The organism is Arthrobacter sp. 10T44 (assembly GCF_056393885.1).
Genome location: NZ_JBFTGT010000002.1, coordinates 1 through 57,671 on the forward strand (window position 1 = coordinate 1; position 57,671 = coordinate 57,671).

Here is a 57,671-nt window from a genome sequence, read left to right on the forward strand (position 1 = left end):
TGGTCGGCGGGAACGCCGGCCAGGGATTGTTCGCGGCGCTGGGACAGGTCGAAGGCGACGGCGTCCCGGGCCTGCCGGGCGGCCAGGGCTGACTTCAGGTCCTCCAGCTCGCGTGTTTCGTCGATGAGGGCCGCGGCGCTGGCCGGGGCCGGGATCCCGGCCAGGATCCGCGCAAGGTCCGCGACCGTTACGCTGTCCGTCAGAGCCACGTCGGGCCCTTGCTTGCCGTCCATAAAAACACGCTATCGGCCACCTCTGACACTTTTAGTGCAGAGTGGCGGGTGGCCAAGCCAGCGGTCCCTGCGAGGGACGTATCATCGGCCATACGGGAAGACCGTGCCCGGGTTAGACCTTGCCCCGGAGAGGTCATCCCGCAGAGAGCGACCCGGAGCAAGAAGGAGTAGCTATGAAACTCATGACCGTGGTGTGGACGGCGGCTGCGACGGCCGCGACGGCGGCAGCCGGTGGAGTGGCGACTGACCCCGATGGTGCCTGGTACAGGAGGCTCCGCAAACCTGATTGGCAGCCGCCCGCCATCGCGTTTCCGGTCGTGTGGACAGCACTCTATGCGGACCTCGCCGTGAGCTCCGCCGTCGCGCTGGATAGCAGCGACGGGGCCGATGGCGCCGGCAGCGCCACGAGGCAACAGGAACTAACTGCATACCGCTCCGCTTTGGCAGCCAATCTCGTCCTCAATGCGTCGTGGAGCTGGCTATTCTGGCGCGCCCGCCGGCCATGGTTGGCAGCGGCGGAGTGCGCCGTCCTGACGGCGAGCAGCGTCGATCTGGTGCGGCGGACATACCGTCTGGACCGCCGCGCGGGAGTGGCTCTTGCCCCCTATGCCGCGTGGTGCGGTTTCGCCACAGCGTTGTCGACGGCAGTAGCGCGTCTCAATGCCGGAACGACGGCGAACTGAGCCTCCGTCAGGCAGCCGCGGACGAGAGGTTTAAGCCGCCCTGAACCGCGCCGTATTTCAGATCGGTAACGCTAGCTCCTATGCTTAGCTGGAGCCTTTGTAAGGATTTGGGGGCGAGTAGTCGTGAGGAAACTGGTAAATGAGTAGTGTTCTGACAATCCGCGGAGGCGTCCCGCTGACCGGCCGCGTCACCGTTCGGGGGGCCAAGAATCTTGTCCCCAAGGCGATGGTTGCTGCCCTGCTGGGCAATGAGCCGTCCGTGTTGCGCAACGTCCCCGAAATTAAGGACGTTGAGGTTGTCACCAGCCTGCTCCAGCTCCACGGCGTCACGGTGGACAAGGACCCGGTCACCGGGGACCTGACGTTGGACCCGACCAACGCCAAGACGGCCTCGCACACGGCCATCGACGCGCACGCCGGCGACTCGCGCATCCCGATCCTGCTCTGCGGACCCCTGATCCACGCCATCGGCGAGGCCTTCATCCCGGACCTTGGCGGCTGCAAGATCGGCGACCGTCCGATCGACTACCACCTCAACGTGCTGCGCCAGTTTGGCGCCGTCGTGGAGAAGCGCCCGGGCGGCATCCACATCTCCGCCCCGAACGGCCTCAAGGGCGCCAAGATCGCGCTGCCCTACCCGTCGGTTGGGGCCACTGAACAGGTCTTGCTCAGCGCAACCCGGGCCGAGGGCATCACCGAACTCTCGGGTGCGGCCACCGAACCCGAAATTGTGGACCTCATCGCCGTGCTGCAGAAGATGGGCGCCATCATCAGCGTCCAGACCGACCGCACCATCCGGATCGAGGGCGTGCAGGATCTGGGCGGCTACAACCACCGGGCCCTCTCCGACCGCAACGAATCCGCGTCCTGGGCCTCCGCAGCCCTGGTGACCCGCGGCGACATCTTCGTCGAAGGCGCCACCCAGCGCGACATGATGACGTTCCTGAACACCTACCGCAAGGTGGGCGGCGGCATGGACATCGGCGAGGACGGCATCCGTTTCTACCACCCCGGCGGAAAGCTCAACCCGCTGGTGCTGGAAACCGATGTGCACCCCGGCTTCATGACCGACTGGCAGCAGCCCCTGGTGGTGGCACTCACCCAGGCCGAGGGCGTCTCGATCGTGCACGAGACCGTGTACGAGAACCGCTTCGGCTTCACCGACGCCCTGATCCGGATGGGCGCCAGCATCCAGGTCCACCGCGAATGCCTTGGCAGTGTCCCGTGCCGGTTCGGCCAGCGCAACTTCCTGCATTCCGCCGTCATCTCCGGCCCCACGCAGCTCAAGGGCGCCGACATCGACGTGCCCGACCTGCGCGGCGGCTTCAGCCACCTCATCGCGGCCCTGGCCGCCACCGGCACCTCGCGGGTCACCGGCATCGACATCATCAACCGCGGCTACGAGCGTTTCACCGAGAAGCTCGCGGGCCTGGGCGCCGATTTCGACATCACGTCGGCCCGGTAGCGGGGACCACGTGAAGGAAACGGCCAAGAGCCACATCACCTTTGTCATCGTGGCCGGAATTGTCCGGCCCGTCATGAATCTGCTGATGAACAAGAAGTGGGAGGGGCTGGAGAAACTTCCCGCCGGCGGTTTCATTGCCGCGCCCAACCACTGCACCGAGATCGATCCGCTGGTGATCGGGCACATGCTCTATAACCAGAACCGGATGCCGCACTTCCTGGCCAAGGGCAGCCTGTTCAAGGTCCCGGTACTGGGTTCGGTGCTGCGCAACACCAAGCAGGTGCCGGTGGAGCGGTCGACGGCGGGTGCCAACCGTTCGCTGCAGGTCGCCAAGGAAGTCGTGGACGAGGGCGGCGCCATCATCATCTACCCCGAGGGCACGCTGACGCGCGATCCGGAGCTGTGGCCAATGAAGGGCCACACCGGTGCTGCCCGGATGGCGCTGGAAAGCGGCATCCCGGTGGTCCCGATGGCCCATTGGGGAGCGCATGAAGTCTTTCCGCGCTATGCCAAGCGCTTCCACGTGTTTCCCCGAAAGACCTCGCGCGTGCTGGTGGGCGACCCGGTGGACCTGAGTGCCTTCGCCGGACGGCCCCTGGACAAGGCGACGCTCAGCGAAGCGACCAACGTGATCATGGACGCCATCACAGAGTTGCTGGCAACGCTGCGCGGGGGACAGCCGCCGCTGGTGCGCTGGGACCCCTCAGCGCACAACCAGTCCACCCACGGGCGCTTCATCGAACGCGGCGGGAAGCCCGGCGCGGCCCCGGAAACTACCCCGGACAGTGGCACTGCCACGGGCGGTGCCAAGTGACGGTGGAGCTCCCCACCCAGGAAGCCACTGACTCGGCCACGTGCGTCGCCGTGCTCGGCGCCGGGTCCTGGGGGACTACCTTCGCGAAAATCCTCGCCGACGCGGCCACCGCCTACGGCGTTGAGCGCAGCATCCGCCTCTGGGGCCGCCGTGCCGCCGTCGTGGACCAGATCAACAGCGAGCACCGCAACGAGCAGTACCTCAAGGGCATCGCCCTGCCTGCCAGCATCACCGCCTCCACCGACGTCGCCGAGGTACTTAGCGGCGCCGACCTCGTGGTCCTCGCCGTCCCGGCCCAGACCCTGCGGCTCCAGCTGCGCGAATGGAAGGACCTGATCGGGCCCGGCGCGCTGGTGGTTTCCCTGATGAAGGGCTTGGAACTGCACTCGGACGCCCGCATGAGCGAGGTGATCTGCGAGGAGCTGGACATCCCCGCCGAGCGGGTGGCCGTGGTTTCCGGCCCCAACCTGGCCATGGAGATTGCCCGGGAGGAGCCGACGGCGTCGGTCGTCGCGTGCGCCGACGCTGCGGCGGCGGGCTGGATGGCCCGCAGCTGCACGGCACCCTACTTCCGGCCCTACACGACGTCGGATGTGGTGGGCGTCGAAATCGGCGGCATCGTCAAGAACATCATTGCGCTGGCCGTCGGCATCTGCGAAGGCAAGCAGATGGGCGACAACACCAAGGCTTCCGTGATCACCCGCGGCCTCGCCGAAACGTCCCGGCTGACGCTGGCCCTCGGCGGCGAAGCCCGGACCATGGCGGGTCTTGCCGGCCTGGGCGACCTCGTCGCCACCTGTTCCTCCGCGCTGTCGCGGAACCACACAGCCGGACGGCTGCTGGGCACCGGCCTGAGCCTGGAGCAGGTCACGGCCGAAATGACGCAGACCGCCGAAGGCATCAAGTCGGCGCAGGCCGTGCACGAACTTGCCGGCAAGCTGGGCGTCGAGATGCCCATCACCGCCGCCGTCGTCGCGGTGCTGGCCGGAAAACTGTCCGTAGACGAACTGGGACCGCTGCTGCTGTCCCGGGACCTGAAATCCGAAGGCGATTACTAAGAGTGTCGGAAATGAACTTGACTCCAGAAGCCCGGTCCGGCCGGTCCAGGCCCCGGGTGGCGGTGCTGTTCGGCGGCCGCTCCAGTGAGCACGCGGTCAGCTGCGTCACGGCCGCCGGTGTCCTCGGCGCGATTGACCAGACCAAGTACGAGGTGATCCCGATCGGGATCGCCAAGACCGGCCAGTGGGTACTGGCCTCGGGAGACACCAAGGATTGGTCGCTCTCCGCCTCCTCGCTGCCGGAAGTGGCGCCGTCGGACCAGACCGTGACGCTGGCCGAGATCAGCGGAGAACACCAGCTGATTGTGGCCTCTCCGAACCAGGTCCCGCAGGAGCTGGGCTCAGTGGACGTGGTCTTCCCGCTGCTGCACGGGCCGTTCGGCGAGGACGGCACCATCCAGGGTCTCCTGGAGCTCTCCGACACCCGCTACGTGGGCGCCGGCGTGCTGGCTTCGGCCGTGGGGATGGACAAGCACTACATGAAGGTGGTTTTCGAATCCGCCGGACTGCGGGTGGGTCCCTACATCACGGTGACGGACCGGCAGTGGCTCACCGACCCTGAGCTGGTGCGCAAGCGCGTGGACCAGCTCGGCTTCCCGGTTTTCGTCAAGCCCGCCCGGGCCGGCTCCTCGATGGGCATCTCCAAGGTCGATTCGCTCGAGCAACTGGACGCCGCGATTGAGGCTGCCCGGGAACACGATCCCAAACTGGTGATCGAGGCCGGCATCGTCGGCCGCGAGATCGAATGCGCCGTGCTGGAAGGTCGCGGGACCGATGCGCCGCGCACATCCATGCCGGGCGAGATCTCGGTTGCCGCCGGGGGTCACGACTTCTACGACTTCAACGCCAAGTACGTGGAGGACGACGCCGCCGCGCTCAGCTGCCCGGCCGACCTCCCCGACGAGGCCATCGCCCGGGTCCGCGATCTCGCTGCGGTCGCTTTCGACGCCGTCGGCGCCGAAGGCCTGAGCCGGGTGGACTTCTTCTACACGCCCGAGGGCGAACTGATCATCAACGAGATCAACACCATGCCTGGCTTCACGCCGAAGAGCATGTACCCGCAGATGTGGAAGGCCTCGGGGCTGGGCTATGCGGAGCTGATCGACGAGCTGATCTATCTGGCCCTGCACCGCAAGACCGGCCTGCGCTAATCCCCACCGGCGCCCTAACCTCGCTCCGCTTCGGCCAGGGAACCCTGCCGGCGTGGGCCCAGCGCCTGGGTCGCTACTTTCCGGCAGGCAGGTTCTGCAGGTCTTCCTGGCCGACGCATTTCCGGTCTGCCTTGATCTTCGCGGCCGGGGCGGCGAGCTCCGCCAGCACGGTGGCCGAGCTGATTTTGTTGGGGTCCATCAGGATTTCGGTGGCAGGTTCGCGCCCGAAAGTGGTCAGCGTCCATACCGGGTTGCCTTCCTTGATCACCCAGTCGACGCCGTTGACGCTGACGCAGCGGTCCGTGGTGGGACCGGGGACGTTAACGCCGCAGCGCAGGACCACGAGCGACGGATCGCCCCACGCCGCCGTCGCCTGGCTGTTGGTCTTGCGCAGTTTCGCATCGCCAAGGCTGTCCGGCAGCGCCAGCATCATCGGCGCGCAGGCGGCGTTCGCCGCGTCCTTGGCTGGCGTGACGTCGACGACGGGGGAGCAGGCACTGAGCACGAGCCCCGCTGCGGCGGCGGTTGCCAAAAGGCGAAGCGGACGAACGGAACCGGGCTGGCGGAGCTGCTGCATCCATCCAGCCTATCCCGGCGCTGGAGGTCCGTCCGAACCAGAGCATCCACGAGTACGTGGCACAATGGGCCCACCTATATCTGTTCGCCGTTACAAGAGTTGGGGACGCATTAATGCCCATTGAAACTGACCAAGCTCCCTACGAGGATGCCCAGCGGTCCCGCACAAAGAAGAAGAAAACTGCACGCAACGTCCTCCTCGGCGTCGTAGCGTTTTTTCTCGTCGTAGCCGTGGGTGCCGGGGTATACGCCTTCAATCTGGCGAACAGCTTCAACTCCAAGTCGCAAAAGATCGAGCAGGCCTTTCCGGCGGAATCTGCGCGTCCGGCCGAAACTAAAACCGACGCCGTAAACCTGCTGCTGCTCGGCAGCGACAGCCGCGCCGCAACTCTCGGCGACGCGGAAGCCGGGGGTCCCTCGGACCAGCGCTCGGACACCATGATGTGGGTGCATATCCCGGCAGACCGCAAGAACATCTACATGATGTCCATCATGCGCGACACCTGGGTGCAGATTCCTGGACACGGGGAGGCAAAGATGAACGCTGCCATGGCACTGGGCGGCATTCCGTTGGTCGTCCAGACTCTGGAAGGCATGTTCGACACGCGGCTCGACCACGTCGCCGTGGTCGATTTTGAAGGATTCAAGGCAATGACCGACGCTCTGGGCGGCGTCAACGTCAACGTGCCAACAGCTTTCAATACCAAGCAGTTCTCGTTTGCCGCGGGAAAGCAGCAGCTCAGCGGTGAACAGGCCCTGGCCTTCGTTCGTGAGCGCAAAGCCTTCAGCGACGGCGATTACCAGCGCGTCAAGAACCAGCAGTTATTCCTGAAGGCACTCATGTCAAAGTTCCTCACGGCCGAGACGCTGACCAATCCGGTCAGGATCAGCAGCTTGGTGGATACCGTCTCGCCGTACGTCAGTGTCGACAAGTCTCTCGACGCGGCTGCGGTAGCCTCACTGGCGGTGGGGCTGCGCAACGTCCGGACGGCAGACGTGGCCAGTTTCACCCTGCCCACCGCAGGCATCGGGACCTCTGCGGACGGACAGTCCATCGTGCTGCGGGACGATGCCGCCATCGCCAAGGTAGCCGTGGCCCTGCGCGGGGACACTCTCGGCAACTTCGTCAAGTCCATCGGGTCGGGCTCTTAACGACGCGCCAATTTTCAGTGAATTGCCGGAGAACCGGTAGGATGCTCTCGGTGCCGACTCAGAAATGCGGCCCCGACGTTAAGTACGGCGCTGAACTTACGACGTACCGAACAGGATTTTGCTTTGGGGGAACACTTGAACACTTCACGCTTCGGTGGTTACCGAACCACTCTGAAGACGGCGGCGCTCGGCGCGGCCGCCGCTCTCGCCCTCAGCCTGGGTGCAGCCCCCGCCCACGCGGAAGGTGATGGCACACCTGCCCCCGATCCCATCGTGATCGTGGATCCGGCGCCGTCCGAGCCCGCTCCGGCACCGGATCCTGCCCCCGCGCCGGATCCCGCCCCGGCCCCGGCCCCGGCTCCGGCCCCGGCGCCAGCTCCCGCGCCGTCGTCGCAGGCGCCCGCCCCGGCGGTGCCGGTACGTCCGCCCGCCGGCCCCGCACCGGCAGCACCGATCGTCGTGCCACCGGCACCGGCGGTTCAAGTGCCCGTTTCGGAGGCTCCGGTTGTTCCGCCAGCGGACCCCGCATCAACGGTCGAGGAAAGCACGCCAACGCCGACGGCGACTCCTTCGGCAAGCGCTTCAGCCGCACCGGCCTCGGCCGCACCTTCCAAGACGCCGGCACCGGAGCCTGAAAAGGCGGACCCGGTGATCCAGTCCTCCCCGGTGATCCAGGCAGCAGTGACCGCGGCGACCGGCAGCCCTTTCGGCGTGCAGCTTATAACCGTCCTAGTCCTGCTGGCGGCTGGCCTTGCATACTTCCGCGCCTTGGGCGCGAGGGGCCGGGCGACCTCGAAGGGCGCACGTTAAGGTGGCTCAGGAAGTCCGCCCGAACCCGTCCGAAACTCCTGAGAGAGCGAACCGGCCGCTTCGCGTCAGCCTGTTGGTGCATTCCTATTGGCCGGAGAGCAGCCCGCCCCAGCGCCGCTGGACGGCCCTGCTGAAGGAATTCTGCGCCACCGGCTGGGATATAGATGTGATCACGCCGGTTGCCCACGCCCCGGCTGGACGGCGCGACCTTCCTGCCAAGTTGGCAGGCCGTGCGTTCCGGCGGCAGAAGGGCCAGTTCTCTGAGCAGATCCGACGCGTCCCTTACCTGCCGCACGGAAATTCCCAGCTGACACGGTTCATCGATCACTGCTTCTCCGCTGCCATGTCTGTTCCGGTGGGACTTTTCACGCCGCGGCCCGACGTCGTCATCGCCACCGCGCCGAGCCTGCCTATCCTGGCCGCCGGGTATCTCCTGGCCCGCCTCCGCAGGGCTCCCTTGATCGTCGAAATGCGCGACGCGTGGCCGGACCTCGCCCGCGACTCCCGCATGGTGAAGGGCCGGGTCAAGAGCTTGGTTGAGGTGGCCGTTGATTTCATCCAGCACCGTGCCGACCTTGTAGTGACTGTCACCGAGGGATTCGCCGAAACGCTGCGCGGACGCGGCATCAAAAACGTCGCAACGGTCAGCAACGGGTTGCATGTGGACACCATCCCGGTGCTGTCCCCACCGGAGCCGGAACGCGGGACTTTTGAGGCCCTGTACCTCGGCAACCATGGCGCGAGTCAGCGGCTGGAGGTGGTGATCCGTGCCAGTGCGCTGGTGGGGGACTCCATGCACCTGCACCTGGTGGGTGACGGGACACGAAAACCGGCGCTCCAGAAGCTGGCCAGCGAGCTGAACGCGCCGGTGACCTTCCACCCGTCCCTGCACGGGCCGGCCGTGATGGCGCGATATGCCTCCGCCGACACCTGCATCGTCTCGCTCAGGGATGACTGGAAGTCGTTCGAAACGACCGTGCCGTCGAAGACCTACGAGGTCTTGTCCCTTGGCCGCCACGTCACGGCAATCGTGATTGGCGAAGCCGCGCGAATTGTCGCAGATGCAGAGGCGGGCGACATTGTGGCCAGCGGTCCGGAGGCAGTGGCCGAACTGTGGCGTGAGTTGGCGGCAGACCGTTCCCGGCTGGTGCGGGACGACACCAGCCGGCAATGGGTCAAGGAACACGCCGACTATTCCCTGCTGGCGGACCGGTACATGGGACTGATCGAGAAACTGCTCAACCGGGAGACGGTCTCTTCCCGATGACCCAGCTCTACCGCAATTTCCGACTGGCCGCAGGGGTGGCCAGCAGCCACCTGACCGACGATCCACTGCTACTGCTGTTGCAGCTGAGCAGGCGCCTGCCGGCGCGTCTGGTGGCCCCGCTCTCCGCGGCGGTCACCCGTCTCGCTCCTCGGGATTCCGTCTCTATTCCGGTCCTCGTCGCCGCCCTGTTGAGCGGAACCGGCGCCGACGTTGAGCGGCGGCTGTCCCTCGCCGCCGCAACCGCAGCGACGGGGGAGCGCGCCCGTCGGCTCGCCGACGTCGCCCTCGCCGCCCAGCTGCCTGCCGTGGCCGATGCTTTCCTCGGCCGCGCGGAAGGCGCGCCGGGTCTGGACAGTTCCCGTGCCCGCCGCTTCTGGTACGACGGCGCAGTCAGCGACGCCGTCGAGGTCCTGGCGGGTGACGGTCGGGCACGCCGTGGTCAGCGGTCCCGGCTGGCAGCCGAGCTGAGCGTCCTCAACGGCGCGGCACCGGTACTCGACGGCGTGGACTACAGTCCCGTCCCGGGCCGCGCGCTGCACCTGCTAACCAACTCCCTGCCGCACACAGCCAGCGGGTACGCGCAGCGGTCACACTCCATCCTTGCCGCTCAGCAGGCTGCGGGCTGGGACGTGCTGGCCGTGACCAGGCTGGGGTACCCGGTCCAGGTCGGCAAGATATTCGCGAAGCCGTTCGATGTGGTGGACGGTGTCCGATACCGGCGGTTGCTTCCGGCAAAGCTGGCAGCAACCATGGATGCGCGGCTGCAGCAACAGGCCGAAGAGCTGCTGGACATCGTGCTGGAATTCAAGCCCAGCGTGCTGCATACCACCACGCACTACGTCAACGCCCTAGTGGTCCGCGCCGTGGCCCGGGCCGTGGGCATTCCCTGGGTGTATGAGGTGCGCGGGCAACTTGCCGACACCTGGGCTTCGACGCGTGGACCGGCGGCCAAGGAAAGCGAACGCTACCGGCTGTTCCAGGAACGTGAGGCCGAGGTCATGCGGGATGCCGACCTCGTGGTGACCTTGGGTGGTGCCATGAAGGCCAACATTGTGGCCGCTGGAATCCCGGAAGCAAAGGTGCTGATTGCGCCAAACGCTGTCGGTGGTGACTTCCTTAAGGAGCCGCTCGATGCCGGCAGCGCACGCCGTGAGCTAGGGCTCAACGAGAGCGGGCAGTACATCGGTACGGTCAGCAGTTTGGTAGCCTATGAAGGCCTCGACGGCCTTATTGAGGCCTTTGTATTGCTGGCTCCTCAATTTCCGCACCTCAAGCTGCTGATTGTGGGAGACGGTGTCTCCCGTCCCGCGCTCGAGGTTCAAGCTCGCGAGTCAGGCCTTGGCGACCGCATCATCTTCACCGGGCGGGTACCGCGCGATCAGGCGGTGCGCTATCACCAGGCTTTGGACATCTTTGTGGTGCCACGCAAGGATCTGGAAGTGACCCGGTCCGTGACCCCGCTCAAGCCGGTGGAAGCATTGGCGTGCGCGCGTCCTGTCGTAGCGAGCAGGCTGCCGGCGCTCGAGGAGATTGTAAGAGAAGGCGAGAGCGGACTTTTGTTCCGAGCGGGTGACTGCTTCGAGTTCAGCACTAAGCTGGGGCGGCTTCTTCGCTCCGAGGAGCTAAGGACGCGTTATGGACAAGCAGGGAGACGAAGCGTTTTGAAAAGTCGCACTTGGACGGCGAATGCGCAGGTTCTTGCTGCTGCGTATCAGCAAGTGATGGAGGCGTTTGTTGAGCTCTGAACGGTTGGCTAAGCCCCAAGCGCCGCAGCCCACCGCGGTGGCTACTTCCGTTAACATGCGGGGGTTACGACGAGTCGGGGCACGGCCGCCGCTTCTGGACTATCTCGTCTCGCTATGGGACTACAGACAATTTGCGTATTACGATGCAAAGTCTCGGGTTCAGACCGGCAATGAGCAGGATCGACTAGGACTAGCTTGGCTAATTCTTGGACCGTTTTTGAATGGCCTAATGTTTTACGTCATAATGGGCGTGCTACTCAAGTCTGGAAAGGGTATCGAAAATTTCGTTGGATACCTGATTTTGGGCGTTTTTCTTTTTCAGATGAGTACGCGTTCAATTTCGAATTCAGCGCGAGTAATAGCGTCAAGTAAGAACGTCATACATGCTTTTCACTTCCCCCGGGCCAGTTTGGTTCTTGCCGCCAACATACGGGAGCTTCTTTCGAATGTCCCCGTGCTCATCGTTATGCTGGTCCTCGTCATAATTCTTCCGCCCTCCGAAGTCATTTCCTGGCGGTGGCTGTTGTTAGTTCCGATAGTCGCGCTCCAATTTCTGTTTAATCTCGGCGTTGGGCTCATTCTAGCGAGGCTCGTGTCTATCATTAACGACCTAAGCCAGCTAATCACCTACGCGATGCGGCTGTGGATGTACACCTCGTGTCTATTTTTTTCAATTGACCGGTTCGATGAGGCTCCCGTTATTAGGGAGATCATGGAATTTAATCCGCTCTATAATGTTCTTCACCTGGCGCGGGAGTGTCTTCTATACGACCATGCAGGTTCCGGGCGAGCGTGGGCGATTTTGGCTCTATGGTCGCTTACCGCTCTTGCCGTCGGCCTAGTTTTCTTTTGGAAGGGAGAGGAAACTTATGGAAAAGACCTCTGATCTCCATTTCGTTCAGGGAACTCCGGCCGTCGTAATTGACAAGGTGAGCATGACCTATCGAACAACGTCACGAGAAAAAGAGGGCAATTCGCCATCTCTATCAGCCTGGGCCGGCTTCAGGAAAGCACTCAGGCACACCAAAGTCGTAGAAGTCACTGCCCTTCGAAACCTTTCCTTAGTTGTGGAGCACGGCGAGTCAGTGGGTGTCATTGGTAGAAACGGATCTGGCAAGAGCACGATGCTCAAACTCGTAGGAGGTCAGATACCACCTACGTCGGGGGCCGTCTATGCCACTTCTACGCCAGTGATGCTCGGAGTCAACGCCGCGCTGTTGCCCGGCTTGTCCGGCGACCAAAATATCGTCTTGGGTTGCTTGGCTATGGGAATGACTCGTCAACAGATAAATGAGAAATACGAATCCATTGCGGAACTGTCCGGGTTGGACGCCGCCATTCATATGCCGATGAAGTCCTACTCGGCTGGGATGAGTTCGCGGCTGAGGTTTGCTATCGCCGCCAGCATAGATCCCGAGATTCTCATCATTGATGAAGCGTTGAATACCGGCGACGCGCAGTTTAAGGACAAAACGCGTAAGCGCATGTTGGAACTCCTCAACCAAGCCGGAACGGTCTTCCTTGTTAGTCACAGCATGCCGACGGTATTGGACCTGTGTAATAGGGCAATCTGGATAGATCAAGGTGAACTAGTAGCGGACGGCGATCCGGAAGATGTGGTCAAGTGGTATCGCATGTTTACACAGAAACTTGCCGCAGGGGATCGTATCGGTGCGATGAAGCTCCGGCGTCGTATGATCCATGATCTTGAGGTTGCAGACGTCAGCGACCGGAACTCCCTTCGGCGGTCGAAGGGGTGAGCGCCCGGATTAGGTCGGCACGGGAGTTCGTTTGGCACCTCAGGTCTGGAGGGCTAGGGCAGGTCCGGCTGTGGCTGGCCCGCAAAGCGGTTGAAGCAGGTCACCGTCGACTTGAATCTCTACGGGACGCGGAGGGCGCCTGGACGGGGCGGGGCAAGAAGCGTCGGCTCAGGTTCAAGCCATCCACAATCAGTCCGACGCGAAAGCCCGTCCAACCGGCTGTTCGGGTGGCCGTCATATTGGACGACTTCTCACTGACCGCCTTCAGTATGGAATGGGATTGCGTTCCGGTAGTGCCTGCGACTTGGCGGGCTCAGCTGGAGGACAAGCGCATAGACTTCTTGTTTGTGGAATCGGCCTGGACTGGCAACAGCGGGGCCTGGACCGGCAAAATAGCGGCCAAGCACCCGGCTGAATTATCCGTTCTTCAGGAACTGACAACCTGGTGTAATGAACGGCACATACCAACTGTTTTCTGGAATAAGGAAGACCCGCCCCACTTTCAGGATTTTCTGTCGGCAGCCAAGCTCTTCGACCACGTCTTCACGAGCGATTCGGGCAAGCTCGAGGACTACAGACGCGAACTGGGCCACGAGAGAGTAGCGGTGCTGCCATTCGCGGCCCAGCCAGCATTGCACAACCCTGTGCGACCGAAATTCGGCTGGCACGAGCGTGACGTTGCTTTCGGAGGAATGTATTTTACCGAAAAATACCCCGAGCGTCGCGAGCAGTTGGACCTTCTGCTCACCGCTGCCGTCAAAGCGTCTTCCTCCATGAGCACCGGGCTGGAGATATTTTCACGCCAGATAGGCGGCGAGGCGAAATATCAGTTCCCGGCAGAATTTGAGGGCCGCGTGGTGGGCGGCCTCGGATATGCCGAGATGCTGACGGCCTACAAAGCCTACAAGACATTTCTTAACGTGAACTCTGTAGTGGATTCACCCACGATGTGCTCCAGGCGGGTCTTCGAGGTTGTGGCGTCCGGTTCCAACCTCGTCACAACCCCGAGCCCGGCCATCGACACATACTTTGGACCCGACGAAATCTTCAGTGTTCAGACTGAGGCGGAAGCGGAGCAGTTGCTTAGGGCGCTGCACCGGAATCCTGAAATGGGGGATCGCCAGCTCCACCGCGGGCAACGACGCATCTGGCGGGACCACACATACAGCATACGAAGTAAACAGGTGCTGGCAGCCGTCGCCCCCGCCCTACAGGCAGCCGCGGGCCGGCCATTCGTCTCGGCGTTGGTCTCGACGTTCCGACCTTGGCAAATTGAACACGTGTTTGAAACTCTCGGTCGTCAGTGCCATGTTGAAGTCGAGCTGGTGCTGCTGACACACGGATTCGAGCCGGACGCCGCCGCGATCGACAGCCTTCAGCGAAAGCACGGTGTTTCTAACGTGATTTTGCTCGCGGCTCCTAGTTCAGTTCCCCTAGGAACGTGCCTCAACATGTGCGTTGAAGCGGCATCAGGTGAGGTTCTGACGAAAATGGACGACGACGACTACTACGCTAGTAACTACCTGAGTGACCAGTTGTATGCGCTTGATTACTCTGGTGCCGACGTTGTCGGAAAACAGGCCCACTACATGTACCTCTCCGTGCTCAATGCAACGCTGCTCCGCTTTCCGGAGTGGGAGCATCGGTATACTCGGACGGTCATGGGTCCGACCATCATGGGTACTGCAGACATCTTCCGCCGTTTTCCGTTTGCTGCGATCGGCAAGGGGGAGGACAGTCTGTTCCTTCGGGACATCGCCAGGGATGAAGCGAGTGTCTACTCCTCCGACAGGTTTAACTATTGTCAGTTGCGGTCTGGTTCGGGTCATACCTGGACGGCCAGCGAAGCAGAACTGTTGGCTACAGGGTCATTGAAATTTTTTGGAAACTACAGGGACGAAGTCTCTGTCTGAATGGGGGAATCACCTTATGAATACCATTGAAAGCGTAGCGGTCGTCGGTCTGGGCTATATCGGACTTCCGACTGCAGCGATTTTGGCAGGCAACGGCGTGCACGTCGTCGGCGTGGACGTGAACCCTGACACCGTAGAATCTGTCAACCGAGGCGAGGTCCCGTTTGTGGAGCCGGACTTGGCTTCCTACGTGGCCGGGGCCGTGAGCCAGCAGAAGCTCCTCGCGTCGACTGAAACGCCCAAGGCACAGGCGTACATCGTGGCTGTTCCGACCCCGTTCAACGCGGACCACACTGCCGATGTCAGCTACATCAAGGCCGCAGCAGAGGGAATCGCCCCGCAGCTGGTCGGAGGTGAACTCGTCATCCTTGAATCCACCTCACCTCCCGGGACGACGAAGCTGCTTGGTGACTACCTCATCAGCCTACGACCGGACTTGAGCTTGGACGGGGCCGAAGGCAGACCTGCTATTCATGTGGCTCACTGCCCAGAACGCGTCCTGCCGGGCCGAATTATGATTGAGCTCGTGACCAACGACCGCATCGTTGGGGGGCTGACTACTGAGGCCGCGAATTTGGCGAAGGCGCTGTATGCCGTTTTCTGCCAAGGGGACATTTTGGTGACGGACGCTGCTACCGCTGAGATGGCGAAACTCGTGGAAAACTCCTACCGCGACGTCAATATCGCTTTTGCGAACGAGCTCTCTGTGATCAGCGACAAGCTTGGCATTAATGTCTGGGAACTCATCAAGCTGGCCAACCATCATCCGCGTGTCAACATACTGCAGCCCGGGCCTGGCGTAGGCGGACACTGCATTGCTGTGGATCCTTGGTTCATAGTAGCGGCGGCACCCGAGGAAGCCCGGCTTATCCGGCAGGCCCGCGAAACCAATGATTCAAAGCCGGCCTGGGTCATTCAGAAAGTCCAAGAAGCCATCGGTAACAAGGTATCCCCGAAGGTAGCCGTATTGGGGCTGGCCTTCAAGGCCAACATCGACGACTTGCGTGAATCCCCGGCTGTGAACATCGTTCAGCAGCTAAGCGTCAAGCTTGAGGGTGCCAGCATCCTAGTCGTGGAGCCCCATGTCGACAGCCTTCCGCGGCAGCTGTCCGGTCTTCGGAACGTCTCGCTCGAGGAACTTGAGTCTTCGCTGCACGTTGCGGATGCGGTGGTCCTCTTGGTCGATCACGATGTCTTCAAGGAGATCGACCCGGTCATGCTAGACGGCAAAGCGGTAGTGGACACCCGAGGCATCTGGCAGGAGGATTCCCGCAGTATCGCTGCGGGTGTCTAAAGAAACGCGAAGCGAGACTATGACGTATTCAGATGAAGTTGCACGGCTAAGCACCGTTCAGCTTGCCAAGCGCAAACGGTACATGCAGGATATCGACTCCCTGATACGTGACTACGAGCGTCTTGTCGTTGCTGAAGGGAAATACCGCCGTCGGGCCGAAAGCCTGGACAAGGATCTTCGCGCCATGCGGAGGGCCAGAGACAAGGCGATGGCGCAACTGGACGCTGCCAATCGAAGCAACAATGAGCTCAAGTCTGTCCTGAAGGCTCTGCGGTCCTCGAAAAGTTTCCGGTTAGCACGTGCGATCGGCGTTCCCGCACGATGGCTTTCCCGCGCAGCGGTCGCGCCACGCAGGAGTGCAGGAAACGGTTCAATCTCGCCGTCTGCATTAGGCGGCCGTACTGCCGCCGAAGCGACGCGGTCAATCCCCGGGAAGACGCCATCTGCAAAGGCGACGGTTCCGGCACGTCCCACTCGCCACCAACTTCTGAACGACTTTGCAACACATCCGTCGAAAGCCGCCGCGCTGAAGCTGATTTCGCACGATTACTTCGACAGGGGAGCCATCCTTCAGCCGGCGGACTTCATCCGACAGCATGCAGCGTTGCTGGAGGACGTCGGCGGGAGTGAGCTCGTACTGCTGCAAAATATCTTGGGCCAATATGAGCTGTTGACGGCCCCTCCCTTCATTGCCCAGCGACAGCCGAATGCTGGGTACTTGGCGGAACACGGCCGCATAATGTACTGCGCTCATAGCACGGGCCACTTCAACAGTAATGGTTACTCGACTAGGACCGCAGGGGTTGTCGGTGGGCTAAGAAGCAACGGCGAAGACGTTGTAGTTGTTGCCCGACCGGGCTACCCGTGGGACTCCAAAGTCGATGTGCCCGTCGCCGCGGCTGAAAGATTTGTCCGGGAAATAAGCGGCGTGCAGCACGTCTTCAATCCAGGTCCCAGCTGGACCGGTGACCGCCTCGACTACTATCTGGCGGAAGCCACAGACGTCTATGTAAGAGAAGCCCAGCGCCACCGCGCCTCAGTCATACATGCTGCCTCGAACTACGTGACGGCGCTTCCGGCGCTCCTGGCCGCCCGACGACTTGGTATACCGTTCGTATATGAAGTCAGGGGACTGTGGGAGATAACGCAAGCCTCTAGCAAGCCCGCATGGCGTAATACTGACCGGTTCCGCCTCGCAATGAGTCTCGACACGCTGGTTGCCAAGGAAGCTGATTCCGTACTGGCGATTACGAGCCAGGTGCGGGATGAACTGGTGTCTCGGGGCGTAAGTGGGCACGCGATCAGCCTCTTGCCTAACGCGGTTGACACTGACGCATTTACTCCAATGCCGCCTCTGGAATCTCTACGCAAGAAACTAGGATTGGCCAGCGATACCACTGTGGTGGGATATGCGGGAAGCATCGTGCCCTATGAGGGACTGGAGGACCTCCTGGAGGCGGCAAAATTCGTCCTCGACGCGGGCGTGGACATCACTGTGGTTGTAGTTGGAGACGGAGCGGAACTAGCGGCACTGAAGCGGCAGGCGACAGAATTTGGAATTCGCGACAAAGTAATCTTCGCCGGCCGCGTCGCAGCAGCAGATGTCCCTGGCTACCTTAGCTTGTTCGATATCATGCCCTGCCCCCGACGCCGATTGCCTGTAACTGAGCTGGTATCGCCGTTAAAGCCTTTGGAGGCAATGGCCAGCGCCAAGGCACTGATCTTGAGTGACCTCGCGCCGATGCGCGACCTTGCCGGCCCGAACCAGGAGCGGGCACTGCTGTGCGAGGCCGGAAGTCCCGAATCCCTAGCCGCCGCTATAATCAAATTGACCGGGGATCCCGAGGCGCGGACTTCCATGGGGCGACGGGCAAGGCTTTGGGCTATAGACCAACGAACGTGGAGGGCTGCCGGCAGTACAGCTGTTCGCGCCCACGACCGTGCCAAGGCCGCCAGTGCGGCGACGTCCGCGCGAAATCTCAACGAACTGACCATCGGAATTATTTCGGACGAGTTCACCCTGGAGGGTTTGCGCGGAGAGGTAAACCTGGTGGAACTCCGTCCTGACTGCTGGCGGGAGCAAATCGCTGCTCAGCCGCTTGATGCGCTGTTCGTGGAGTCTGCCTGGGAAGGCCTCAACGGACTCTGGAAGCAGAAAGTCGGGTACTACGATGAAGCGCGCTTCTCGACACTGAAAGAGATTCTGGAAGACTGCAACACGCGGGACGTGCCGACGATCTTTTGGAACAAGGAAGATCCGGTGCACTTCAACCGCTTCCGCGAAACATCGCGCCATTTCGACCACGTATTCACCTCGGATTCGGATTGCATTCGCCGATACAAGGAGAACGCTGGCCCCCGCCAGAAGACCGTCGCCTCACTGACCTTTTACGCCCAACCCCGCCTACACAACATCATCCCGGCCAACCGCCCCTACGATCACACGGTCGCCTACGCGGGCTCCTATTACGGTGACCGGTACAAGAACCGATCAGAAGAGCTGGCAACCATACTCGGCGTCGCTAAGAACCACGGACTAGCTGTTTACGACCGCCAACATCTGAACCCCGAAAGCCCGTATCGTTTCCCAGCAAACTTGAGTCGTTTCGTCCGTGGCGGGCTTGCCTACCCGGAAATGGTTGAGGCATACAAGGCTCACCCGGTGCATATAAACGTGAACTCAGTGGATGCATCACCCACGATGTTTTCGCGTCGCGTCATGGAACTTGCCGCTTCCGGTTCAGCTGTAGTCAGCGGAAAGGGGCTCGGCGTCGAGCAGATCATGAACGGGCTAGTGCCCGTCGTCCGGGGTGCCGACGAGGCGGGGCTACTTATCCAGGAATGGATGAGTAACGAACGATCCCGTAACCGCGATGCGTGGTTGGCCTACCGATATGTACATCGCGGCCACACAGCCGCCCACCGACTTGCTTACTTACTTCGGACCGCAGGCCTTACCGTCGCGGCACCCGAACTGCCCTCCTACGCTGTCTACGTGCCGGAACTGACAGCGGAGGTCGCCTCAGTTTTGGGCATGCAGACAGTTCAGCCCGCTCACGTCTATTGCGCCTTGGCCAGCACCGAATGGCGACTCCCAGTTACAGTCGTAAGCGATCGCGATGCGGCACGACGGCTCGCGGAAGCCGCCGGAATTTCGTTCATGGGCGAACCGGGGACAGGACACTCGGACCGCACGATCTTTGAAGATTTGCTTACGCCCACGACCTTTGGAGCCTGGAGTTCGATCTCCATCTCAAGCGAGGAACTTGATACCCCTGGTCTCGGTCTGGCGCAACTGGGCGAAGGCAACGGCCATGAACCCCTGCTCCGAAACATCTCCGGAATGCTGCCAGCGAACCCACTACGCCTTAGGCGGGAAGTAGAGGCCTCACCGACAAGGCCCACGAACTCTAGAAGCAACGAACCGAAGAACGTACTGATTGCGGGACATGACTTGAAATTCGCGACGGGAATAATCGGGGAACTGGCTTCGCGTGGACATAACGTCACCATCGACAAATGGCAGGACCACACCCGGCATGATGAGGAGCAAAGCCAGACCTTGCTGGCCGAAGCGGACGTGGTGTTCTGCGAATGGACACTGGGCAACGCCGTCTGGTATTCAAGGAATGTCTCGCCACACCAGCGGTTGGTCACGCGGCTCCATCTTCAGGAAATCTCGCGTCCCTACGTGAGGGACGTTGCATACTCTGCAGTCGACAAAGTCATTTTTGTCGGAAAGCACATTCTGGATGTTGCGGTAAGGGACCACGGGGTTCCGGCAAAACAGAGCCTGGTCATTCCCAACCCGGTAGACGTCACTTCGCTCGACCTGGACAAGGCCGAAGGTGCCAGATTCAACCTCGGATTTGTCGGCATTGTTCCAGCTAGAAAGCGTCTCGACAAGGCGCTCGATGTTCTGCGACTCCTGCGAATGAATGACGATCGCTATCACCTCTTCATCAAAGGTAAACGTCCCGAGGACTTTCCTTGGATGGCCAACAGGCCAGACGAGATGTTCTTCTACGAAGAGCAGTACGCGCGAATAGGAGCGGACCCGTTGCTGGCGGGGGCGGTCACTTTTGATGCGCAGGGCGACGACATGGCCGAGTGGTACAGAAAAATCGGAATCGTTCTCTCCGTAAGCGATTTTGAGTCATTCCATTTGACGCTTGCCGACGGGGCTGCTTCCGGAGCCGTCCCCGCAAGCCTCGCCTGGCCCGGTGCTGACCAAATCTACCCAACCGATTGGTTGCACGCCGACGAACGCGCGATGGCGGTCTTCTTGTCTGGTTTGAACGAGGATTCGTGGAGAATAGCAGGCGCGCGTGCAAAGGATATTGTCGATACGCGCTTCGAAAGCACCAAAGTGATCCCGGAACTGGTGGCCACTATTTTAGGCGGGGACGAAGGGTAGACGGCGAATTCGGGTTCGCGAACGCTGATGGAGGGGGCGTGACGACCAGGGCGTCTGGGATTTGGCATTTCCCCGACGCGTGGCCTGGCGCCTGGGAATTGAGGTCGTTGCGATCGATCCATCCAAGTGGGTTGCGATCAGACTTACATATCAACCATGCCCGCGGCCCGCTCCAGCAGGGAGAGCCAGGTCAGAGGCACCGGAGACAGCTTTGTGCACAGTGGAGGAGGATCCACAGCAGTAGCCGATCTTGCCCTGCCCGTGGCGGCGGTTGACATGGAGGGCAAAGTTCCGGCGCTGCCGTCGGACGGGGTCCCTTTGGTGACCGGGGCGGGCGGCTGTGTGTCACTGCCGGTCGGAAAATGAGCAATTGTGACGGCAGCCGAGTTCAGTGGTCGTCGCCACAGTTTATGGTCCCCTCGGGGGTGATGCGAGACGTCGTCATCGAGCTGGATGGACCTGGAGACGCGGGCGACGCACCATCGCCGATGTTGAAGCCGTCGTCGAGTACGACTGAGGTCAGTAGATGGTGACCATCGGTTCCTTGATGTAGACGCGCTGCTCGTAGGTCGGCTGGAGTGTGCTGCTACCCGAGCCGCGGTAGAGTCCGCTGTGCCAGACGACCCACTGGGAGTCCCACGCTTCGGCGGCGTGACACCACGTCCGCTTTCCAATCTCAGCGCCCTCAGGGTCGAGGCTGACGCACGCAAGGGACTTCACCGCGTCAGCACGATACGTCACCGTCGCGTACGTTGCGTAACCGTCCACGAACGGCAAGAGCGGAATGCTCCATGCCTTGAGACTGGAGCCGTCGTCGCCCCACAGGCGCCAGTATCCGTTCTCCACCCGGAGCGCGACCTGGGCGTAGCGCCAACCACCATCCTTGTCGGGACCGTGCAGCTGGACTAGGGAGTGCCATGACCTCCCGTCGTTCTTCGCAGGGCCGAGGACCGGCTTGAGCCAGCCCTTCCACCGCGTTGTCTTCCCGGGCGCGGACAGCGTCGCAGCCGCCTGCGACGCGCCGACCTTGATCTCACTGCGGCGCCTGAGGTCAGGCGACGCATCAGCGGGTGCGCCGGTGATCCACCAGTCGGTCGCCTCGTATTGCCCGGGCTTCATGCCGTTCCACTCCGAGGCGGTGTACCACGCGGGCTGACCCACGCCGTTGGGTGCGGCCATGGGCCCGTAGTTCGTATGGCCATGCGCTGACGCGCTGACCGTGGGCGCAAGCATGAGGGCAGCCGCCACCATGCCCGCGATGCTGCCTCGATTGATGATCACCTTCGAGCCTCCTTCACACACTGCTTCCACAGCTCGACATTGCGTTTGGCCCACCATTCGGAGGCCTCCCACTCGGGCTGGTCGTTGTGCGTCTCGCTGTGGATGAGGTGCCAGCAGCAGTAGTTCCGGTCTTCGCCCAAGAAGCTTCATTGCAGTAGAGCGCTAGTACGCGCGACTCTTGCAGTGCGCCTCGGGCTTGATCCCACGTCGTGGCTTGTTGCCCATCGTGAGGATTTCGCACAGCGCGACCGGTGATCTCTTCATGCCCTCGCATGGGCGTGGACGAGGGTGGTGTGACAAGCATGCGTGTCTTCGCGTACTTGCGCTTCTGAGCCGGGGTGCGTTCGGCTCCGGGCGTGGTCATGATCTCATCCCTCTACAGTCGCCAGCACTCCGCCGCGTTCTTCTGCCCACTGCGTGATGACTTCATTATGTGTCGTCGCCAGGCTAAGGCCTTCGTTCTCAGGCTCGTCCTCCGTTGACGTGACCTCCTGCGAGTTCTTCAGGGAGTTGGCTGCACTGTCGCCGTGCGGGATTTTGCCCGCTTCGGGGCGCGCACTCAAATTGTCAGCGTCGGCATGCGAATCGCCGCCGCCGGCGCCCACGACACCTTTGGATCGGACGTTGGCGACTTCCTTCACCAACTCCTCTTTGCGCATGCCGGATGCAACGCTAATGTTTTTGTCATAGGTCTCGTGGTGGAGTTCGTCCACCTTCATTTCCCGCAACTCAGTCGCGCCGACATCTGGCGTATGAAGCGTCGCAACACCCGGCTTTTCAGTCATGGCGTCCTCCTCATGCAGGACGAAAGCCAATTACTAAGTTGTATAGTCCGTGCCAGGAGCGTCGTCAAGATCTCCCGCTCGCAGGCTAAGAGGGGCGTATGCCACGGCGGGATCCAGTTTTTGCCCCACTTCAATGCCTATCGTTTTTGGCCCGCGGGTTCGGCTTGGCGCGCCCCTTGGGCTTGGCCCCCACTATCCAGTTCCTAAAGCAAAGCGTGGACATGAGCCGCAGTTCGGCGGGCAGCTCCCCAGACAGTTGAGGCCTTGGGCATGACCCGAAGGGGAGCGCAGGGCGAGCTCGGCTGCAGATTCGCGGGCAGTTCAAAAACACTGGTGGCAGGGTAGCGGAGCTCATGTGCTGACCTCCTTGACGACGTCGACCATCGGGCGGCCGTCGCACGGAACTTACACAAGCACTGGACTCCTACGTGGAGGTATGGGCTGCCGCAGAGAACTCGGGCAGTGGGGCCTCTTGAAATGGGGGTCTACCGAAAGCAGAGATCGGCATGACCGCATCACGCAGGCGATCTACCCGCGAATTCAAGGACGAGTTGGGCCGCGAGGTGATCAACACGTCCAAGCCGAGTTCGAGCGCGAAGTTCAAGAGCTGCGGGCCGAGACCGCCTACCTGAAAAACGCCGCTTTGATAAGGTGCGCATCGGACCGGTCACGCTCGGTCGGCGACGGCCTTCCATGCGTAGAACGACTCTTTATAGCACCACAGCACCCGCGAGGCCACTGCGACGGAAATCCCGTCCGTGGCAAGACCAAGGACCAGCGGAAACTGCATTCTGGGAACAGCTCCCGGGCGAAGAACGCCGCTGCCCGGCGAAGAATCTCATTCTCGCGCTCCAGTACCCGGATCCGTTTCCTGGCATCCCTGAGCCCCGCGGCTTCCTTCTCCCTCAGACCTGGCCGATGGCCGGCCTGTCCTACTGGAATACGTCTGTCGTCAGCTGACGAAGTTGAAGTTTCATGCTGAGGAGTTCCTTCCTTAGCTTGGCTGCTTCATCCACAATCGACGCAGAAATTTCCCAGGTCTTGTTGGAGCCTGTAGACGGCGCATTCTTGGCGTGCTCTCTCCATTGACCGAGGTTTTCCTGGTCAATCCCGAAAGTTGAGTAGGAAGCCTGCGTCATGAACCTGCAGCCTTCATCCTCGAGAATCGCTGTCCGTCGTGCACCGAAACTTGTGTCAGACTGCTTGTGCCGCATGTACATATACGAGCGGCTTGGCTCATTATCTACAATGACATTCAACGCATTTTTCTGTGCCCACTCAGCCAATCTGTGGTGCCCTACCTGCGCATAAGACTGAACCAAAGAAGCCGGGCCATAGAAAAAAGTATTCATGGACATGAACTCATGACTAATCGGACGCATTTTTCTGTCCGCCAAAGAAACTTCCCAGCCCCCCGGCAACGTAACCAGTGACGCATCGTAGTCCACTCGGGCCACTAACGAAAGACAACGGTCAAGGAAGTCAGATGCCAGGGCGTCATCGTCATCGATTCTGATGAGGCCAACTTTCTGTCCCTCCGCGGCCCGAGCAGACGCAAAAGCTTCCAGCTCGGCGAATGCGTCGAAGTGGAACTGAACCGGCGCGAATGTCACAAGGTGTTCCAGACCGACCGAGGCGACGAGTGCCCTAAGAATCTTCAGGGTCTCGGAGTCCATGTCTTTGTCTATGAAGATGATCCACTCTGTGCCTGGCCTGCAAAACCGTCCCACCGAGGGGAGTGTCGTGGCGGCAAACAACCGGAGTCGGTAATCCCACCAGCGCGGATCGAAAACCCCTATGCCCATCCTTGTATAGAAAATAACGGGGATGGTCGGTCTTGGGAACAAGCCCGGTTCCGGGTCTCCTGTGCACTCTGCTGCGACATGCGCGTCCGCGGGCCCCTCCGTCGCGGGTCGAGAAGCGGAAGTGCCAATGTCGTGCATCTCGGATTCTCTTTCCTGCTAGCTCTTGTAACCGCAACGAACTCTATACGATCCCGGGCGCAGCGTGCGGGCACCGTCGCGGCGTTGCTGCCTTCCTTACCCTGCAGCCACCAGCTGGCTGACGCTTATCTGGATACAGCTGCGCCTTTCACTAATGCTGGCGCGACCACCCCGTCTGCGTTGATGTAGGCTCGTTGGGTCAGATTTCGCGGTGGAAGGAAGAGCTGGTGAACGGAAGGCTACGGCGCCTTGATGAGTCGAAGTACTCCGTAACTTCATTCGAGAGTCTGGCCGACTTCGTGGGTGCGCAAGAGCTTCCCGGCGGATGTCTTACCTTTGAAGTGAATGGCCTTCCGGTTGACATCTTGAACCGGCCTGCCCCGGGGGCAGCTTCAACCATATTCGTGTTCCACCCAGCTGTCACTGAAGCGGTAGACACGCTGCCTTTCTTCAGCGGGCAAACCGTAACGAAGGGCGCGCCGGCGAACCGTGTCTGGATTCAGGACCCCACACTTTACGTTGACGACAGGTTGAATTTGTCCTGGTTTGCCGGCAACCACAAGATGGACGTTCAGGCGGTTCTGACAGACGTCGTCCGCAAGCTTCTCGCCGTCCACGGTAGCAAACACGCCATCTTTTTCGGCGCTTCCGGTGGCGGGTTCGCGGCCATGTATTTTTCCCGCCACTTTCCGGGATCGCTCGCTATTGCCATCAATCCTCAAACGAATATCCGATTCTATGGCGAGAAATCTGTAAAAGACTACCTGGAGTTCGGGCTTGGTGCGAAGCCAGGCTCGGACCCGCGCACGCTGTCGAATTACAGAATTGTTACCGACCTGACCCGCGAGTACAAAAAGGAATTTCCCAATACGGTCGCATATGTGCAGAATGCTAGCGATAGCTCGCATATAGGGCGGCATTTGAAGAGGTTCGTTCGCGACGTTTCGAACCATTCCCGCCTAATGCTGTATATAGGCGATTGGGGTCAAGGGCACGTCGCCCCCGACAAAGATTTCCTTCAGGCCCTTATCGTCACCGCAGTGAATAGCTTCGGTGATTGGACGAAATTGAAAGCCTTAGGTTTTCATACCTCGCCGAACCTCCAGCACGTTGACGATCGGATCACGCAAGTAAAGACCGGTCTTCGACCCCAAACTTCGGCCGGTGAGGCGTCGTCCCGCCCACGGACCTTGCCACGAGCTCGCGTGGGTTCGATACTGAGGCGAGTATCGGGCGTGCTTCGGGGAAAACGAAGTTAGGGAAGCTCAGGGCCAGAACCAGGAGGCAACCCGCTAAGCCCTGGTGCTCCATTACGTTGCTGCGAGCTCCCGCGGTTCAAACTCGGGAATGCGGTGTCCGAGTCCGAGCATGGCTTCGATCGCAGCGACCGTTCGTTCTGCGGCCATGCCGTCCCCGTATGGATTTACAGCATTGGCCATGGAGTCGTAGTGCTCTTGGTCGTGGAGCAGTCTGTCGACCTCGCGAACAATTCGTCCTTCATCGGTGCCGATGAGAGTTACGGTACCCGCATCGACGGCCTCGGGGCGTTCGGTGTTGTCCCGCATAACGAGGACAGGTTTGCCCAGGCTGGGAGCTTCTTCCTGCACTCCGCCGGAATCCGTCAGAACAATGTGGGCGAGAGAAAGCAAGCGAGTGAATTCACCGTAGGCAAGGGGTTCGGTCACTATGACATTCGGTTTGCCTTCGAGTGCTGGGAGCACCGCCTCGCGTACCACCGGATTCTTGTGGGCGGGCAGGACAATCACAAGGTTCGGTTCGGCCTCGGCAATTCGGGCTAGGGCCCGCCCCACCCCCTGCATTGCGCCGCCTTGGTTCTCACGCCTGTGCGTAGTGACGAGGAGGATAGTTTTGCCGCTGTCGGCCAGTTCTTCGAGCTGCGGATCCGTGAATGGGACCTTCTTGCCCACTGTCGTGAGGAGGGCATCTATGACGGAGTTGCCGGTAATAACTATGTCCGCTGCATCGATACCCTCGGCAATAAGGTTGGACTTGCTCACGCTCGTCGGGGCGAGGTGAAGGCTGGCGATCTGACTTGTCATCTTACGGTTGGCTTCCTCCGGGAACGGAGAGAAGAGGTCGCCACTGCGAAGTCCAGCTTCAACGTGCACGACGGGAATTCCGTGGTAAAAGGCAGCAATTGCGCCGGCAGTGGACGTGGTCGTGTCCCCCTGCACAATGACCGCGTCGGGCTTGTCGGCGGCGAAAAGCTTGTCGAGACCGTCGACGGTCCGGGTCATGATGGCAGAGAGCGATTGGCGCTGCTGGAGGATATTTAGATCATGATCGGGGGCGATCCCGAAGAGGTCGTTGACTTGATCCAGCATTTCCCGGTGCTGACCGGTTACCGTGACCACACAGTCGAGGCGCTCTGATTGCTGCAAGGCTAAAACGATAGGGGCCATTTTGATGGCTTCAGGGCGGGTGCCGAAGATTGGCATGATAGTGGGCACAGTGGTTCCCCCAAGGATATATAGACCGCGGACCAGTGAATACTACGGGACAAGCAGCCGTACGAGTGAATCGACTTAGGGGTCCGCTTCCACGGCCATCACACCAAAGGACCAAGGTACCGTGACTAGCCGCCTGCTCGGCGGATAGTCCAATCTACGGTCGTGTGATTAGGGGCGGTGGCCCACTCAAAGCAGGTGCTGTCTCGATTCGAGAAGCATGGGTAGCTGGCGCCGAGACGCTGGCGTCAGCTCGCGAAAATAAGCACGACCACCAGAAGAGGGATGCTCAAAGAGACAGTGATAACGACCAGCAATGCGACCATGCGCTTACGGCCGTGAACGGATTCGCGAGAACTGGGACCCTTGGCGGTGCGCTCGGTCGTCGAAGGCGCCGCTCGCGTCAGAGCGAACGGCACCGCGTCCGGAACCAGCAGCGGGTCGGGTACGTCCTCGCGAAAGCGCCGGCGGCGGAGGTGCCTGGGCGCGGCAACCAGAGGCGGAGTCTGCTCGGTGTCACGCTCCAACGTCAATTCTCCTCGCTCCGTCTGTCAGGCTCCGACGGACGGCGTCCATAGGGCATCCCCAATTCTTACATCACTGAGCGGCGGGGGAGCATTCCGGCCGGAGCGACACATCCAGCAGTCCGCCGGTTTCGATAACAAAGCGCCGCAACCACTGTCCGGGCGAGAAGTCCGGATGCGAGGCAACCATCTGCACGTCCGCCGTCGTGCACTGCTCCATCAGGCGGCCCGCCCTGGCGAGGTGGTAGCTGGACGTCATCACCGTGATGGACTTCCAGCCGTTGAGGGACACGAGCTTGCCGATGGCCTCAGCTTCGCCCCGGGTGTCGTAGTCGCCGGGGCGGAAACAGATGAGGTCCGGGCTGGGGAATTGTGCCGTGTTGCACAGCTCGTCGGCCGCTTTGTTGCCGGGGGTGTCCGTGTGGGAAAGCACCAGCACGGGGATGCCCAGTTGCCGCTGGAACTTCTGTGCCGCCGGCAGCCGCTCTGCACTGGCTCCGCCGAGGACGATGACGGCGTCGGTGCGGTGGACACTGAGCGGATCAACATTGACGAAGAGCTGGACCGAGATGATCAGCCACAGAATGACCGCCCCAATAGTGAAGCCAAGGGCCTGCACCAGAGCGGGCGGCACGCTGGGCATCGGTCGAGGCATGCCTATGAGTTTGGCATGGGGCTTTGCAACCACGAAACATGCACGCAACCGCCGCGTGGCCCGCGGGTTCCAGCCGTCCCGCCGCCGTTGTCACCCCTGCGCGGTAGCGTAGGGCTGTGCCTGAAACGCTGCAGCCCGTGCCCCAAAACCCGGAGTCCCTTACCGTGGGTGAACTCTCAGAGTCCGAACTCCTTGCCCGGATCTTTCCGCGGCTCCACGGCGGGGACAGCAGTGCCCTCCTGCTGGGGCCGGGCGACGACGCCGCGATCGTGGCGGCGCCGGACGGCCGCACGGTGGTGAGCATCGACACGCAGGTGGTGGACCAGGATTTCCGGTTGGAATGGAACAACGGCTACCGGACCACCGGCTACGACGTCGGCTGGAAGGCCGCGGCCCAGAACCTCAGTGACATCAACGCCATGGGCGCCCGGGCCACCTCGATGGTGGTCAGCCTGACCATGCCCCCGGACACCCTTGTGTCCTGGGTGGAGGACTTCGCCGACGGGATGAGCTCCGGGATTCGCGAGCTGGGCGCACCGGACTGCGCCGTGGCCGGCGGGGACCTCGGCCGCGGACGCGAACTCGCCGTCAGCGTAGCCATCCTCGGCACGCTGGACGGCCAGGCCCCGGTACTGCGCTCCGGCGCCCGTCCAGGGGACACCCTGGCGCTCGCAGGCACCGCCGGATACGCTGCGGCCGGCCTGGCGCTGCTGGAATCCGGTACCCCCGTGGACGCCCTGACCTCGGAACAGCGCACCCTGATGGACACCCAATGCCGCCCCCGGCCGCCGCTCGCGGCAGGGCCGCTGGCCCGGGAGGCCGGCGCCACCGCCCTGATGGATATTTCCGACGGCCTGGTCCGGGACGGCGCGCGGATGGCCGCGGCCAGCCACGCCGTGCTGGACCTGGACCCAGTGGCCCTCAAGGAGCTCGGCGTGCCGCTGCAACCGGCCGCCTCCCTGCTGGGCGCGGAGCCGATGGACTGGGTCCTTGGCGGTGGCGAGGACCACGGCCTGCTCGCAGCCTTCCCGGCCGGCGTTCAGCTGCCTCACGGTTTCACTGCGATAGGCTCGGTGGAGGCCTCTGCACCAACGGACAGCACAGGCGTCACCATAGCGGGCAGGCCCGCTGACACTGTGGGATGGGATCACTTTGCAGACTAAGATTGCCGCCAACGCGCAAGCGATGAAGCGGTGGTTGGGCAAGGCGGAAACAACGCTTGGAAACCACAGCGACCGCCTGAACGCCATCAACATCTTTCCGGTAGCCGACGGCGACACCGGCACCAACCTCTACCTCACGGTCCGCGCCGCCGCCCGGGCGCTCCAGGATGTCGTCACCGACACCGCCGCCCTGCCGCAGCTGGACGCCGACGCGGCGCTGCACGTGGTGGGCCCGCCCAACCCGACCCAGAACGACGTCGGGGCCGTCCTGGCCAAAGCCGGCCAGGCCGCCATGGAGCAAGCGCGCGGCAACTCCGGCACGCTCTTCGCCGTCTTCCTGTGCGCCGCCGCGGAACCGCTGGCCGGGCACCCCCGGCTCAGTTCACCCCTGCTCGCCACCGCCCTGAACCGGGCCCAGATCCGGGCCTGGTCCGCGCTGAGCGACCCGGTGCCCGGCACCATGCTCTCCGTCATGGAAGCGGCAGCCCGCGCCGCTGCCGCCGTCGACGCCGAGCACGACGGAGACGACAGCAACCACACCCTGGGCCTGGCGCTCGACGCCGCCGTCGAGGCCGCCCTGGCCGCCGTGGTGCACACCGAGGACCAGCTCGAGGCCCTGCATACCGCCCACGTGGTGGACGCCGGCGGTGTCGGGATGCTCCTGATCCTGGACTGCCTTCGCTCCGCCGTGCTCGGCGAGGAGCTGCAGGACCAGCTGCTCGACGGGCTGCACGGCTATGACGTCCAGGCCCCGCACATCCACGTGGACATGCCGCGGGACGACGGCGTGGAAGTTATGTGCACCATCACGCTCTCGCCGCTTGACGCGGCCACCATGCGGCAGCGGCTCGACGAGATGGGCGAGTCCGTGATCATGAGCCAGGTGGGCGGCGAAGCCAACGAAGAAGGCGCCTACCGGTGGCGGGTCCACGTCCACGTGCCCGACCCCGCGCCCGCCGTCGCCCTGATCCGTTCGCTCGGCGAACCCTCGGACATCAACGTCAGTGAGCTGGCCCTGCCGCGTAACCCGGATGACCTTCCCTTGGAAGCAGTTCCCGACGCCGGCCCCCGCACCACGGACCTCGACGGACATGAACGCTGAACTTGAACTGGGCCTGGAACGCCGGATCGGTAAACGGTCCGCGGCCGTCATCGAAAAACACCTCGGCATCACCACCGTCGGCGGCCTGCTGAACTACTTCCCGCGCCGCTACCTGAGCCGCGGCGAGCTGACCCCGATCAGCGAGGTCCCGCTGGACGAGGAGGTGACCCTGATTGCGCGGGTCATATCCAACAGCACCCGGCCCATGCGCGCCCGCCGGGGTTCGCTGACCGACGTCGTGATTACCGACGACGCCGGTTCCCAGGCTACCGGCCTTCCCGGCACCCTCAAGGTGAGCTTCTTCAACGGCTTCCGGGCCAAGGCCGAGCTCCAGCCGGGCCGGCGCGCCATGTTCTCCGGCAAGGTCACCCGCTACGGCGGATCGCTCGGCCTCACCAACCCCGACTTCCTGCTCCTCGACGAGGATCCGGACACGCCCGGGATGGACCCGGAAAAGCTCGCCGCGATGCCCATCCCCGTGTACCCGGCCACCGCCAAGCTGACCAGCTGGTCCATCCAGAAGGTCATCTCCACACTGCTGGACACGCTCGAGCTGGACAGCCTCGAGGACCCGCTTCCCGACGAGATCGCGTCCCGGGAGAAGTTCCTGCCCGTCGCGGACGCCTACCGGCTGATCCATGCCCCGCAGACCCCCGCGGACTGGCAGCGTGCCCGGGACCGTTTCCGCTACCAGGAAGCCTTGGTGCTGCAGTCCGCCCTGGCCCGGCGCCGCGCCCAGCTCGCAGCGGAGGAGGCAACGGCGCGCCGTCCCGCCGCCGACGGCCTGCTGGCGGCGTTCGACCGGCAACTGCCCTTCACCCTGACCGCTGGCCAGGCCGCCGTCGGCAAGACCCTCTCCGAGGAACTGGCACTGGACTCGCCGATGAACCGACTGCTGCAGGGCGAGGTGGGCTCGGGCAAGACGATCGTGGCCCTGCGCGCCATGCTGCAGGTGGTTGACGCCGGGGGACAGGCCGCGCTGCTGGCCCCCACCGAGGTGCTCGCGGCGCAGCACTTCGACTCCATCCGGCGCACCCTCGGACCGCTCTCCCGGGACGGGCTGCTGGGCGGCCTGGGTCCGGATTCCGTCCAGGTCACCCTGCTGACCGGCTCCATGCCCACCGCAGCACGGAAACAGGCCATGCTGGACGCCGCCTCCGGGACCGCCGGGATCGTGATCGGCACCCACGCCCTGCTCAGTGAAAACGTCTCCTTCTACGACCTCGGACTGATCGTGGTGGACGAACAGCACCGCTTCGGCGTCGAACAGCGGGACGCGCTCCGGTCCAAGGCCAGCAAACCGCCCCACCTGCTGGTCATGACCGCCACCCCCATCCCGCGCACCGTGGCGATGACGGTGTTCGGCGACCTGGAGACCTCGGTGCTGGACGAACTGCCGGCAGGCCGCGCCCCGATCTCCACCCACGTGGTGGGCCTTGCCGAGCACCCGGCCTGGGCCACCCGGATCTGGTCCCGCGCGCGCGAAGAGATCGACGCCGGCCACCAGGTCTACGTCGTCTGCCCCAAGATCGGCACCGACGACGACGGCGACTTCACCCCGGGCGAGGCCGAACCCACCGACGCCGACCTGGCGGAGACCGGCGCCCGGGAGCTCGCCTCGGTGACCGGCGTCATCGAACAGCTGCGGGACGAACAGTCACTGGCCGGCGTGCCCGTGGCGCCCCTGCACGGCCGGCAGGACCCCGTGCTGAAGTCGGAGACCATGGCCTCGTTCACGGCCAACCAGACCAAGCTGCTGGTCTCCACCACGGTGATCGAAGTCGGCGTGGACGTGCACAACGCCACGCTCATGGTGATCCTGGATGCCGACCGGTTCGGCATTTCGCAGCTGCACCAACTGCGCGGCCGGGTAGGCCGCGGCGGGCTGCCGGGCACCTGCCTGCTGGTCACCACCCTGGAACCGGGACACCCCAGCCGGCGCCGGCTGGATGCCGTGGCGGCGACCACCGACGGCTTCGAACTCTCGCAGGAGGACCTGAAGCTCCGCCGCGAAGGCGACATCCTCGGCGCCTCCCAGTCCGGCGGCCGCTCGACGTTGAAGCTGCTGCGGGTGCTGGAACACGAGGACGTGATCGCCCGGGCCCGGCAGGACGCCCAGGCGATCGTGGGCGCTGACCCGGACCTGGCCCGCCACGCCGGCCTCGCTGCGGCCATCGACGACTACCTCAACCCTGAAAAGGAGGCGTTCCTTGAACGCGGCTAGAACACCAGGCACGCCTAAACCGTCGGGCGCAGCTAAACCATGAGCCGGATCATCGCCGGAGCCGCCGGCGGCACGCCGCTGGTGAGCGTCCCCGGATCCCTGACCCGCCCCACCACGGACCGGGTGAAGGAGGCCCTCTTCTCCCGGCTGGACGCCTTCGAGGTCATCGCGGACGCGCGGGTGCTGGACCTCTACGCGGGTTCCGGTTCACTCGGCGTGGAAAGCGCCAGCCGCGGCGCCCTGACCGTGGACCTGGTGGAATTCGACGGCAAGGCCAGCGAGGTCTGCCAGCGCAACGCGGACCTGGTCAACACCGTGGCGCGGCGCAAGGTCGTTGCCGTGCACCGGTCCAAAGTGGAATCGTTCCTGGACCGGGCCGCCGAGGGGACCCGCTGGGACCTGGTGTTCCTGGACCCGCCCTACCCGCTGGACGAGGTCGCACTGGCCGCCGTCCTGGCCAAGCTGCTGCCGCACCTGGCCGAGGGCGCCGTCGTCGTGGTGGAACGCTCCGCCCGCACCCCGGAACCGACCTGGCCGGACGGCCTGGAGCGGTTCGCGGAGAAGAAGTACGGCGAAACCCGGCTCTGGTTCGCCGAGCCCGGCGTGGAGCCCGCGGAGGCCGGGGCAGCGGAAGTGGCGGAGTAGTCCCGCAGACTGTCTGAGGACGACGGCGGAACCTTCCGCCGTCGTCCTCGTCCGGTGTGGCGAGAGCCGCTATTTCAGGATCGTGCCCGAGACATCCGGCGTCGAGGGCACAATTCCGTACTTGGCCATCAGCTCGCCCAGTTTGCCCAGGGTGGGTTCATCGAGCTTGCCGTTGAATTCCTCCAGCCGCAGCTTCTTGGCCACGGCCTCCGGCATCTTCATGAACGCAGGCAGCAGTGCCCGGACCTTGTCCGGGTTGCTCTGCGCCAGGGCCAGGGTCTCCGTCATGGCCGCCTTGAAGTCGGCAACCACCTGCGGATTCTGCTGGGCATAGCCGCCGCTGGTGAAGGTGACCATGGTGGGAAGACCCGGCAGCGCCGCCTGGTTGTTGTACGTCACCAGCTTGTTGCCTTCCGCCAGCAGCTTGGAGAGGAACGGTTCGGGAACCCAGACGGCGTCGGCGTTCCCCTTGGCGAGCTGGGCACCCATGTCCTGGAAGGGCAGTTCGAGGAACTGGACCGCGTTCGGGTCGCCGCCCTGCTTGGACACGACCTCCTTGATGGTCAGGTCTCCCTGCGCATTGAGGGTGTTGACTGCGACCTTCTTGCCGACCAAGTCCTTGGCCGAGGTGATGCCCGAGCCCGCCTTGGCGACGACGCCGTTGATGTCATCCCCGGTGGGGAGCGAGTTTGAGTACCCGGAGACGATCTTCATGTCCAGGCCCTTGTTCTTGGCCAGGAGCACGGACAGCGGGTTTCCCACGGAGAAGTTCATGGTTCCGGTGGAGACGGCGGGGAGCATTGCCGCCCCGCCCTGCCCGCTCTGCAACTCGACCTTGAGCTTGTGCTTGGCAAAGATCCCCTCGTCGATGCCCAACTGCACAGCGGCAGACGGCGCAATCGAGATCACACCCACAGTGATGTTGCGGACACCACCACCACCGGCGGCCGAGGAGTTCGAGGCCGACCCGGACGGCGACCCGGCGCCGCAACCGGTGAGCAGCAACGCCGCGGCAACTCCGACGGCGGCAAATGTGAGTCTCTTCATAACAGTCCACTTCCTTGGGGTGAGTTATTAGGCGGTCGGGACACTTGCCGGGCAGACCACCCGGCGGCCGGCCCCGAAGCTACATAAATGACAACCCATATAATTGACAAAGTCAATGATAATTTTCTCAACTATTTTCCAGGGTGCGGGCCGGCGGCGGTATCGTTGACGCTGTCAAGCGTTCCGAGGCGCCAACCAGAAGCTGCGAGGATCTGTGGCCGAATCAACCCAGCACGGCGAGGATTTGTTTGAAGGCGCCGCGATTCCGGCCGTCCCCGACCGCTTTCTCGCCAGCGATCTGGTGGACGAAATTGAATTCCTGGCAGCGCGGGCGCGAGCCCTGGGCAGCGCGCACGCCAATGCCATGCTCGCCTCGCTGGATCTGAAGGTGCGGTCCTACTCGGTCCTGGCGATGGCCTGCAGCGACACCGAGCCGTCGCAGCGCGAGCTCGCCGATTTCCTGCGCTTGGACCCGAGCCAGATTGTCTCCCTGGTTGACGCCCTGGAACAGCGCGGGCTCGTCTTCCGCGCGCCCGACCCACGCGACCGGCGGTCCAAGGTCATCCGCGCGACGGCAGCCGGCGCGGAGCTGCATCAGCGTGCGGCAGCGGCCGTCCGGGTGGCTGAAGATGCGTCCCTGGCATCGCTCGACGGTCCGGAACGGGATCAGCTTCGGGTCCTGCTGCGGAAGATCGCGTTCAGCTGAGTTCCCTACCGCCGCCCCGGGCCGTGGACTAGTCCGAGAGGACGTCCAGCTCGACGCCGGAAAGCACCTTGGCCGGGTGCGGGCCGCGGGCTGTCAGCGCCGCGGTCCAGACCTCGGGCCATGGTCCCTGGGTGCCGGTCAGGATGATATTCCCAGGGTGCCGGCCGGCGAACATGCCGGTCTCTGCGAACGCGGACACATCGGCCATCGCCCGGCGCAGCGCCGCGACCTGGCTGCGGACCAGTGTCAGGCCCGGCTCGTCGCCGACATTGACGATCAGTACGCCACGCGGGCTCAGCCTGGCGGCGGCTTCCCGGTAGAACCCGGTGCAGGCGATGTGTTCGGGTGCCTCCGGACCGGAGAAGATGTCCAGGATCACGACGTCGAAGCGCAGTTCCGCGGGCAGCGTCGCCAGGGATTCGCGGGCGTCGCCGATGACGGTGTGCAGTTCGGTCCCGTCGGGCATTGGCAGCTGCTGCAGCACGAAGTCCAGCAATTCCCGCTCCAGCTCCACGGCGTACTGCACGGAACCTGGACGGGTCGCCTGGATATAACGCGCCAGCGTCAGCGCCCCGGCGCCCAGATGGAGGGCGGTGATGGGTTCGCCCCACGGCGCCGCGAGGTCCACCACGTGGCCGATCCGGCGCAGGTACTCGTAGAAAATATCGCCGGGGTCGGCCAGGTTGACGTGGGACTGTTCGGCCCCGCCGATGCTCAGCACGAACCCGCCCTCGGTGAATTCGTCGGCCTCGATCACAGCGTGCTGGCCGGTGGTCCGCAGGAACCGCGTGGCCGCAGGGGTGCCCTCTGTGCTCACAGCCTGTCCCGGAGCGTGGAGAGCCGCTCGGCCGCTTCCTCCAGCACATAGGTCTTCTTGCAGAACGCGAAGCGGAGCAGGCTCCGGGTCCGCTCGGCTCCCTCGGCGTGGCAGAAGACCGGGACCGGGATGGCGGCAACGCCCACCAGTTCCGGCAGCCGGCGGGCGAGGTCCACCGAATCGGAAATCCCCAGCGGGGCGGTGTCCACGTTCACGAAATAGGTGCCCTGCGGGGTGAAGACCTCCAGCCCCGCCGCACGCAGGCCTTCGCTGAGGATGTCCCGCTTGAGCCGCAGGGTGTCGGCGATGCCGGCGTAGAACTCATCCGGCAGGCCCAGGCCGACCGCAATGGCGCTCTGGAACGGGGTGCCGGAACTGTAGCTCAGGAACTGCTTGACCGTCCGGGCCGCGGCAACAAGGTGTTCCGGGCCGCTGAGCCAGCCGATCTTCCAGCCGGTGAAGGAGAACGTCTTTCCGGCGGACGAAATGGTCAGGGTGCGGTCGGCCGCGCCGGGCAGCGTGGCGATCGGCAGGTGCGCGACGTCGAAGGTGAGGTGCTCGTAGACCTCGTCGGTGATGATGACGGCGTCGTGCTTGATGGCGAGCTCGACGACGCGTTCCAGCACTTCGCGCGGGAAGACCGCGCCGGTGGGGTTGTGCGGGTTGTTGACCAGCACCACCTTGGTGCGGTCGCTGAAGGCCGCGGCCAGGGCGTCGAGGTCGGGCATGAAATCGGGAGCCAGCAGCGGGGCGGTGACGTGGGTGGCGCCGGAGAGCCCGATGATGGCGCCGTAGGAGTCATAGAACGGTTCAAAGGTGATGACCTCGTCGCCGGGCCCGACCAGGGCAAGGAGGGCTGCGGCGATGGCTTCCGTGGCGCCGGTGGTGACGATGATTTCCGTCTGCGGATCCGGGGTCAGCCCGTAGAACCGTTCCTGGTGCAGGGAGATGGCCTCGCGCAGCTCAAGGATGCCCTTGCCGGGGGCGTACTGGTTGGCGCCCGCGGCGATCGCGGCCTGGGCCGCGTCCTTGATCTCCGCCGGGCCGTCCTCATCCGGGAAACCCTGGCCGAGGTTGATGGCACCGGTCCTGAGCGCCAGCGTGGTCATCTCCTCGAAGATGGTGACGCCCAGGTCCCCGCCGGGGGAGAGCAGGTTGGCGCCGGTCGCCGCACGCTGCCAGGGGGCCAGCGGCTGCGCGCTCACCGGGTTCCCGCCTGGCTGGGGTTTTCACCGGCACCGTCGCCGGCGCCGTTGGAGGCACTGGCCGTGCGGCCGGTGAACTTGTCCATGGTGGTGTAAATGCCGAAGATCTTCCCGCCGACGAAGTCCCAGGCCCGGACCGGCAGCACCCCGCGCAGCACCTTGCCGAGCTGCGCCGTCGCCGGGGCGATCAGCTGTGGCTGGCCGGCCACGGTGGCGCGCCAGGCGCGGTTGACGGCGTCGTCCGGGGTCATCAGCGGGGTGAAGAGCGGGCCGCGGGCGCCGGCGAACATGCCGGTGGAGATGTAGCTGGGGCAGAACGTGGTCACCTTGAGGTGGCCGTAGCCCTGCTGTTCGAGCTCCAGCCGCAGCGAGTCGCTCCAGCCGATGACCGCCCACTTGGAGGCGGCATAGACGCTCATCCGCGGGTTGGACACGGTGCCCGCGGCGGAGGCGATGTTCAGGATCCGGCGCGGCCGGCCGGCGTCGGCCATCATGGCCGGGAGGAAGGCGTGGGTGACATACATCGGGGCGAGGGCATTGATGTCCATGGTCAGGGCGATGTCGCGGGCCGGTTCGTGGTCCCAGAACAGGGCGCCTCGCACGATCCCGGCGTTGTTGACCAACAGCGTCAGCGGGCCTTCGGACTGCGTCTCCGCGGCGGCCTCCGCGATCGCCTCCCGGCTGGCCAGGTCAACCCGGCGGACGACGGCGCGCGCGCCAAGCGCCGTGACCTCGGCGGCGGTGCTGGCCAGTCCGTCGGCGTCGACGTCCCAGAGAATGACGACGCCGGCCCCCTCCCGGGCGGCGCGAAGGGCGTAGAGCCGCCCCATGCCCATGGCGGCTCCGGTCACGAGGACGACCCCGCCGGCAACGGTGAACGGTTCAGGCGTGGGCTCGGCGGGGGAACTCTTAGATGCTGACATTCCGCCATGCTATCCCGGCCCGCAAGGCCCATGCGGTAGGTTCGGAGCATGAGACGCGCCGTATGCCCTGGCTCCTTTGACCCTATTCACAACGGCCACCTGGAAGTCATAGCCCGGGCGGCCAGCCTCTTCGACGAGGTCATCGTGGCCGTATCCACCAACTACGCCAAGAAATACCGTTTCGGGCTCGAGGAGCGGCTCGACATGGCCCGGGAAACCCTGGCCTCGCTGCGCGGGATCGTGGTGGAACCCGTGGGGGAGGGGCTGCTCGCCGAGTACTGCCGGCAGCGCGGAGCCAATGCGATCGTGAAGGGCCTGCGCTCCTCCTCGGACTTCGACTACGAGCTGCCGATGGCGACCATGAACCGGCAGCTGACCGGCGTGGAGACCGTGTTCATTCCGGCCGAGGGTCACTACCTGCACCTGTCCTCCACGCTGATCAAGGAAGTCTTCACCCTCGGCGGCGACGTCGCGGACTTCGTGCCGAAGTCCGTGCTGAAACGGCTGAGGTCCGGCGAGCCGGTCCAGGATCCGCCCCGCAGAGGGTAAGCTTGATCGGTAATCGGCGGCCTGCTGCCGGTTGCGCGGCCCTGACCGGGCCTCGTGTGCGGAGCTGTTCCGCGCGCTGCCGCCCGGTTTGAGTCCGTCCGGAAGATCAGGCTAAGATGGTACGTCGGTCATATGTTCAACAGGAGTTCTCATTAAGCGAGATGCTAGTTCGCCCCTGGCGTTCGACGTCAAGGACCTCGGACGCAGTCCGGGAAGCATGCGGACACTGACGGAACATGTACCCGCACCAAGTGACCTTGGTGTGGCGCTCATTGGTGTGCAGGAAGGCTCGGACGTCGAGTTGGATCTGCGCTTGGAGGCCGTACACGAAGGAATTCTGGTATCGGGCACCGCAAACGTCGAAGTAACCGGCGAATGCGGTCGATGCCTGGATCCCCTTGCGTATGACCTTGAGGTCAATGTGCAAGAACTTTTCTTCTACGGGGATGCTGAATTCCCGGACGAAGAAGACGAACAAGAGCAACGTCGAGTCGAGCACGATCTGATCGATCTTGAGCCGGTGTTGCGGGACGCAGTTGTCACTATGCTGCCGTTCCAGCCGGTGTGCCGGGAAGACTGCCAGGGCCTTTGCTCCGAATGCGGAGTTCGCCTGGAAGACGAGCCGGGGCACCACCACGAGGTCGTAGATCCTCGCTGGGCTGCCCTAGCTGATCTGGCTAAGCCTGACCGGCAAAACTGATTTGTAAGTGTTGGACTAGAGAGAAATGAGTTAGCCGTGGCTGTCCCGAAGCGGAAAATGTCTCGCTCGAATACCCGCGCCCGCCGCTCCCAGTGGAAGGCAACTGCCCCCCACCTGGTGAAGACCGTGGAAAACGGACAGGTTGTTTACAGCCTGCCGCACCAGGCAAAGGTCGTTACCGACTCGGCTGGCACCGCGCTGTTCCTTGAGTACAAGGGCCGCAAGGTCGCAGACGTCTAATCCGCCAACAGGCTGACTAAGATGTCTTCAACTGAAGAGCTTCTGAAGCGTCTCGGTGTCTCTATTGACGCCGGGACGCTTCGTCTTGCTCTGACACACCGTTCCTACGCCTACGAAAACGGCGGGATCCCCACCAACGAACGGCTCGAGTTCCTCGGCGACTCCATCCTGGGCTTCTCCGTCACAGATGCGCTGTACCGCGACAACCCCGAGCTGCCCGAAGGTGACCTGGCCAAGCGCCGTTCCGCCGTCGTCAGCACCCGGGCGCTGGCCGGCATCGGCCGCAGCATCGGGCTGGGGGAGTACATCTACCTGGGCCAGGGCGAGAAGCTCACCGAGGGCAAGAACAAGGCCTCCATCCTGGCGGACACCATGGAGGCGCTGATCGGCGCCACCTACCTGTCCAACGACCTGGAGACCGCGCGCCAGCTCGTCATGCGGCTGGTCGGCCCGCTGCTCCAGGACGCTGCCGCGCTGGGCGCCGGCACGGACTGGAAGACCAGCATCCAGGAGCTCGCGGCCAGCCGGCAGCTAGGCACGATCAACTATGCCGTGGAGGGCTCCGGCCCGGACCATGCGCGGTCCTTCCAGGCCGTGCTGCGGATCGGTGGCAACGACTACGGCACCGGCTCGGGAAATTCCAAGAAGGAAGCCGAACAGGAAGCAGCCGCTGACGCCTGGCGCCGGCTCTCCGCCCCCGCTCCCGCCCGGACCGCGGACGCCGCTCAGGCCGAGGCCTCGGACGCGCCGGCCGAGGCACCGGCCGACGCCGCGCCGTTCAAGACCCAGACCGGCAGCTAGGCGCCACCCTTGCCTGAACTGCCCGAGGTCGAGGTGGTCCGGCGCGGCCTGGTGAACTGGGTGCGCGGCCGGACCATCATTTCCGTGGAGGTGCTGGATCCGCGCTCCATCCGCCGGCACGCGCTTGGCGTCGAGGACTTTGCCGGAAACCTTGAAGGTGCCCGGGTACTCGACGTCGTCCGTCGCGGAAAGTTCCTGTGGCTGCCGCTGGCGGACACCCCCGCGGGTGCCGGCAGTGCGGCCCCGGGCAGCGAAGGCGCGGCTGCAGGGCCTGCCCCCGCCGTCGCGCTGATGGCCCACCTGGGCATGTCCGGGCAGCTCCTGATGCAGGAGGCCGCCGTCGCGGACGAGAAGCACCTGAAGATCCGGCTGAGGCTCAGTCCCGCAGCAGGCATGCCCGAACAGCTGCGCTTCGTGGACCAGCGCATCTTCGGCGGGCTGTTCCTCACCGCGCTGATCCCGACGCCCGACGGCGGTCCCGGCGGCCTCGCGGAGACGCCGTTGCCACTGATCGCCGAGGAAGCCTCGCACATTGCCCGGGACCCGCTGGACCCGCACTTTTCCTTCGACGTCTTCTACCGGCGGATCCGGGCACGCAAGACCGGCCTCAAGCGGGCGCTCCTGGACCAGGCGCTGGTTTCCGGGATCGGCAACATCTACGCGGACGAGGCGCTCTGGCTGGCCAAATTGCACTACGCCCGGCCCACGGATACCCTCCGCCGGTCCGAGGCGCTGCGGGTGCTCGACGCGGCCCGGCAGGTCATGACGGACGCCCTCGCCGCCGGCGGAACCAGCTTCGATTCGCTCTACGTCAACGTCAACGGCGCCTCCGGCTACTTCGAGCGGTCCCTGAACGCCTACGGCCGCGAGGGCCGGGAATGCCGGCGCTGCGCGGAGGCGGGCATCGTGAGCCTGATGAAGCGCGAACAGTTCATGAACCGCTCCTCCTACACCTGCCCGGTCTGCCAGCCGCGGCCGCGGAACGGACGCTGGTAACCCGGAAGGCAGCGTAAATCCGCTGAATTCGTTGTGGTGCCAGTAGATTTAGGGCAGGAAACACCCCCGCGTCCGCCATACAGGAGACCCGAAACACCTTGCATCTCAAAAGCCTGACCGTCCGCGGATTCAAGTCGTTCGCCTCCGCGACGACGTTTGAATTCGAACCCGGCGTCACCGCCGTGGTCGGACCCAACGGCTCGGGCAAGTCCAACGTGGTCGACGCACTGTCCTGGGTGATGGGCGAACAAGGGGCCAAGACGCTCCGCGGCGGCAAGATGGAAGACGTCATTTTCGCCGGAACCTCCGGCCGGCCGCCGCTGGGGCGCGCCCACGTCTCGCTGACCATCGACAACAGCGACGGCGCGCTGCCGATCGACTACAGCGAAGTCACGATCTCCCGCACGCTGTTCCGCACCGGCGGCTCGGAATATGCCATCAACGGCGCAAGCTGCCGGCTGCTGGACATCCAGGAACTGCTCTCCGACTCCGGCCTGGGCCGTGAGATGCACGTCATCGTCGGGCAGGGGCAGCTGGACAAGGTCCTGCACGCCACTCCGGAGGACCGGCGCGGCTTCATCGAGGAGGCCGCCGGCATCCTCAAGCACCGCCGCCGCAAGGAAAAGACGGTCCGCAAACTCGAAGCCATGCAGGCCAATCTCGCCCGGCTCAGCGACCTCACCGGGGAAATCCGGCGCCAGCTCACCCCGCTGGGCAAGCAGGCCGAGGTGGCCCGCCGCGCCCAGACCGTCCAGTTCGAGGTCCGCGACGCCCGCTCCCGGCTCCTGGCCGACGACCTGGTCCAGCTGCAGTCGGTGCTGGCCCAGGACGTCGCGGATGAGAGCGCGCTGAAGGCCCGCCGCGGCGTCGTCGAACGGGAACTCGAAAGCGGCCGCCAGCGCCAGGCCGGCTTGGAGCAGCTCGCCGCAGAGGCCACGCCAAAGCTCAACGCCGCCCGGGACAACTGGTACCAGCTCTCCTCCGGACGCGAACGGCTGCGCTCCCTCGGATCGCTCGCCGAGGAACGCCGCCGCTTGCTCGGGACCTCCGATGCGGCCCCGGACACCGGCCGCGACCCCGAGCAACTCGACAAGCAGGCAGCCCGGGTCCGCGCGGAACAGGCCGGGCTTGAAGAGCAGATTGTCGAGCAGCGAACCGCCCTCGACGCCGCCACCGCCGCCAAGCAGGACGCCGAAAGCGCAGCCGCGGCGGAGGACAAACGCCTCGCCACCCTGCTCCGGGCCGCCGCCGACCGCCGCGAGGGCCTTGCCCGGCTCGCCGGCCAGGTGGGTGCCGCGAGGTCCCGGGTCGAATCCGCCCAGGCCGAACTCGGCCGGCTGAGGGAATCGCAGAAGTCCGGTGAGGAACGGCGCCGCCTCGCCCAAAGCGAGTTCACCGCCCTCGAATCCCAGGTGGCCGGCGTCGAGGACGGCGAGGAAACCCTCGACGCCGAATACGAAGCCGCAAGCGACGCCCTCGACGCCGTCGTAGCCGAAATCGACGCCCTCAAGGCCGCCGAACGCGAAGGCGAGCGGGAACGCGACGCCCTCGTGGCCCGCCGGGACGCCCTGCAGCTTGGCCTGAACCGCAAGGACGGCTCCGAACATGTGGTTGCCGCGGGGCTGCCCGGCGTGCTGGGTCCGCTCGCGGGCATGCTGAGCGTGGAGACCGGCTACGAGGCCGCCATCGCCGCCGCGCTGGGCAGCTGCTCCGACGCCGTCGTTGTCCGCGACGCCGCCGCGGCCGCCGCGGCCGTGCAGCTGCTGAAGGACGACGACGCCGGCCGCGCCGCACTGCTGCTCGCCGACGGATCCGGGACAGCCGCGAAAGCCCCGGAGGGAGAACTGCCCGCGGGGGCCCGCTGGGCCGCCGGACTCGTCAGCCCGGCCGGCGGCTCCGACGGCGGCACCGGCCTGCCGCTGGGACAGTTGCTCGAAGGCACCGCTGTCGTCGAGGACCTCGACGCCGCGGCCCGGCTCATAGCCGCCCGGCCGGAACTGACTGCGGTGACCCGCACCGGGGACGTGTTCACTGCACTGAGCGTCAGCGGCGGCTCCGCCACGGCGCCGTCGCTGCTGGAAGTCCAGGCCGCCGTCGACGACGCCGCCGCCCGGCTCGCCGGCGTGGCGGCCGGGCTGGAACGCAACCGCTTCGCCCTGGCCGCCGCCGAATCCCGCCGCGCCGCCGCCCAGGACCGCGCCGACGCCGCCCTTGAAAAGCTGCACGACTCGGACGCCCGGCTGGCCGCCGTGGCCGAACGGCTGGGCCACCTGAACTCGGTGCTGCGCAGCGCCGTCGGGGAAAGCGAACGCCTCGCCGCGTCGCTGGCCCGGGCGGAGGCGAACATCCAGGCGGAGCAGGAGTCGCTGGAAGCTGTCGCCGCCCGGCTGGCCGCGGCCCAGGAGGCACCCACCGAGGACGAGCCCTCGCCGGAACACCGCGATGCCCTCGCCCTCGCGGCGTCCGCGGCCCGCGCGGCTGAAATGGAGGCCCGCCTCACGCTGCGCAGCGCGGAGGAGCAACTGACCGCCCTCCGCAACCGGGCCGCGTCGCTGGAACGGGCCGCCGCCACCGAACGCCGCGCCCGCGAGGAGGCCGCCGAACGGGCCCGCCGCCGCCGGCTCCAGGCCGGCCGCGCCGCAGCCGTGGCCGCAGCCGTCGGGCGAGTGATCGGCTTCATCGACGTGTCGGTGGAACTGGCCCGCCGCGAACGCGACCGCGCCGAGGAGCGCCGCGAGCATATGGAGCGTGAACTGTCCGCGGTCCGCGCCGGCAACGACGCCCTCGCCCGTGAACTGGCTGAGCTGACCGACTCTGTGCACCGGGACGAACTGGCCCGCGCGCAGCAGCGCCTGCGGATCGAAGCCCTTGAGCTGCGCAGCGTCGAGGAACTCGGACTGACCGCGGACCAGCTGGTCGCCGACTTCGGCCCCGACCAGCCCGTACCGCTGCCGGCCGGCGAGTCGGCGGACAAGTGGGCGGCCCTCCGCGCCCCCGTGGACGAGGACGGACACGAGATCGTCGACGGCAAACCCTTCGTCCGCGAGGAGCAGGAAAAGCGGCTCCGCAAGGCCGAACGCGACCTCTCCGCCCTGGGCCGGGTCAACCCGCTCGCGCTGGAGGAGTTCGCGGCCCTCGAGGAGCGCCACCAGTTCCTGAGCACGCAGCTGGAGGACCTCAAGTCCAGCCGCAAGGACCTGCTGGACATCATCAAGGAAGTCGACGAACGCGTGCAGAAGGTCTTCGCCGAGGCCTTCGAGGACACCGCGGCGCAGTTCGTCCGCGTCTTCGCCCGGCTATTCCCGGGCGGCGAAGGCCGGCTGGTGCTGACCGACCCCTCGGACATGCTCACCACCGGCATCGAGGTGGAGGCGCGCCCCGCCGGCAAGAAGATCAAGCGGCTTTCCCTGCTGTCCGGCGGTGAACGGTCGCTGACGGCGGTGGCCCTGCTGGTGGCGATCTTCAAGGCCCGGCCCTCGCCGTTCTACGTCATGGACGAGGTGGAGGCCGCCCTGGACGACACCAACCTGGGCCGCCTGATCACCATCTTCGAGGAACTGCGCGAGTCCAGCCAGCTGATCGTCATCACGCACCAGAAACGCACCATGGAGGTCGCGGACGCACTCTACGGCGTCACGATGCGCGGCGACGGCGTCTCCACCGTGATCAGCCAGCGGCTGGGGGCCGAGGTCTGAGGTCCGGGCGCCTGAAGGCCTGCTCCGGACGGAGCCGGGGCTGCAACCGGGGCGTTTGGGGTTTGTGAGAAGCTAGGGGAGTGAACGACATCCTCCCCATCATCCTGCCCATCCTCGTTGCCCTGGTGGTCCTCGGTGCGCTGATTCCGGTGCTCATGAAGACCCGGAAGAACATCACCAACTACCCGTCGCAGCGCGACGCGAACGACCCCGTGCAGGGTACCGGCGGCGGCACGCTGCTGGAGGACCGTCCCGCTCCGCCCCGCGGGGCCACGGCGCCGGACGCCGTCGACCTCGAAGGCCTCGAAACCGTCGAGGTGCCGGACAACGTCGCGGGTCTCGAGACCGTTCCGGTCGAGACCCCGCTGCCGGTGGCAGGCCGCCTGACCCGGCTGCGCGAACGCCTGGTCAAGTCCAACAACATCCTCGGCAAGGGCCTGCTCGCCCTGCTCTCCGCGGACAAAATCGACGAAAACGTCTGGGACGAGGTCGAGGAGACCCTGCTGCTGGCGGACCTCGGTACGGAACCGACGATGCAGCTCGTGGACGCCCTCCGCGAACGTGTCAAGGTGCTCGGTACCCGTTCGCCCGAGCAGGTCAAGGCCCTGCTGCGCGAGGAACTCATCAAGCTCGTGGACCCCACGATGGACCGCAGCCTGAACGTCGAGCGGCACGCGGACAAGCCCGCCGTGATGATGGTGGTCGGCGTCAACGGCGTGGGTAAGACCACCACGGTCGGCAAGCTCGCCCGCGTGCTTGTTGCCGAGGACAAGGACGTGCTGCTTGGTGCCGCCGACACCTTCCGTGCCGCCGCGGCTGAGCAGCTCGCCACCTGGGGCCAGCGCGTCGGCGTCCCCACGGTCAAGTCCGACATCGACGGGGCGGACCCGGCGTCCGTCGCCTACGAGGCGGTCAAAGCCGGCATCGACCAGGAAGTCGACGTCGTCATGATCGACACCGCGGGCCGGCTGCAGAACAAGGTCGGCCTGATGGACGAGCTCGGCAAGGTCAAGCGCGTGATCGAAAAGCTCGCAGAGGTGGACGAGGTGCTCCTGGTCCTGGACGCGACCACCGGCCAGAACGGACTGAACCAGGCCCGCGTCTTCGCCGAGGTCGTGAACATCACCGGCATCGTGCTGACCAAGCTGGACGGCACGGCCAAGGGCGGCATCGTCGTCGCGATCCAGAAGTCGCTCGGGGTGCCGGTCAAACTGATCGGCCTCGGCGAGGGCGCGGACGACCTGGCGCCCTTCGACGCCGAAAGCTTCGTGGACGCGCTGCTGAACTAGCAACTCAGCAGTCCAACTAGCTCGCACTTGTTGTCGTTTTCAGCGCTCAAAACGACAACTGGTGCGAGCTAGTTTGGGTTAATCCGTAGCGTCCGGTCAGTAGCTGAAGTTCAGCACCGTGACGGTGCCGGCCGTCAGCTTTAACTTCTGCGTAGCCGAGCCGTAGGCGAAGCCCGGCACCGTCAGACGCTTGGCGGCCGGGACCGGCGAATCCTTGGCCCCGTCGATCACCGTGCTGTCCTGCGCGTTCAAGCGGGGCCCGCTGAGCTGTGTCATGGTTCCGCGTCGGGCACGGCCGGGCAGCTTCAGCGAAACTTCGGTCTGGCCGTACTTCGCGGGGTCGTTTTCGTTGACGATGACCACAGTGGTGCTTCCGTCCGCGTTGCGCAGTGCATAACTGTTGGTCAAGCCTCCGCCCTTGCTCCCGAGTTGCAGGAACTTCCCTGGCGCCAGGTCAGCGACCATCGCCATCCCGAAGTAGTTCGCGCGAGGGACCATCTGGCCGTTGGGCTTGAGGTAGGTTCCGCCGCTGCACAAAACGGACATGGGAGGCCCACCCTTGCAGGTCGACAGGGAACTGTGGAAGCCCAGCCGGGTGACGCCCAGGCGGGCGGCATTGAGCGCGTAGTCCGCGGCCCACAGCGCCGCCGCATGCGTCTTGGTGGTCTGGTTGGACCCTGGGCAGGCTGACATGCCCGTCTCCGCGAGCCAGGTCTCTATTCGGGCGGCTTTGGCCACCTTAAGGGCACTCTCCTGGTAAGTTGCGGCGCGCTGGCGGTTGAGCCGTCCCAGAAGGTTGGAGATTGTGGGGAAGTCCGGAGACTTCGTGTCCTTGCAGCTGGAGAGCCGGTAGTTGTGGAAAGACAGGACTTTCTTCTGCGGCAGCTTGGCGTCGACAAAGGGCTTCCACCATTTCTGGTCGTAGACGCCGGGCCCCGAAATGGTGACGCCGGGGGCGACCGCATGTATGGCTTTTGCATAGGCTTTGAGCTGAGCGACGTACTGCTCGACGCCGTAGCTGGCCGGCCGCAGTTTCGTGGCGGCAAACCCGTTCGGTTCGTTCCCGACGGTAAAGCTCAGCAGCCGCGGGCCGAAGATCCGGGACGCGTTCTTGATCATGTCCGCTGCCCGCCGGGGGTTGTAGTGTCCCAGGTCCACCGTGAGGCTGATCCTGGCATTGGTCGCATTCAGGAGGGCCGCCACCCGCTGCAGGTCGGCCGGCGTGACTACCTTGGCCGGGTGGGCTTTGTCTCCTTTGTAGTTCTTTGGCAGTGCTTCGCCTGAGGACGTCCAGAAGAATCGACGGTCAACGGAGTTACCTCCAAACCGCAGGACGGTGCCGTCCGAGCCTTTGAGGAGCTTCACCATCGAGGCATTCTCCGCGCCCAAAGCGGGATCCGCGAGGTCGGTCGCTTCCAGGGAAATTCCGACGGTGCCCTTGTTCAGCCTCGTTCCGACCGGCGCGTCCGTTACCGCCAGCGTCAGCGGAGCCACTTTCATCAAGGGGGAGCCCGGCGGGGGCGGGATCTGCTTGTAGAAGGTGGCGTCTGTGCTCTTGTCCTTCTGAGCAGGCTGCCGAGGGCTGTCCCGGGGCGTGGGTTCGGCCTTTTCCGACGTCGCATTGGGTTCCGATGTCGCACTGGGGTTCGACGACACGGTGGGCATGCCGGCAACGAGCGCGACGGCGGCAAGGACCGCAATTGTCGCGAGGAGGCGTGTGATTTTTCGGGAAGGGCGGCGTCTGCGGGAGACTGGTTCCGCATCGAGTGCCGGGTGGTCGGTCCGGGGCATCTCGGCTAGCCCCGGGCGGGGGTGCGCTGGAAGGTCTCCCGGGCCAGCAGCCAGCCCGCGGCCGCCGCGAGCAGCACCCCGCCGGTCACGCCGAACGCCCAGCCGTAGCCCAGCCGGTCCGCCAGCAGCCCCGCGATCACGGGCCCCACGATCGCGCCGCTGTCCGCGGTCATCTGGAACACGGCAAGCACCCGGCCGCCGGAGCGCTCGTTGCCCACGACGTCGGCAATCGCCGCCTGCTGCGCGGGCCCGAGCAGGCCGGACCCGATGCCGGCGACGGTCGAGGCCAGCAGGAACCAGGGCAGCTCGTGAGTGAAGCCGATGGCGGCGGTGGCGAGGCCGGTGACGACGAGCCCGGCGAGCATCATCGGCTTCCGGCCCAGATTGTCCGCGAGCCGCCCGGAAAAGGTCAGCGCCGCGGCGTTGCCGGCGGCGAACACGGCCAGCGCCCAGCCCGCGGACGAGGACCCCGCTCCGAGCGCCGCGACGGCGAAAAGCGGCACGGTGGCCATCCGGACGCCGAAGGTGGCCCAGCCGTTGGCGAAGCTGGAGGCCAGCCCGGCCCGGTAGGCGCTGTCCCTCAGCGCTTCCCGGAGCAGCATGGCCGGGGCCGCCGCACCCGCCTCACGGGAACCTGCCGGGACATGGCTGAGCTGGGTCTGCACGACGGCGGCGGCGAGCACCAGCGCGGCCGCGTAGGCCAGGAACGGCACCCGAAGTCCGAAGCTGGCCAGCAGCCCGCCGACGATCGGGCCGCACACGTTGCCGATCAGGAAGGCCGAGGCGTAGGCACCCGAGACGCGCCCCCGGCTTTCCGGGGGCGCCAGCCGCACCACGAGGGCCATCGACGCCACCGTGAACATCACCGATCCCACGCCGCCCAGTCCGCGGAAGACCAGCAGTTGCCAGTAGTCCTGGGCGAAGGCGCAGGCCGCCGTGGACGCCGCCACGATCAGCAGCCCGGCCACGTACACCGGCCGTTCGCCCAGCCGCACGATCAGCGCCCCGCCGGCCGGAGCGAAGACGAGCCGCATGAACGCGAAGATACTGACAATCACGGCCGCCGCTGTGGCGCCGACGTCGAAAGTGGTGGCGAACTGGGGGAGCACCGGCGCGACGAGGCCAAAGCCCAGCGCGATGAGGAAGGCGGCAACCAGCATCACCTTGATGTCCCGGGGCAGGCGGGGGCCGCCGGGGCGGCGGAGTCCGGCAGGGGGCCGGATTCCGTTGGCGGAACGGGACGCTTTGCTCATGGTGCTGCTTTCGGTGCTGCTTCTGATGCCCAAGGGCAGGCAGGGGCGTGATGGAACGCGTGAAACATAACCGTAACAAGCGCGAGACGCACCATTTACTTCCGGGAGGTTCTTGTAACAACCCGGCAATGTAAATCCTCAGCCGGTGAAACACGGCAACTGCAAACTTTTCTTAGAACGCAAAAATGCGTTGGACTGGCGGACAAGTCCGCACCTAAGAGCAAGAGAGGACGCAGACCATGGAACTCACCGCAGGTCTCGTTTGGCTCCTGGTCGCATCAGCCCTCGTGCTGTTCATGACCCCGGGCCTGGCATTCTTCTATGGCGGCATGACACGCGCCAAGTCGGCTTTGAACATGATGATGATGAGCTTCGTTGCCATTGGAACCGTTGGCATCATGTGGGTCCTGTGGGGCGCTTCGATGGCTACGAGCAACACCGACAACTTCTTCCAGATCTTCGCTAACCCTTTCAGCCACTTCGGGTTGCACAACTTCACGGAGCCGGCGGACCTGCTCAAGGTGGGCTACGCGGCGACCTTCGCCATCATCACGGTGGCACTGATCTCCGGCGCGGTCGCTGACCGGGCCAAGTTCTCCGCATGGGTCATCTTCACCCCCATCTGGGCCACCCTCGTCTACGCGCCGCTGGCCTTCATGGTCTGGGGCGGGGGCCTCTTCTCCAAGGACGGCTGGTTCGGCCAGACTTTTGCCCCGGTGATCGACTTCGCCGGCGGAACCGTGGTGCACATCAACGCCGGCGTCGCCGGGCTCATCCTGGTTCTGATCATTGGCAACCGCAAGGGCTTCGGCAAGGACCCGAACCACCGCCCCCACAATGTCCCGTTCGTCATGCTGGGCGCCGCAATCCTTTGGTTCGGCTGGTTCGGCTTCAACGCCGGTGCCGCCGCCACGGTTGAGCAGGCCGGCCTGATCTGGATCAACACCCTCGCTGCTCCGGCCGCCGCGATGCTCGGCTGGCTCGCTGTCGAACGCTTCCGCGACGGCCACCCGACCTCCCTGGGCGCCGCTTCCGGTGTGGTGGCCGGCCTGGTCGCGATCACCCCGGCCTGCGCCAACGTCTCCCCGCTCGGCGCGATCGCCCTGGGCGTCGTCGCCGGTGTGGCCTCGGCCCTCGCCGTCGGCCTGAAGTTCAAGTTCGGCTACGACGACTCGCTCGACGTCGTCGGCGTGCACCTGGTTTCGGGTGTCGTCGGCACCGTGGCGATCGGCTTCCTGGCCACCCCGGCCCAGGGCACCGCGGGTCTGTTCTACGGCGGCGGCACGACGCAGCTCGTGGCGCAGGTTCTCGCAGCGCTGCTCGCCGTAGCCTTCACCGCAATCATGACCTTCATCATCGCCTTCCCGATCCACAAGCTGATGGGCTTCCGGGTGTCCCAGGAGCAGGAAGTCGTGGGTGTGGACCTGAGCCTGCACGCCGAGACTGCCTACGAGTTCGGCGTCGGCGGCCACGGCGGAAGCTTCCAGCCGCTGCACGAACTGATCACCGGCAAGTCGCTGGGCGACAGTGCTGAAGTACCGGCAGCCGAGGCCGTGGACGTCAAGTCGAACGGCAAGAAGTCCGCAGCTGGCAAGGAAAGCGTGGAAGCATGAAACTGATTACCGCAATCGTCCGTCCGGAAAAGCTCGACACCATCAGGGAAGGCCTGGAGGCCTACGGCGTGCAGGGCCTCACGGTCAGCGCGGCCAGCGGCTACGGCCGGCAGCGCGGCTACACCGAGGTGTACCGCGGCGCCGAGTACAACGTGGACCTGCTGCCCAAGATCCGGGTCGAGGTCCTGGCCACCGACGAACAGGCGGACGACATCCTGGACGTCATCATCGCCAGCTCGAACACCGGCCGGGCCGGCGACGGGAAGGTCTGGACGATGGACGTGTTCGAGGCGGTCCGCGTCCGAACCGGTGAACGCGGCGCGGCAGCCATCTAGGCTGCAGCCCTCCAGCCGCTGCCGCGCGAGCGGACCGCGATCGGGGGTTGCGACGGCGGGCCGGGCACCTGGAAAGGTGCCCGGCCCGCATTTTTTGTTGCGTGCGTTGGGGCCGCTAGCGCCTGCGGGAGCGCCCGACGTCGGGCGCCGCCTGCCTTACGACGGCCAGCCCTCCGGACCGGGCGTGCCGGCGGCATATTCCTCCAGCGGGACGCTGTCCCGGGCCCAGGCCTTGAGCACGGGTTCGAGGATGCGCCAGCAGTCTTCCGCGGTGTCACCGCGCACGGACAGCAGCGGGTCGCCGGTGAGCACCCCTTCAAGCACTTCACCGTAGGGGAGCAGCTCGGAGGCGCTGAGTTCCGCCTTCAGGGTGGCCCGGTCCAGGCTGAGCACGTTGCCGGGGCCGTTCACGTCGACGTCGAACTGCAGCGTGTCCGGGCCGAAGCCGATGCGCAGCTGGTTGGGGGAGTCCACCCCGGTGAAGCCCTTGGGCAGGTGCGGCACCGGCCGGAACGTGACCACGGCTTCCTTGCGCATGGCGCCCAGCGCCTTGCCTGAGCGGAGGATGAACGGCACGCCCTGCCAGCGCCAGTTGTCGATGTCCACCTGCACCTCGGCAAGGGTCTCGGTGTTGCGGGACGCGTCCACGCCCTCTTCCTTGGCGTAGTCCGGGACCTTCCGGCCGTCGATGGAGCCTGCCGTGTACCGGGCGCGGCGGGTGTTCTTGGCGTACGGCGCCTTGATGCTGCTGGCCCGCAGGAGCGTGGCGACGGCGTCGCGCAGGTCCCGCTCGTCCACCGAGGCGGGCGGTTCTATTGCCATCAGGGCCATGATTTGCAGCAGGTGGCTCTGGATCATGTCGCGCAGGGCGCCGGCGCCGTCGTAGTAGCGGGCCCGGCCTTCCAGCGCGAGGTCCTCATCGAAGATGATCTCCACCTTCTCGACGTAGCCCCGGTTCCACACCGGCTCCAGGAAGGTGTTCGCAAAGCGCAGGCCCAGGATGTTCAGTACCGTGGCCTTGCCCAGAAAGTGATCCACCCGGTGGATGTGGTCCTCCGGGACCAGTGCAGCCAGGGTCTTGTTCAGGTCCCGTGCCGATTCTTCGCTGGACCCGAACGGCTTCTCCATCACCAGCCGGGTCCCGGCGGGGACCTGCTCCGGGGTCAGGGCTTCGCAGGCCAGCTGGCTGATCTTCGGCGGCAGGGCGAAATAGACAGCCACCGGTCCTTCCAGCGTGGCCAAGAGGCTGGCCAGCTGCCCTTCGGCGGTGACGTCCAGCTGGTGGTAGCTGGTGCTTTCGCGGATCCGTTTCAGCTCCCGCTTGCCGCTGGAGTCGGCCTGGGAGTTGGCGTCGGCGAAGGAGGTCTCAAGGCGTTCCAGCCACTGTTCCGAAGTCCAGTCGTCCGAGCCCGCGCCCACCAGGGTGAGGCCGGATGCGTGGCCCCTCGCCACCAGCCGGGCCAGCCCCGGCAGCAGCAGCCTGCCGGTAAGGTCGCCCGAGGCGCCGAGGATGAGCAGGGTTTTTACTGTTGGTTGACTGGTCACCTAAGCCAGCATGCCATCTTGAAGGCGGGTCTTGGTACCCTAGATAGTCGAGTCCCGTTGTCGAGGCAGTTCGTTCCGGCGAAACAGTCACGACTCTGGCGTGCCGCACTGGCCGCCAGCTGTAGATCCACTGAAAGAAGTGCACGGCGCGTGTTCAATTCACTCTCTGACCGGTTGACAGCAACCTTCAAGAACCTCCGTGGCAAGGGCCGCCTCACCGAGGCGGACGTTGACGCCACGGTCCGCGAGATCCGGCGTGCCCTGCTGGACGCCGACGTTGCCGTCCCGGTGGTCAGGGAGTTCACCGCCCGCGTGCGCGAGCGGGCCCTCGGCGTCGAGGTCTCCGGTGCGCTGAACCCGAGCCAGCAGATCGTGAAGATCGTCAACGAGGAACTCGTCGAGATCCTCGGCGGCGAGACCCGCCGGATCCGGCTGGCCAAGACCGGGCCGACCATCATCATGCTCGCCGGCCTCCAGGGTGCCGGTAAGACCACCCTCGCCGGCAAGCTTTCCAAGTTCCTCAAGGCGCAGGGCCACAGCCCCATGCTGGTCGCCTGCGACCTGCAGCGCCCCAATGCCGTGACGCAGCTGCAGGTTGTCGGCCAGCGCGCCGGCGTTCCCGTCTTTGCCCCGCACCCGGGGGCCACCTCCTCCGAGCTGGACCACCCTGCCGGTGACCCGGTCGCCGTCGCCCGTGCCGGCGTCGAGGAAGCCAAGCGCACGCTGCACGACGTCGTGATCGTGGACACTGCCGGCCGGCTTGGCGTCGACGCCGAAATGATGGAACAGGCCCGCCAGATCCGCCGGGCCATCGTCCCCAACGAAGTCCTGTTCGTGATCGACTCGATGATCGGCCAGGACGCCGTCAACACGGCGATGGCCTTCGATGAAGGCGTCAACTTCACCGGCATCGTGCTCTCCAAGCTCGACGGCGACGCCCGCGGCGGTGCCGCGCTGTCCGTCGCGTCGGTCACCGGGAAGCCGGTCATGTTTGCGTCCACCGGCGAAGGCCTGGACGACTTCGAGCTCTTCCACCCGGACCGGATGGCCTCGCGCATCCTCGACATGGGCGACGTGCTCACCCTGATCGAACAGGCCGAGAAGTCCTGGGACAAGGACGAAGCGGCCCGGATGGCGAAGAAGTTCGCCGACCAGGAAGACTTCACCCTCGAGGACTTCCTCGCCCAGATGCAGCAGATCCGCAACATGGGCTCGATGAAGAAAATGCTCATGATGATGCCGGGCGCGCAGAACATCCGGCAGCAGCTGGAGCAGTTCGACGAGCGTGAGATTGACCGGGTCGAGGCGGTTGTCCGGTCCATGACCCCGCACGAGCGGGTGGCCCCGAAGATCATCAACGGCTCCCGCCGCGCCCGCATCGCCCGCGGTTCCGGCGTGCACGTCTCCGAGGTCAACGGCCTGCTGGAACGCTTCGCGCAGGCACAGAAGATGATGAAGAAGATGGCCGCCGGCGGAGGTATGCCGGGGATGCCGGGGATGCCCGGCATGGGCGGCGGCGGAGCCCGCAAGGGGGCCAAGAACGCACCGAAGAAGAAGGCCCGCTCCGGCAACCCGGCCAAGGCCGCTCAGGAGCTCAAGGACGCGGAGGCACGGCGCGCCGCTGGCCCCAAGGCTGTGCCCACCGGTGCGGCCTTCGGCCAGCAGGGCGGGGAATTCGACCCGTCCCAGCTGAACCTGCCCAAGGGTTTCGACAAGTTCCTCGGCGGCAGCAAGTAGCGGAAGCCACCTTGGCGCCGGCCGCATCTCGGTGGCCAGGATGCCGGCGTGCAGGATGTCGTCGGCTTCGATGACGGACCGGTGCCATAGGCTTAGGGCATGTTCAAGCAGCGCGTAGTTTTCGTCCACGGGGCCGGCAGTTTTGGCGCCGCGGCGTGGCCGAAGCAGCACGGCATGGCGCTGAGCTACGACGCCTTGTTCCTGCGGCGGCACGGCTTTGACGCCGTCGCCGAGCCGCAGGAGACGGACTTCGCCGCCGACGCCGCAATTGTGCTGCGGGCCCTGGCCGACGACGGCCGCGGCGCTGCCGGCGGCCACGTGGTGGCCCATTCGCAGGGTGCGATCGCGGCGATGATGGCGGCCGTCGAACGCCCCGACCTGGTGCAGTCGCTGACCCTGGTGGAGCCGGCCTGCCTGTCCTTGACCGCGGAGCTCCCGGCCAGCGCTGCGCACCGGGCGCTCATGCAGCCGCTCTTCGACGTCCGGCACAGCCTCAGCGACGACGACTTCCAGCGGGAATTCGTCCGCCGTGCCTTCGCCGCCGGCGCCCCGGGAGCCATGACGCCGGAGGCCCTCCGGGCGGCGCGCCGGCTGCGGCTGCAGGCACCGCCGTGGGAAGCGCCGCTGCACATCGTTCCCGGCGTGCCCACCCTGGTCCTTACCGGTGGCTGGGAGCCGCTCTACGAGGAAATCGCCGGCTACCTGAGGGAGACGGGCGCCCTGCACCGCACCGCACCCGGAGGGCACCGGCCGCAGGACTCAAAAGAGGGCGACCGCGCCATCCGCACGTTCATCGCCGACGTCAACCGCAGCCGGCACGCCCACGCCTCGTAGGAGTGGCCGGCCGGACGCCTACCCCGCAGGGCAGGCGCCCGGCCGCGGCCTAGGGCTGTGCCTGTGCCTAGGCCTGTACCGCTGACTGTGCGCCCACGGTGGGCTCGGGCAGGTAGACCTTGCCTCCGGCCGCCAGAAATTCGTCGCTTTTCCTCCGCATTCCGTCCGCCAGCTGTGCCAAGGCTGCCCGGGAATCCGCCGAACCGTACTCGTCCCGGATGTCCTGGCTGATCCGCATGGAGCAGAACTTCGGCCCGCACATCGAACAGAAATGGGCTGTCTTAGCCGGCTCCGCCGGCAAAGTCTCGTCGTGGAATGCCTCAGCCGTCACCGGGTCCAGGGACAGCGCGAACTGGTCCCGCCAACGGAATTCAAACCGGGCCTTGGATAGGGCATCGTCGCGTTCGTGCGCTCCGGGGTGGCCCTTGGCAAGATCGGCGGCGTGGGCGGCGATCTTGTAGGTGATCACGCCGGTCTTCACGTCGTCCTTGTTGGGCAGGCCGAGGTGCTCCTTCGGCGTGACGTAGCACAGCATGGCGGTCCCGTAGCGGGCGATCTCGGTGGCGCCGATCGCCGAGGTGATGTGGTCATAGCCCGGTGCGATATCCGTGACCAGCGGCCCCAGCGTGTAGAAGGGCGCGCCCTTGCAGAGTTCCTGCTGGCGCTCCACGTTTTCCCGGACGAGGTGGAACGGCACGTGTCCCGGGCCCTCCACCATGACCTGGACATCGAAGTCCCAGGCCCGTTGCGTGAGCTCCGCCAGGGTGTCCAGTTCGGCGAACTGGGCAGCGTCGTTGGCGTCCGCCGTCGACCCCGGCCGCAGGCCGTCGCCGAGTGAGAAGGCGACGTCGTAGCGGGCGAAAATTTCGCACAACTCGTCGAAATGCGTGTAGAGAAAGTTCTCCTGGTGGTGTGCGAGGCACCACCCAGCCATGATGGAACCTCCGCGGGACACGATGCCGGTGACCCGGTTGGCGGTCAACGGGACGTACCGCAGCAGCACCCCGGCGTGGATCGTCATGTAGTCGACGCCCTGCTCGCACTGTTCGATCACCGTGTCACGGAAGATCTCCCAGGTCAGGGCGTTTGCTTCGCCGTTCACCTTCTCCAGTGCCTGATAGATCGGGACGGTGCCGATGGGGACGGGCGAGTTGCGGATGATCCATTCGCGGGTCGTATGGATGTCGTCCCCGGTCGAAAGGTCCATCACCGTGTCCGCCCCCCATTGCGTGGCCCATTGGAGCTTGTCGACCTCCTCGGCGATGGAACTGCTTACCGCGGAGTTGCCGATGTTCGCGTTGATCTTCACCAGGAACGCCTTCCCGATGATCATCGGCTCGGACTCCGGGTGGTTGATGTTGCTTGGGATGATGGCCCGGCCGGCGGCGACTTCGCCGCGGACAAGCTCGACGTCGCAGTTCTCCCGCAGCGCGACGAAACGCATCTCCGGTGTCACGATGCCGTGCCGCGCATAATGCATCTGGGTAACCGTTCGGCCTTCGACGGCGCGACGCGGCTCGGGCGGTGCGCCCCGCCATTCAGCCGAGGCGGCGCCGCGCCTGACCGCGGACTTGCCGTCGTCGAGCAGAGTGCGTTCCCGGCCGCTGTACGGCTCCGTGTCCGCGCGCCCGGCGATCCAGTCACGGCGGAAAGCGGCGAGTCCCACCACCGGGTCGCTGCCCGGGCCCGCGGTGCGGTAGACCCGGAACGGAGGATTCCCGACGCCGCCAGGGGACGGTGCCAGGGCGATTTCGGTTACCGGGACGCGGATCCCGCCGTCCTCGACGTACGCGAGGGCATGCGACTTCAGGGACTGCGTCACGGTAGCTGCTGCGGCGCTGTTCCCATTCTGGGCAGGGCTCTGCTGTGGATTTGTTGCGCTCAAAGAGATACTCACTTCCTTCGCCGGCATTACCCGGACAGGTTCAACGGTCGCAGGCTGCGTCAGCCCGATCTCAGCCCCTGCAAGGGCACCCGTGTGGTCGTAGACGAAGCTACCACAGCCCGACGGGAAGCCGTCGAGGGGCTGGGGGGCTGGGCGGGCTTGGCCCGCGGATCGCGATGCGGATTAGGCTTTAGGCCATGAGCGGCATCATCGAGTTCAGCGGCCCGGTCCTCACCGGAGCCGACCAAGAGCGGCGCGGGCTGTGGGCCGTGGACGGCCGCCTGACCTTCCGGCGCCCCGCGGCCGCGCCGGACCTGGTCCTGGACGGTTGGGTGATCCCCGGGCTGGTCGATGCGCACTGCCATATCGGGCTCGGACCCGGCGGGGATGTTCCCGAGGACGTTGCCGAGCGGCAGGCCCTGACCGATCGCGACGCCGGTACCCTGCTGGTCCGCGACGCCGGCGCCGTTCATGACACCCGCTGGATCCAGCAACGGCGCGAGCTGCCACGCATTCTCCGCGCCGGGCGGCACATCGCCAGGACGCGGCGGTACCTGCGGGGCTTCGCCGTCGAGGTGGAAC

The 57,671-nt window shown here is 65.1% G+C and carries 46 protein-coding genes, 1 pseudogene and 1 riboswitch (1 of these 48 running past the window's edge); of the genes and pseudogenes, 31 read left to right on the top strand and 16 right to left on the bottom strand.

The window, feature by feature from the left end:
- Positions 1–233: pseudogene (locus tag AC1DBL_RS04510) on the bottom strand (HNH endonuclease); the annotation flags it as partial.
- Positions 234–406: 173 nt separating this feature from the next.
- On the opposite strand from AC1DBL_RS04510, the gene AC1DBL_RS04515 reads away from it, so the two are divergent.
- The 5 genes from AC1DBL_RS04515 to AC1DBL_RS04535 all read left to right on the top strand — a co-directional run bounded on the left by AC1DBL_RS04515 (position 407) and on the right by AC1DBL_RS04535 (position 5,404).
- On the top strand, positions 407–916 hold the full coding sequence (locus AC1DBL_RS04515; RefSeq protein WP_441417454.1) for a TspO/MBR family protein: 510 nt from the start codon (positions 407–409) through the stop codon (positions 914–916).
- 139 nt (positions 917–1,055) lie between these two features.
- Entirely contained in the window at positions 1,056–2,381 is a 1,326-nt protein-coding gene (gene murA, locus AC1DBL_RS04520; protein WP_175323955.1) for a UDP-N-acetylglucosamine 1-carboxyvinyltransferase, read from the top strand.
- Between the two features lie 10 nt (positions 2,382–2,391).
- A complete protein-coding gene (locus AC1DBL_RS04525; RefSeq protein ID WP_441417455.1) occupies positions 2,392–3,195 on the top strand; it encodes a lysophospholipid acyltransferase family protein in 804 nt (267 codons plus the stop codon).
- Positions 3,192–4,253, top strand: a complete 1,062-nt coding sequence (locus AC1DBL_RS04530; RefSeq protein WP_441417456.1) for an NAD(P)H-dependent glycerol-3-phosphate dehydrogenase — start codon at positions 3,192–3,194, stop codon at positions 4,251–4,253. Before AC1DBL_RS04525 ends, AC1DBL_RS04530 begins: the two co-directional genes overlap by 4 nt.
- 11 nt (positions 4,254–4,264) lie before the next feature.
- Positions 4,265–5,404 carry a D-alanine--D-alanine ligase family protein gene (locus tag AC1DBL_RS04535; RefSeq protein WP_476925555.1) on the top strand — a complete coding sequence of 380 codons (1,140 nt, stop codon included), beginning with the start codon at positions 4,265–4,267 and terminating at the stop codon, positions 5,402–5,404.
- A gap of 73 nt (positions 5,405–5,477) precedes the next feature.
- Here AC1DBL_RS04535 and AC1DBL_RS04540 read toward each other — a convergent pair whose 3' ends face one another.
- Positions 5,478–5,981: a DUF3515 family protein gene (locus AC1DBL_RS04540; RefSeq protein WP_476925556.1), complete on the bottom strand. Its 504-nt coding sequence runs from the start codon at positions 5,979–5,981 to the stop codon at positions 5,478–5,480.
- A gap of 113 nt (positions 5,982–6,094) precedes the next feature.
- On the opposite strand from AC1DBL_RS04540, the gene AC1DBL_RS04545 reads away from it, so the two are divergent.
- The 8 genes from AC1DBL_RS04545 to AC1DBL_RS04580 all read left to right on the top strand — a co-directional run bounded on the left by AC1DBL_RS04545 (position 6,095) and on the right by AC1DBL_RS04580 (position 20,338).
- Positions 6,095–7,132, top strand: a complete 1,038-nt coding sequence (locus tag AC1DBL_RS04545; RefSeq protein ID WP_476925557.1) for an LCP family protein — start codon at positions 6,095–6,097, stop codon at positions 7,130–7,132.
- 886 nt (positions 7,133–8,018) lie between these two features.
- Entirely contained in the window at positions 8,019–9,209 is a 1,191-nt protein-coding gene (locus tag AC1DBL_RS04550) for a glycosyltransferase family 4 protein (RefSeq protein WP_476925714.1), read from the top strand.
- Entirely contained in the window at positions 9,206–10,954 is a 1,749-nt protein-coding gene (locus AC1DBL_RS04555; protein WP_476925558.1) for a glycosyltransferase family 4 protein, read from the top strand. The genes AC1DBL_RS04550 and AC1DBL_RS04555 overlap by 4 nt, the downstream gene beginning before the upstream one ends.
- A gap of 55 nt (positions 10,955–11,009) precedes the next feature.
- A complete protein-coding gene (locus AC1DBL_RS04560) occupies positions 11,010–11,840 on the top strand; it encodes an ABC transporter permease (RefSeq protein ID WP_476925715.1) in 831 nt (276 codons plus the stop codon).
- The gene (locus tag AC1DBL_RS04565) at positions 11,824–12,714 is read left to right on the top strand and encodes an ABC transporter ATP-binding protein (protein ID WP_476925559.1); all 891 of its coding nucleotides are present in this window, start codon (positions 11,824–11,826) and stop codon (positions 12,712–12,714) included. Before AC1DBL_RS04560 ends, AC1DBL_RS04565 begins: the two co-directional genes overlap by 17 nt.
- A gap of 227 nt (positions 12,715–12,941) precedes the next feature.
- Positions 12,942–14,627 carry a glycosyltransferase family protein gene (locus tag AC1DBL_RS04570; protein ID WP_476925560.1) on the top strand — a complete coding sequence of 562 codons (1,686 nt, stop codon included), beginning with the start codon at positions 12,942–12,944 and terminating at the stop codon, positions 14,625–14,627.
- Between the two features lie 16 nt (positions 14,628–14,643).
- A complete protein-coding gene (gene wecC / locus AC1DBL_RS04575) occupies positions 14,644–15,921 on the top strand; it encodes a UDP-N-acetyl-D-mannosamine dehydrogenase (protein ID WP_476916868.1) in 1,278 nt (425 codons plus the stop codon).
- Between the two features lie 19 nt (positions 15,922–15,940).
- The gene (locus tag AC1DBL_RS04580) at positions 15,941–20,338 is read left to right on the top strand and encodes a glycosyltransferase (protein ID WP_476925561.1); all 4,398 of its coding nucleotides are present in this window, start codon (positions 15,941–15,943) and stop codon (positions 20,336–20,338) included.
- Between the two features lie 519 nt (positions 20,339–20,857).
- Here the strand turns inward: AC1DBL_RS04580 and AC1DBL_RS04585 are convergent.
- The 3 genes from AC1DBL_RS04585 to AC1DBL_RS04595 form a co-directional block, all read right to left on the bottom strand.
- Positions 20,858–21,619: a hypothetical protein gene (locus AC1DBL_RS04585; RefSeq protein ID WP_476925562.1), complete on the bottom strand. Its 762-nt coding sequence runs from the start codon at positions 21,617–21,619 to the stop codon at positions 20,858–20,860.
- Positions 21,620–21,987: 368 nt separating this feature from the next.
- The gene (locus AC1DBL_RS04590; protein ID WP_476925563.1) at positions 21,988–22,404 is read right to left on the bottom strand and encodes a hypothetical protein; all 417 of its coding nucleotides are present in this window, start codon (positions 22,402–22,404) and stop codon (positions 21,988–21,990) included.
- 932 nt (positions 22,405–23,336) lie between these two features.
- Positions 23,337–24,347, bottom strand: a complete 1,011-nt coding sequence (locus AC1DBL_RS04595; protein WP_476925564.1) for a glycosyltransferase — start codon at positions 24,345–24,347, stop codon at positions 23,337–23,339.
- Positions 24,348–24,541: 194 nt separating this feature from the next.
- Between AC1DBL_RS04595 and AC1DBL_RS04600 the strand changes: the two genes are divergently transcribed.
- Positions 24,542–25,606, top strand: coding sequence for a hypothetical protein (locus AC1DBL_RS04600; protein ID WP_476925565.1), 1,065 nt, complete (start codon positions 24,542–24,544; stop codon positions 25,604–25,606).
- A gap of 51 nt (positions 25,607–25,657) precedes the next feature.
- On the opposite strand, the gene wecB is transcribed toward AC1DBL_RS04600, so the two are convergent.
- From wecB to AC1DBL_RS04615, 3 genes are all read right to left on the bottom strand, one after another.
- Positions 25,658–26,806: a non-hydrolyzing UDP-N-acetylglucosamine 2-epimerase gene (wecB, locus tag AC1DBL_RS04605; RefSeq protein ID WP_476925566.1), complete on the bottom strand. Its 1,149-nt coding sequence runs from the start codon at positions 26,804–26,806 to the stop codon at positions 25,658–25,660.
- A 257-nt stretch (positions 26,807–27,063) separates the two neighbouring features.
- A complete protein-coding gene (locus AC1DBL_RS04610) occupies positions 27,064–27,342 on the bottom strand; it encodes a hypothetical protein (protein ID WP_476925567.1) in 279 nt (92 codons plus the stop codon).
- Between the two features lie 70 nt (positions 27,343–27,412).
- Complete coding sequence (locus AC1DBL_RS04615) at positions 27,413–27,994, bottom strand: YdcF family protein (RefSeq protein ID WP_476925568.1); 582 nt, start codon at positions 27,992–27,994, stop codon at positions 27,413–27,415.
- A gap of 137 nt (positions 27,995–28,131) precedes the next feature.
- Between AC1DBL_RS04615 and AC1DBL_RS04620 the strand changes: the two genes are divergently transcribed.
- From AC1DBL_RS04620 to rsmD, 4 genes are read left to right on the top strand one after another with little or no spacing between them, the layout of a single operon-like run.
- Positions 28,132–29,157 carry a thiamine-phosphate kinase gene (locus AC1DBL_RS04620; RefSeq protein ID WP_476925716.1) on the top strand — a complete coding sequence of 342 codons (1,026 nt, stop codon included), beginning with the start codon at positions 28,132–28,134 and terminating at the stop codon, positions 29,155–29,157.
- A gap of 22 nt (positions 29,158–29,179) precedes the next feature.
- A complete protein-coding gene (locus AC1DBL_RS04625; protein WP_476925717.1) occupies positions 29,180–30,259 on the top strand; it encodes a DAK2 domain-containing protein in 1,080 nt (359 codons plus the stop codon).
- Complete coding sequence (locus tag AC1DBL_RS04630; RefSeq protein ID WP_476925569.1) at positions 30,249–32,483, top strand: ATP-dependent DNA helicase RecG; 2,235 nt, start codon at positions 30,249–30,251, stop codon at positions 32,481–32,483. The genes AC1DBL_RS04625 and AC1DBL_RS04630 overlap by 11 nt, the downstream gene beginning before the upstream one ends.
- Before the next feature lie 39 nt (positions 32,484–32,522).
- Positions 32,523–33,128 carry a 16S rRNA (guanine(966)-N(2))-methyltransferase RsmD gene (gene rsmD / locus AC1DBL_RS04635; RefSeq protein ID WP_441417490.1) on the top strand — a complete coding sequence of 202 codons (606 nt, stop codon included), beginning with the start codon at positions 32,523–32,525 and terminating at the stop codon, positions 33,126–33,128.
- Positions 33,129–33,197: 69 nt separating this feature from the next.
- On the opposite strand, the gene AC1DBL_RS04640 is transcribed toward rsmD, so the two are convergent.
- Positions 33,198–34,175 (bottom strand): ABC transporter substrate-binding protein, encoded by a 978-nt coding sequence (locus AC1DBL_RS04640; protein ID WP_476925570.1) that lies wholly within the window; start codon positions 34,173–34,175, stop codon positions 33,198–33,200.
- A gap of 214 nt (positions 34,176–34,389) precedes the next feature.
- Between AC1DBL_RS04640 and AC1DBL_RS04645 the strand changes: the two genes are divergently transcribed.
- Positions 34,390–34,881, top strand: coding sequence for a MarR family winged helix-turn-helix transcriptional regulator (locus AC1DBL_RS04645; protein ID WP_476908665.1), 492 nt, complete (start codon positions 34,390–34,392; stop codon positions 34,879–34,881).
- Between the two features lie 28 nt (positions 34,882–34,909).
- On the opposite strand, the gene AC1DBL_RS04650 is transcribed toward AC1DBL_RS04645, so the two are convergent.
- The 3 genes from AC1DBL_RS04650 to AC1DBL_RS04660 are packed head-to-tail and all read right to left on the bottom strand — an operon-like array spanning position 34,910 to position 37,826.
- The gene (locus AC1DBL_RS04650; protein ID WP_476925571.1) at positions 34,910–35,698 is read right to left on the bottom strand and encodes a spermidine synthase; all 789 of its coding nucleotides are present in this window, start codon (positions 35,696–35,698) and stop codon (positions 34,910–34,912) included.
- Positions 35,695–36,903 carry an aminotransferase class I/II-fold pyridoxal phosphate-dependent enzyme gene (locus AC1DBL_RS04655; RefSeq protein WP_476925572.1) on the bottom strand — a complete coding sequence of 403 codons (1,209 nt, stop codon included), beginning with the start codon at positions 36,901–36,903 and terminating at the stop codon, positions 35,695–35,697. Before AC1DBL_RS04655 ends, AC1DBL_RS04650 begins: the two co-directional genes overlap by 4 nt.
- Complete coding sequence (locus tag AC1DBL_RS04660; protein WP_476925573.1) at positions 36,900–37,826, bottom strand: SDR family NAD(P)-dependent oxidoreductase; 927 nt, start codon at positions 37,824–37,826, stop codon at positions 36,900–36,902. The genes AC1DBL_RS04655 and AC1DBL_RS04660 overlap by 4 nt, the downstream gene beginning before the upstream one ends.
- A 48-nt stretch (positions 37,827–37,874) precedes the next feature.
- On the opposite strand from AC1DBL_RS04660, the gene coaD reads away from it, so the two are divergent.
- The 7 genes from coaD to ftsY all read left to right on the top strand — a co-directional run bounded on the left by coaD (position 37,875) and on the right by ftsY (position 46,096).
- A complete protein-coding gene (gene coaD, locus AC1DBL_RS04665; protein WP_441417496.1) occupies positions 37,875–38,375 on the top strand; it encodes a pantetheine-phosphate adenylyltransferase in 501 nt (166 codons plus the stop codon).
- Positions 38,376–38,550: 175 nt separating this feature from the next.
- A complete protein-coding gene (locus tag AC1DBL_RS04670) occupies positions 38,551–39,075 on the top strand; it encodes a YceD family protein (RefSeq protein WP_146337283.1) in 525 nt (174 codons plus the stop codon).
- A 36-nt stretch (positions 39,076–39,111) separates the two neighbouring features.
- The gene (rpmF, locus tag AC1DBL_RS04675) at positions 39,112–39,315 is read left to right on the top strand and encodes a 50S ribosomal protein L32 (RefSeq protein ID WP_056738282.1); all 204 of its coding nucleotides are present in this window, start codon (positions 39,112–39,114) and stop codon (positions 39,313–39,315) included.
- A gap of 21 nt (positions 39,316–39,336) precedes the next feature.
- A complete protein-coding gene (gene rnc, locus AC1DBL_RS04680; RefSeq protein WP_476925574.1) occupies positions 39,337–40,116 on the top strand; it encodes a ribonuclease III in 780 nt (259 codons plus the stop codon).
- Positions 40,117–40,125: 9 nt separating this feature from the next.
- Positions 40,126–41,112 carry a bifunctional DNA-formamidopyrimidine glycosylase/DNA-(apurinic or apyrimidinic site) lyase gene (gene mutM / locus AC1DBL_RS04685; protein ID WP_476925575.1) on the top strand — a complete coding sequence of 329 codons (987 nt, stop codon included), beginning with the start codon at positions 40,126–40,128 and terminating at the stop codon, positions 41,110–41,112.
- Between the two features lie 98 nt (positions 41,113–41,210).
- Positions 41,211–44,807 carry a chromosome segregation protein SMC gene (gene smc / locus AC1DBL_RS04690; protein ID WP_476925576.1) on the top strand — a complete coding sequence of 1,199 codons (3,597 nt, stop codon included), beginning with the start codon at positions 41,211–41,213 and terminating at the stop codon, positions 44,805–44,807.
- 80 nt (positions 44,808–44,887) lie between these two features.
- Entirely contained in the window at positions 44,888–46,096 is a 1,209-nt protein-coding gene (gene ftsY / locus AC1DBL_RS04695; RefSeq protein ID WP_441417500.1) for a signal recognition particle-docking protein FtsY, read from the top strand.
- 96 nt (positions 46,097–46,192) lie between these two features.
- On the opposite strand, the gene AC1DBL_RS04700 is transcribed toward ftsY, so the two are convergent.
- Both AC1DBL_RS04700 and AC1DBL_RS04705 read right to left on the bottom strand, forming a co-directional pair.
- Positions 46,193–47,596, bottom strand: a complete 1,404-nt coding sequence (locus AC1DBL_RS04700; RefSeq protein WP_476925577.1) for a hypothetical protein — start codon at positions 47,594–47,596, stop codon at positions 46,193–46,195.
- A 296-nt stretch (positions 47,597–47,892) separates the two neighbouring features.
- Positions 47,893–49,140, bottom strand: coding sequence for an MFS transporter (locus tag AC1DBL_RS04705; RefSeq protein ID WP_476908672.1), 1,248 nt, complete (start codon positions 49,138–49,140; stop codon positions 47,893–47,895).
- A gap of 239 nt (positions 49,141–49,379) precedes the next feature.
- Here AC1DBL_RS04705 and AC1DBL_RS04710 point away from each other — a divergent pair, with 239 nt between their 5' ends.
- Together AC1DBL_RS04710 and AC1DBL_RS04715 are read left to right on the top strand one after the other, a co-directional pair.
- The gene (locus AC1DBL_RS04710) at positions 49,380–50,753 is read left to right on the top strand and encodes an ammonium transporter (protein WP_441417503.1); all 1,374 of its coding nucleotides are present in this window, start codon (positions 49,380–49,382) and stop codon (positions 50,751–50,753) included.
- On the top strand, positions 50,750–51,088 hold the full coding sequence (locus AC1DBL_RS04715) for a P-II family nitrogen regulator (RefSeq protein ID WP_175320845.1): 339 nt from the start codon (positions 50,750–50,752) through the stop codon (positions 51,086–51,088). The genes AC1DBL_RS04710 and AC1DBL_RS04715 overlap by 4 nt, the downstream gene beginning before the upstream one ends.
- Positions 51,089–51,244: 156 nt before the next feature.
- Here the strand turns inward: AC1DBL_RS04715 and AC1DBL_RS04720 are convergent, their stop codons facing one another.
- Positions 51,245–52,633, bottom strand: a complete 1,389-nt coding sequence (locus tag AC1DBL_RS04720; protein ID WP_476925578.1) for a glucose-6-phosphate dehydrogenase — start codon at positions 52,631–52,633, stop codon at positions 51,245–51,247.
- 150 nt (positions 52,634–52,783) lie between these two features.
- Here AC1DBL_RS04720 and ffh point away from each other — a divergent pair, with 150 nt between their 5' ends.
- Together ffh and AC1DBL_RS04730 are read left to right on the top strand one after the other, a co-directional pair.
- Entirely contained in the window at positions 52,784–54,370 is a 1,587-nt protein-coding gene (ffh, locus tag AC1DBL_RS04725) for a signal recognition particle protein (RefSeq protein ID WP_441417505.1), read from the top strand.
- A gap of 99 nt (positions 54,371–54,469) precedes the next feature.
- Entirely contained in the window at positions 54,470–55,204 is a 735-nt protein-coding gene (locus AC1DBL_RS04730; protein WP_441417506.1) for an alpha/beta fold hydrolase, read from the top strand.
- A 67-nt stretch (positions 55,205–55,271) separates the two neighbouring features.
- On the opposite strand, the gene thiC is transcribed toward AC1DBL_RS04730, so the two are convergent.
- Entirely contained in the window at positions 55,272–57,116 is a 1,845-nt protein-coding gene (thiC, locus tag AC1DBL_RS04735) for a phosphomethylpyrimidine synthase ThiC (protein ID WP_441417507.1), read from the bottom strand.
- Positions 57,085–57,192, bottom strand: a riboswitch (TPP riboswitch). (Overlaps the previous gene by 32 nt.)
- A 94-nt stretch (positions 57,193–57,286) precedes the next feature.
- Between thiC and AC1DBL_RS04740 the strand changes: the two genes are divergently transcribed.
- Positions 57,287–57,671, top strand: partial view of an amidohydrolase family protein gene (locus AC1DBL_RS04740; protein WP_476925579.1) — the beginning only. Its footprint extends 716 nt past the window's final position; the window shows 385 of its 1,101 coding nt (coding positions 1–385); the start codon lies at positions 57,287–57,289; its stop codon lies beyond the right edge, outside the window.

What these genes read in the sequence shown, in the direction of transcription:
- AC1DBL_RS04560 (WP_476925715.1), top strand. Translation starts at nt 11,010, where the DNA reads ATGCGGGGGTTACGACGAGTCGGGGCACGGCCGCCGCTTCTGGACTAT.
- AC1DBL_RS04630 (WP_476925569.1), top strand. Translation starts at nt 30,249, where the DNA reads ATGAACGCTGAACTTGAACTGGGCCTGGAACGCCGGATCGGTAAACGG.
- AC1DBL_RS04715 (WP_175320845.1), top strand. Translation starts at nt 50,750, where the DNA reads ATGAAACTGATTACCGCAATCGTCCGTCCGGAAAAGCTCGACACCATC.
- coaD (WP_441417496.1), top strand. Translation starts at nt 37,875, where the DNA reads ATGAGACGCGCCGTATGCCCTGGCTCCTTTGACCCTATTCACAACGGC.
- rnc (WP_476925574.1), top strand. Translation starts at nt 39,337, where the DNA reads ATGTCTTCAACTGAAGAGCTTCTGAAGCGTCTCGGTGTCTCTATTGAC.
- AC1DBL_RS04590 (WP_476925563.1), bottom strand. Translation starts at nt 22,404, where the DNA reads ATGACTGAAAAGCCGGGTGTTGCGACGCTTCATACGCCAGATGTCGGC.
- AC1DBL_RS04710 (WP_441417503.1), top strand. Translation starts at nt 49,380, where the DNA reads ATGGAACTCACCGCAGGTCTCGTTTGGCTCCTGGTCGCATCAGCCCTC.
- AC1DBL_RS04615 (WP_476925568.1), bottom strand. Translation starts at nt 27,994, where the DNA reads ATGCCTCGACCGATGCCCAGCGTGCCGCCCGCTCTGGTGCAGGCCCTT.
- AC1DBL_RS04625 (WP_476925717.1), top strand. Translation starts at nt 29,180, where the DNA reads ATGAAGCGGTGGTTGGGCAAGGCGGAAACAACGCTTGGAAACCACAGC.
- AC1DBL_RS04705 (WP_476908672.1), bottom strand. Translation starts at nt 49,140, where the DNA reads ATGAGCAAAGCGTCCCGTTCCGCCAACGGAATCCGGCCCCCTGCCGGA.
- AC1DBL_RS04660 (WP_476925573.1), bottom strand. Translation starts at nt 37,826, where the DNA reads ATGTCAGCATCTAAGAGTTCCCCCGCCGAGCCCACGCCTGAACCGTTC.
- wecC (WP_476916868.1), top strand. Translation starts at nt 14,644, where the DNA reads ATGAATACCATTGAAAGCGTAGCGGTCGTCGGTCTGGGCTATATCGGA.
- murA (WP_175323955.1), top strand. Translation starts at nt 1,056, where the DNA reads ATGAGTAGTGTTCTGACAATCCGCGGAGGCGTCCCGCTGACCGGCCGC.
- AC1DBL_RS04565 (WP_476925559.1), top strand. Translation starts at nt 11,824, where the DNA reads ATGGAAAAGACCTCTGATCTCCATTTCGTTCAGGGAACTCCGGCCGTC.
- rsmD (WP_441417490.1), top strand. Translation starts at nt 32,523, where the DNA reads ATGAGCCGGATCATCGCCGGAGCCGCCGGCGGCACGCCGCTGGTGAGC.
- AC1DBL_RS04595 (WP_476925564.1), bottom strand. Translation starts at nt 24,347, where the DNA reads ATGCACGACATTGGCACTTCCGCTTCTCGACCCGCGACGGAGGGGCCC.
- AC1DBL_RS04540 (WP_476925556.1), bottom strand. Translation starts at nt 5,981, where the DNA reads ATGCAGCAGCTCCGCCAGCCCGGTTCCGTTCGTCCGCTTCGCCTTTTG.
- AC1DBL_RS04730 (WP_441417506.1), top strand. Translation starts at nt 54,470, where the DNA reads ATGTTCAAGCAGCGCGTAGTTTTCGTCCACGGGGCCGGCAGTTTTGGC.
- AC1DBL_RS04700 (WP_476925577.1), bottom strand. Translation starts at nt 47,596, where the DNA reads ATGAAAGTGGCTCCGCTGACGCTGGCGGTAACGGACGCGCCGGTCGGA.
- AC1DBL_RS04555 (WP_476925558.1), top strand. Translation starts at nt 9,206, where the DNA reads ATGACCCAGCTCTACCGCAATTTCCGACTGGCCGCAGGGGTGGCCAGC.
- AC1DBL_RS04545 (WP_476925557.1), top strand. Translation starts at nt 6,095, where the DNA reads ATGCCCATTGAAACTGACCAAGCTCCCTACGAGGATGCCCAGCGGTCC.
- wecB (WP_476925566.1), bottom strand. Translation starts at nt 26,806, where the DNA reads ATGCCAATCTTCGGCACCCGCCCTGAAGCCATCAAAATGGCCCCTATC.
- thiC (WP_441417507.1), bottom strand. Translation starts at nt 57,116, where the DNA reads ATGCCGGCGAAGGAAGTGAGTATCTCTTTGAGCGCAACAAATCCACAG.
- AC1DBL_RS04640 (WP_476925570.1), bottom strand. Translation starts at nt 34,175, where the DNA reads ATGAAGAGACTCACATTTGCCGCCGTCGGAGTTGCCGCGGCGTTGCTG.
- AC1DBL_RS04515 (WP_441417454.1), top strand. Translation starts at nt 407, where the DNA reads ATGAAACTCATGACCGTGGTGTGGACGGCGGCTGCGACGGCCGCGACG.
- AC1DBL_RS04580 (WP_476925561.1), top strand. Translation starts at nt 15,941, where the DNA reads ATGACGTATTCAGATGAAGTTGCACGGCTAAGCACCGTTCAGCTTGCC.
- AC1DBL_RS04535 (WP_476925555.1), top strand. Translation starts at nt 4,265, where the DNA reads ATGAACTTGACTCCAGAAGCCCGGTCCGGCCGGTCCAGGCCCCGGGTG.